54 protein-coding genes, 1 tRNA gene and 3 pseudogenes (1 of these 58 running past the window's edge) are annotated in these 57671 nt (G+C 55.3%); 38 read left to right on the forward strand and 20 right to left on the reverse strand.

The window, feature by feature from the left end:
* The coding region (locus BHW66_RS07215) for a hypothetical protein (protein ID WP_286688985.1) at positions 1–408 on the forward strand (408 nt) is incomplete at its 5' end.
* Between the two features lie 144 nt (positions 409–552).
* Here the strand turns inward: BHW66_RS07215 and BHW66_RS07220 are convergent.
* The 3 genes from BHW66_RS07220 to BHW66_RS07230 form a co-directional block, all read right to left on the reverse strand.
* On the reverse strand, positions 553–885 hold the full coding sequence (locus BHW66_RS07220) for a PEP-CTERM sorting domain-containing protein (RefSeq protein ID WP_286688986.1): 333 nt from the start codon (positions 883–885) through the stop codon (positions 553–555).
* A gap of 545 nt (positions 886–1430) precedes the next feature.
* A complete protein-coding gene (locus tag BHW66_RS07225; RefSeq protein ID WP_102732478.1) occupies positions 1431–1748 on the reverse strand; it encodes a hypothetical protein in 318 nt (105 codons plus the stop codon).
* Positions 1745–1948, reverse strand: coding sequence for a hypothetical protein (locus BHW66_RS07230; RefSeq protein WP_022197112.1), 204 nt, complete (start codon positions 1946–1948; stop codon positions 1745–1747). The genes BHW66_RS07225 and BHW66_RS07230 overlap by 4 nt, the downstream gene beginning before the upstream one ends.
* Before the next feature lie 247 nt (positions 1949–2195).
* Between BHW66_RS07230 and lepA the strand changes: the two genes are divergently transcribed.
* The 7 genes from lepA (at position 2196) to BHW66_RS07265 (ending at position 12089) form a co-directional block, all read left to right on the forward strand.
* Positions 2196–3995, forward strand: a complete 1800-nt coding sequence (lepA, locus tag BHW66_RS07235; RefSeq protein ID WP_012420077.1) for a translation elongation factor 4 — start codon at positions 2196–2198, stop codon at positions 3993–3995.
* Between the two features lie 369 nt (positions 3996–4364).
* Positions 4365–5648, forward strand: coding sequence for a thioredoxin fold domain-containing protein (locus BHW66_RS07240; RefSeq protein ID WP_046434503.1), 1284 nt, complete (start codon positions 4365–4367; stop codon positions 5646–5648).
* Positions 5649–5880: 232 nt separating this feature from the next.
* Complete coding sequence (locus tag BHW66_RS07245) at positions 5881–7626, forward strand: sulfatase (RefSeq protein ID WP_102738513.1); 1746 nt, start codon at positions 5881–5883, stop codon at positions 7624–7626.
* Between the two features lie 113 nt (positions 7627–7739).
* Positions 7740–9296: a beta-N-acetylhexosaminidase gene (locus tag BHW66_RS07250; protein WP_253822234.1), complete on the forward strand. Its 1557-nt coding sequence runs from the start codon at positions 7740–7742 to the stop codon at positions 9294–9296.
* A 121-nt stretch (positions 9297–9417) separates the two neighbouring features.
* A complete protein-coding gene (gene cysS / locus BHW66_RS07255) occupies positions 9418–10833 on the forward strand; it encodes a cysteine--tRNA ligase (RefSeq protein ID WP_046434499.1) in 1416 nt (471 codons plus the stop codon).
* 4 nt (positions 10834–10837) lie between these two features.
* A complete protein-coding gene (locus BHW66_RS07260) occupies positions 10838–11170 on the forward strand; it encodes a cupin domain-containing protein (protein WP_046434497.1) in 333 nt (110 codons plus the stop codon).
* Positions 11171–11174: 4 nt separating this feature from the next.
* Complete coding sequence (locus BHW66_RS07265) at positions 11175–12089, forward strand: DMT family transporter (protein ID WP_046434495.1); 915 nt, start codon at positions 11175–11177, stop codon at positions 12087–12089.
* A 192-nt stretch (positions 12090–12281) separates the two neighbouring features.
* Here the strand turns inward: BHW66_RS07265 and BHW66_RS07270 are convergent, their stop codons facing one another.
* Together BHW66_RS07270 and BHW66_RS07275 are read right to left on the reverse strand one after the other, a co-directional pair.
* Positions 12282–14276: an ABC-F family ATP-binding cassette domain-containing protein gene (locus BHW66_RS07270; protein ID WP_046434493.1), complete on the reverse strand. Its 1995-nt coding sequence runs from the start codon at positions 14274–14276 to the stop codon at positions 12282–12284.
* An 80-nt stretch (positions 14277–14356) separates the two neighbouring features.
* Positions 14357–14860: a peptidylprolyl isomerase gene (locus BHW66_RS07275; protein WP_022197469.1), complete on the reverse strand. Its 504-nt coding sequence runs from the start codon at positions 14858–14860 to the stop codon at positions 14357–14359.
* A gap of 202 nt (positions 14861–15062) precedes the next feature.
* Between BHW66_RS07275 and BHW66_RS07280 the strand changes: the two genes are divergently transcribed.
* The 10 genes from BHW66_RS07280 (at position 15063) to BHW66_RS07325 (ending at position 23328) form a co-directional block, all read left to right on the forward strand.
* Entirely contained in the window at positions 15063–15836 is a 774-nt protein-coding gene (locus BHW66_RS07280) for an Hsp33 family molecular chaperone HslO (RefSeq protein ID WP_022197470.1), read from the forward strand.
* A gap of 117 nt (positions 15837–15953) precedes the next feature.
* Positions 15954–16523, forward strand: coding sequence for a hypothetical protein (locus tag BHW66_RS07285; RefSeq protein ID WP_031930698.1), 570 nt, complete (start codon positions 15954–15956; stop codon positions 16521–16523).
* On the forward strand, positions 16520–17593 hold the full coding sequence (locus tag BHW66_RS07290; RefSeq protein WP_046434490.1) for a hypothetical protein: 1074 nt from the start codon (positions 16520–16522) through the stop codon (positions 17591–17593). Before BHW66_RS07285 ends, BHW66_RS07290 begins: the two co-directional genes overlap by 4 nt.
* The gene (locus BHW66_RS07295; RefSeq protein ID WP_102758841.1) at positions 17590–18555 is read left to right on the forward strand and encodes a GDSL-type esterase/lipase family protein; all 966 of its coding nucleotides are present in this window, start codon (positions 17590–17592) and stop codon (positions 18553–18555) included. The genes BHW66_RS07290 and BHW66_RS07295 overlap by 4 nt, the downstream gene beginning before the upstream one ends.
* Before the next feature lie 67 nt (positions 18556–18622).
* Positions 18623–19030, forward strand: a complete 408-nt coding sequence (locus tag BHW66_RS07300; protein ID WP_046434488.1) for a hypothetical protein — start codon at positions 18623–18625, stop codon at positions 19028–19030.
* A gap of 409 nt (positions 19031–19439) precedes the next feature.
* The gene (locus BHW66_RS07305) at positions 19440–19976 is read left to right on the forward strand and encodes a PA14 domain-containing protein (protein ID WP_286688987.1); all 537 of its coding nucleotides are present in this window, start codon (positions 19440–19442) and stop codon (positions 19974–19976) included.
* A 137-nt stretch (positions 19977–20113) separates the two neighbouring features.
* Positions 20114–21490 (forward strand): hypothetical protein, encoded by a 1377-nt coding sequence (locus BHW66_RS07310; RefSeq protein WP_286688988.1) that lies wholly within the window; start codon positions 20114–20116, stop codon positions 21488–21490.
* 194 nt (positions 21491–21684) lie between these two features.
* Positions 21685–22290, forward strand: a complete 606-nt coding sequence (locus BHW66_RS07315) for a MarC family protein (protein WP_012420059.1) — start codon at positions 21685–21687, stop codon at positions 22288–22290.
* 16 nt (positions 22291–22306) lie between these two features.
* The gene (locus BHW66_RS07320; RefSeq protein WP_046434480.1) at positions 22307–23011 is read left to right on the forward strand and encodes an alpha/beta fold hydrolase; all 705 of its coding nucleotides are present in this window, start codon (positions 22307–22309) and stop codon (positions 23009–23011) included.
* Positions 23008–23328, forward strand: coding sequence for a DUF3820 family protein (locus BHW66_RS07325; protein ID WP_012420057.1), 321 nt, complete (start codon positions 23008–23010; stop codon positions 23326–23328). Before BHW66_RS07320 ends, BHW66_RS07325 begins: the two co-directional genes overlap by 4 nt.
* Positions 23329–23345: 17 nt before the next feature.
* On the opposite strand, the gene BHW66_RS07330 is transcribed toward BHW66_RS07325, so the two are convergent.
* The 9 genes from BHW66_RS07330 to BHW66_RS07370 all read right to left on the reverse strand — a co-directional run bounded on the left by BHW66_RS07330 (position 23346) and on the right by BHW66_RS07370 (position 34078).
* Positions 23346–23699, reverse strand: a complete 354-nt coding sequence (locus tag BHW66_RS07330) for a hypothetical protein (protein ID WP_046434477.1) — start codon at positions 23697–23699, stop codon at positions 23346–23348.
* The gene (locus BHW66_RS07335; protein WP_012420055.1) at positions 23696–23926 is read right to left on the reverse strand and encodes a hypothetical protein; all 231 of its coding nucleotides are present in this window, start codon (positions 23924–23926) and stop codon (positions 23696–23698) included. The genes BHW66_RS07330 and BHW66_RS07335 overlap by 4 nt, the downstream gene beginning before the upstream one ends.
* A gap of 14 nt (positions 23927–23940) precedes the next feature.
* Positions 23941–24537, reverse strand: a complete 597-nt coding sequence (locus BHW66_RS07340) for a DUF2589 domain-containing protein (protein WP_012420054.1) — start codon at positions 24535–24537, stop codon at positions 23941–23943.
* Between the two features lie 6 nt (positions 24538–24543).
* Positions 24544–25350, reverse strand: coding sequence for a hypothetical protein (locus BHW66_RS07345; RefSeq protein WP_046434476.1), 807 nt, complete (start codon positions 25348–25350; stop codon positions 24544–24546).
* A 38-nt stretch (positions 25351–25388) separates the two neighbouring features.
* The gene (locus BHW66_RS07350; RefSeq protein ID WP_012420052.1) at positions 25389–26228 is read right to left on the reverse strand and encodes a DUF2589 domain-containing protein; all 840 of its coding nucleotides are present in this window, start codon (positions 26226–26228) and stop codon (positions 25389–25391) included.
* A 159-nt stretch (positions 26229–26387) separates the two neighbouring features.
* Positions 26388–26873: a LytTR family DNA-binding domain-containing protein gene (locus tag BHW66_RS07355; protein WP_065528652.1), complete on the reverse strand. Its 486-nt coding sequence runs from the start codon at positions 26871–26873 to the stop codon at positions 26388–26390.
* A gap of 262 nt (positions 26874–27135) precedes the next feature.
* Positions 27136–28377, reverse strand: a complete 1242-nt coding sequence (locus BHW66_RS07360; RefSeq protein WP_257227998.1) for a hypothetical protein — start codon at positions 28375–28377, stop codon at positions 27136–27138.
* A 352-nt stretch (positions 28378–28729) separates the two neighbouring features.
* Positions 28730–32665, reverse strand: a complete 3936-nt coding sequence (locus BHW66_RS07365) for a TIM-barrel domain-containing protein (RefSeq protein ID WP_046434471.1) — start codon at positions 32663–32665, stop codon at positions 28730–28732.
* A gap of 516 nt (positions 32666–33181) precedes the next feature.
* Complete coding sequence (locus BHW66_RS07370) at positions 33182–34078, reverse strand: helix-turn-helix transcriptional regulator (protein ID WP_046434469.1); 897 nt, start codon at positions 34076–34078, stop codon at positions 33182–33184.
* A 163-nt stretch (positions 34079–34241) separates the two neighbouring features.
* Between BHW66_RS07370 and BHW66_RS07375 the strand changes: the two genes are divergently transcribed.
* The 6 genes and pseudogenes from BHW66_RS07375 (at position 34242) to BHW66_RS07395 (ending at position 40089) form a co-directional block, all read left to right on the forward strand.
* Positions 34242–35258, forward strand: coding sequence for an aldo/keto reductase (locus tag BHW66_RS07375; protein ID WP_046434630.1), 1017 nt, complete (start codon positions 34242–34244; stop codon positions 35256–35258).
* Between the two features lie 122 nt (positions 35259–35380).
* A complete protein-coding gene (locus BHW66_RS07380) occupies positions 35381–36433 on the forward strand; it encodes an alpha/beta fold hydrolase (RefSeq protein WP_215833676.1) in 1053 nt (350 codons plus the stop codon).
* Positions 36434–36571: 138 nt separating this feature from the next.
* Positions 36572–37705, forward strand: coding sequence for an alpha/beta hydrolase (locus BHW66_RS07385; protein ID WP_046434465.1), 1134 nt, complete (start codon positions 36572–36574; stop codon positions 37703–37705).
* A gap of 51 nt (positions 37706–37756) precedes the next feature.
* Positions 37757–38356 (forward strand): annotated as a pseudogene (locus BHW66_RS12800) (carboxymuconolactone decarboxylase family protein); the annotation flags it as partial.
* A gap of 126 nt (positions 38357–38482) precedes the next feature.
* Positions 38483–39010 (forward strand): annotated as a pseudogene (locus BHW66_RS12805) (flavodoxin); the annotation flags it as partial.
* Positions 39011–39192: 182 nt separating this feature from the next.
* Entirely contained in the window at positions 39193–40089 is an 897-nt protein-coding gene (locus BHW66_RS07395; RefSeq protein ID WP_046434463.1) for an SDR family oxidoreductase, read from the forward strand.
* Between the two features lie 100 nt (positions 40090–40189).
* Here the strand turns inward: BHW66_RS07395 and BHW66_RS07400 are convergent, their stop codons facing one another.
* Entirely contained in the window at positions 40190–40639 is a 450-nt protein-coding gene (locus BHW66_RS07400; protein ID WP_046434461.1) for a CNNM domain-containing protein, read from the reverse strand.
* Positions 40640–40686: 47 nt separating this feature from the next.
* A tRNA-Met gene (locus BHW66_RS07405) sits at positions 40687–40763 on the reverse strand.
* 348 nt (positions 40764–41111) lie between these two features.
* Here BHW66_RS07405 and raiA point away from each other — a divergent pair.
* On the forward strand, positions 41112–41705 hold the full coding sequence (gene raiA / locus BHW66_RS07410; RefSeq protein ID WP_012420042.1) for a ribosome-associated translation inhibitor RaiA: 594 nt from the start codon (positions 41112–41114) through the stop codon (positions 41703–41705).
* Between the two features lie 213 nt (positions 41706–41918).
* Positions 41919–42047, forward strand: a complete 129-nt coding sequence (locus tag BHW66_RS07415; RefSeq protein WP_012420041.1) for a hypothetical protein — start codon at positions 41919–41921, stop codon at positions 42045–42047.
* Positions 42048–42256: 209 nt separating this feature from the next.
* On the opposite strand, the gene BHW66_RS07420 is transcribed toward BHW66_RS07415, so the two are convergent.
* Positions 42257–42964 (reverse strand): hypothetical protein, encoded by a 708-nt coding sequence (locus BHW66_RS07420; RefSeq protein WP_102742029.1) that lies wholly within the window; start codon positions 42962–42964, stop codon positions 42257–42259.
* 122 nt (positions 42965–43086) lie between these two features.
* On the opposite strand from BHW66_RS07420, the gene BHW66_RS07425 reads away from it, so the two are divergent.
* From BHW66_RS07425 to BHW66_RS12810, 5 genes and pseudogenes are all read left to right on the forward strand, one after another.
* On the forward strand, positions 43087–44697 hold the full coding sequence (locus BHW66_RS07425) for an ABC-F family ATP-binding cassette domain-containing protein (protein WP_022197439.1): 1611 nt from the start codon (positions 43087–43089) through the stop codon (positions 44695–44697).
* Positions 44698–44939: 242 nt separating this feature from the next.
* Positions 44940–45278 (forward strand): hypothetical protein, encoded by a 339-nt coding sequence (locus BHW66_RS07430; protein WP_046434456.1) that lies wholly within the window; start codon positions 44940–44942, stop codon positions 45276–45278.
* A 128-nt stretch (positions 45279–45406) separates the two neighbouring features.
* The gene (gene fabG, locus BHW66_RS07435; protein ID WP_022197437.1) at positions 45407–46153 is read left to right on the forward strand and encodes a 3-oxoacyl-[acyl-carrier-protein] reductase; all 747 of its coding nucleotides are present in this window, start codon (positions 45407–45409) and stop codon (positions 46151–46153) included.
* Between the two features lie 23 nt (positions 46154–46176).
* Positions 46177–47382: an SUMF1/EgtB/PvdO family nonheme iron enzyme gene (locus BHW66_RS07440; RefSeq protein ID WP_022197436.1), complete on the forward strand. Its 1206-nt coding sequence runs from the start codon at positions 46177–46179 to the stop codon at positions 47380–47382.
* Positions 47383–47395: 13 nt separating this feature from the next.
* A pseudogene (locus BHW66_RS12810) lies at positions 47396–48086 on the forward strand (N-acetyltransferase).
* 101 nt (positions 48087–48187) lie between these two features.
* Here the strand turns inward: BHW66_RS12810 and BHW66_RS07455 are convergent.
* Positions 48188–48928, reverse strand: a complete 741-nt coding sequence (locus BHW66_RS07455) for a PEP-CTERM sorting domain-containing protein (protein ID WP_022197433.1) — start codon at positions 48926–48928, stop codon at positions 48188–48190.
* A gap of 427 nt (positions 48929–49355) precedes the next feature.
* Here BHW66_RS07455 and mnmA point away from each other — a divergent pair, with 427 nt between their 5' ends.
* The 3 genes from mnmA (at position 49356) to BHW66_RS07470 (ending at position 52777) form a co-directional block, all read left to right on the forward strand.
* Entirely contained in the window at positions 49356–50429 is a 1074-nt protein-coding gene (gene mnmA / locus BHW66_RS07460) for a tRNA 2-thiouridine(34) synthase MnmA (RefSeq protein ID WP_084042872.1), read from the forward strand.
* The gene (gene mnmE, locus BHW66_RS07465) at positions 50426–51775 is read left to right on the forward strand and encodes a tRNA uridine-5-carboxymethylaminomethyl(34) synthesis GTPase MnmE (RefSeq protein ID WP_046437704.1); all 1350 of its coding nucleotides are present in this window, start codon (positions 50426–50428) and stop codon (positions 51773–51775) included. The genes mnmA and mnmE overlap by 4 nt, the downstream gene beginning before the upstream one ends.
* 144 nt (positions 51776–51919) lie before the next feature.
* On the forward strand, positions 51920–52777 hold the full coding sequence (locus tag BHW66_RS07470) for an IdeS/Mac family cysteine endopeptidase (protein ID WP_012419698.1): 858 nt from the start codon (positions 51920–51922) through the stop codon (positions 52775–52777).
* Between the two features lie 25 nt (positions 52778–52802).
* Here BHW66_RS07470 and BHW66_RS07475 read toward each other — a convergent pair whose 3' ends face one another.
* Positions 52803–53432: a trimeric intracellular cation channel family protein gene (locus tag BHW66_RS07475; RefSeq protein ID WP_162378776.1), complete on the reverse strand. Its 630-nt coding sequence runs from the start codon at positions 53430–53432 to the stop codon at positions 52803–52805.
* Between the two features lie 52 nt (positions 53433–53484).
* Positions 53485–54264: an MBL fold metallo-hydrolase gene (locus BHW66_RS07480; RefSeq protein WP_046437707.1), complete on the reverse strand. Its 780-nt coding sequence runs from the start codon at positions 54262–54264 to the stop codon at positions 53485–53487.
* A 157-nt stretch (positions 54265–54421) separates the two neighbouring features.
* Here BHW66_RS07480 and BHW66_RS07485 point away from each other — a divergent pair, with 157 nt between their 5' ends.
* The 4 genes in view from BHW66_RS07485 to BHW66_RS07500 are tightly spaced (at most 22 nt apart) and all read left to right on the forward strand, a layout consistent with a single transcriptional unit that may run on beyond the window.
* On the forward strand, positions 54422–54877 hold the full coding sequence (locus BHW66_RS07485; protein WP_046437709.1) for a hypothetical protein: 456 nt from the start codon (positions 54422–54424) through the stop codon (positions 54875–54877).
* Positions 54878–54886: 9 nt separating this feature from the next.
* A complete protein-coding gene (gene rsmH, locus BHW66_RS07490; RefSeq protein ID WP_237970158.1) occupies positions 54887–56449 on the forward strand; it encodes a 16S rRNA (cytosine(1402)-N(4))-methyltransferase RsmH in 1563 nt (520 codons plus the stop codon).
* A 22-nt stretch (positions 56450–56471) separates the two neighbouring features.
* Complete coding sequence (locus BHW66_RS07495) at positions 56472–56816, forward strand: hypothetical protein (RefSeq protein ID WP_046437711.1); 345 nt, start codon at positions 56472–56474, stop codon at positions 56814–56816.
* 16 nt (positions 56817–56832) lie between these two features.
* Positions 56833–57671, forward strand: the 5' end (the start) of a protein-coding gene (locus BHW66_RS07500) for a penicillin-binding protein 2 (protein WP_046437712.1). The gene runs 1261 nt beyond the window's last position; only the first 839 of its 2100 coding nucleotides appear in the window; its start codon is at positions 56833–56835; the stop codon falls past the right edge of the window.

Consider the following 57671-nt stretch of genomic DNA (forward strand, 5'->3'; position numbering starts at 1 on the left):
AAGCGTCGGCTACCGCTACGACTTCTAAAAGAAAGAAAACCCAAGGAGAAGGCACCCCACCCACCCCCGAAAAGCCTTCCTCCTGGCCCTCCAGAGCCGTTCCGGAATAATTCCGGAACGGCTCTGAGTTTTTGTTTATCGGAAGATTATTCCTTTGGCCTGTTTCCAAAAAGGATGATTAATTCAAATGACGTTTTACAAGAACAAACGGCCAAGATATCAACATTTCTGTTGCGGAAACCATTGTATCCGGCAGATGATCAATTAGGAAACAATTTCTCATTCATTTCCAGAGGAAACCTGCTCTGTAAAAAAATTTCCAGAAACAAAGATAACATCCGGATGAAGAACAAAAACATCCCGGCCTCTCTATTTGGAAGAATAAACCTGAAGCATGGCGAAAAATAATTTTCCGGGCAGTTTTTCTTTCCATAGCCGGGAATACTCGATTCCCGGTACATTGCATTCTGTTATCCCCCTCCAGTAAAAATAAAAAAGACGGCCTCCATGCGGAGACCGTCCTATGATTAATTTGTCTGCCGGCAGGATGCCTTAAGACCGGCGACGGCGCATCATCAGGGCGGCCAGTCCCAGCAGTCCCAGGGAAGCCGTGGCAGGTTCCGGCACTGAAGCCAATTCTCCCGTCATGGAAGCCGTGAATGTAGAATCATTACCCCTTCCCTGATTTGACTCAACGAATACATAAACGTTTTCAGAAGTCAGTTTGTTTCCGGAAAGATCTGCCGTCACAGTAATCGTGCCGGACGTCGCCTGCGACTCTACCGCCTGCCAGCCATTTTCCGTCTGGTAGGCCAGATAAACCCGATAAGTGCCGCCGGTGGAGGTAGCCAAATCCACTGTGAATGTCAGAGAAGAATAAAGCATCAGCAGAATACCCCGCAGCATCCAGGGAAACTTTGAGGCCTACGCCGGAACCGCCATATCCCCGTCTATTGGTATAGGTCACCGTTACAGAACCGTCTTCGCTCCCAACAGCGCTTTTAAAATAACTTGAGGTTTCAGAAGATGTATTGGCTTTAGATCCGCACCATCCGGAAGAATTCGCCAACCACTCATTCAAGTGATTCGCCATGGCGGAAGGATCGCCACGGTAGGCTTGGAAGGAAGAATTAACATCGCTTCCTGAATCATACCCTGACAGATCAATCTGGACGGTTGCGGCCGTTGCGGAAAGAGCGGCAGCCCCCAGCAATACAATTGTGGTTCCCAGTATTTTTTCCATCGTTTACTAATGTTAGTAACTATAAAACGGAGATAGCGGATTTTGAATCCGAATTTATCGATAAAATATTTATTGTTAAAAAATTACAATAAATAATATATCAAAAATTATAGATAGAATATCGGTAAGAACAAAATATTGATTTCTATAATTTTCTTACCACCAATTTTTTTTATTGATACCGGATTCAAAATCCTATTTGTTGAAGAATCAACGTCTCCCATCCGATCCGATTTTTCAAGACAGACGGGGTCATTAACAAATTCAAAACAGTTGTGCTGACGTTTCCCCTGTAAACAAATCGAAGTCCGTTAAAAAAGAATCCGCGGATTCCACTGGCACCAACAAACCCGTTAACATTGCAAATACCGGTATCAAGAAGAATGACGCCGCTATGAACGGCGCATTCCTTCCGCAACCTCAGGGAATGAATGCCGCTGCCGGTGCGCAGGATGCTCTGCTCTTTCGGCCATCCTGGCCGTGAAGCCGAAACGGCAGGCATCATTCATTGTCCATGAAATAGGCCTGCAAAATACAAATGATATGCAGGACAATAGGAACGAGTGCAAAGATGAACCAATACAGGAGGCCGTAAGCCGCACCTACCACCAGGAACCAGAGAATGGCCTGGACAAAGTGGCCCTTGTACAACTGGCCGAGGCCGGGAATAAATAGGCTTAAAATGGCTGCTAAAAAAGATTTCATATGCTGGCTTGGTAAGAAATGGCCGCACGGGAAAAGGTTCGCGTGCCTGTACCAGTTGAGAGCCTTCCTTCTTCCCTCACGTTCAATCTCCCGGCGCAGCCCCTGTCATGAATGACGGTTTTCCCGGAGCGAATGAAGCCGACGCGGCAGGGAACGGGAGGCAGTCATGTTCAAGTCTTGACCGCCGCATGGGCTATGTTACCCTCCCCGCGCACAGGGCACTCATGTTAGAAGGGTAGAGACCACCATGTCCATTGAACTGACTCGCAATTTCTCCATTATCGCTCACATCGACCACGGAAAGACCACCCTTTCCGACCGGCTGCTGGAAAAGACGAATACCATTTCCGAACGGGAGAAGCAGGATCAGCTTCTGGACGCCATGGATCTGGAGCGGGAAAAGGGCATCACCATCAAGTCCCACCCCGTTACCATTTTCTACAAGGCCGGGGACGGAAAGACTTACAAGCTCAATCTTCTGGATACGCCGGGCCATGTGGATTTCTCCTATGAAGTGTCCCGTTCCCTGGCGGCATGCGAGGGAGCCCTTCTTATTGTGGACGCGGCCCAGGGAGTGGAAGCCCAGACACTTGCCAACATGCACCTGGCCATGGATCTGAACCTGGCCATTATCCCCGTCATCAATAAGATTGACCTTCCCAGTGCCAACCTGCCCAAAGTATACCGCCAGCTGGAGGACATCGTCTGCATCCCCCATGAGGAAGCCATCCATGCCTCCGCCAAGATGGGCATCGGCATTGATGATATTCTGGAAGCCGTTGTTCAGCGCATCCCTCCGCCTGAAACGGAACAGGACGGCCTTCTGCGCGCCCTGGTGTTCGATTCCGTTTACGACGCCTACCGCGGCGTAGTCTCCTATGTGCGCGTCATTTCCGGCAGCGTGCACCGCGGCATGAAAGTCAAACTTTTCGCAACGGACGAAGTGTATGAAGTGAAGGAAGTGGGTATCTTCACCCCCAAAATGACCCGAACGGATTCCCTGGAAGCCGGCGACGTAGGCTACATCATCGCCAACATGAAATCCGCGGCTGATGTCAAGATCGGGGACACGTATACGGATTACATGCGCCCCTGCCCATCCCCCCTGCCCGGTTTCAAGGAAATCCGCCCCATGGTCTTTTCCGGCATTTATCCGGTGGATTCCTCCGATTTTGAAGCCCTGAAAGCGGCCATGGCGAAGCTTCAGATTAATGACGCCGCTTTCTCCTTCCAGGCGGAATCTTCCGTAGCTCTGGGCTTCGGGTTCCGTTGCGGCTTCCTTGGCCTGCTCCATATGGAAATCATCCAGGAGCGTCTGCGCCGGGAATTCAACATGGATATCATCTCCACCTACCCCTCCGTGATTTATGAGGTCACCAAGACCAATGGAGAGGAAATCAATGTGGACAATCCCAGCCTGCTCCCGGAACCGCAGGAAATTCAGGAAATCCGGGAACCTATCGTCAAGGTGTTCATTATGCTTCCTGGGGAATACATCGGGGATATCATGCAACTTGTCCTGGAAAAACGCGGCAGCGTGGACAATACGGAGACCATTGACGATATGCGCGTAATGCTCACCTGCACCGTCCCTCTGGCGGAAATTCTGGTGGATTTCAACGACAAGCTCAAATCCATGACGCGAGGCTACGGCTCCATGGATTATGAATACGCCGGCTATCAGGCCGCCAAGCTCATTAAAATGGACATGCTCATCGCCGGGGAACCGGTGGATGCCTTCTCCATGATTGTTCACCAGGACAAGGCAGCCTCCCGCGGCAGGGAACTGGCGGAACGCCTGAAAAACGTCATTCCCCGCCAGCTCTTCACCGTCGCCATTCAGGCCTGCATTGGCGGAAAGATTATTGCCCGGGAAAGCATCTCCCCCATGCGCAAGGACGTGACGGCCAAATGCTACGGCGGGGACGTCACCCGCAAGCGCAAACTTCTGGAAAAGCAGAAGGAAGGCAAAAAGCGCATGAAGGCCATCGGAAAAATCAACATTCCGCAGGAAGCGTTCATCAAGGTGCTGAAAACGGGGGATTAACCCATTTTCTTCCCGGCTTTATATCGTTTTTCCGTTTGAATATGGGAAAACAGTTTATTTGCAGGGAGAATATATTGGCTATTTTGGAAAACAGGGTATTACTCGCGTTTTAATCGGCAGATTTCCTTCCCATTACTCTGATGATAGAGAGTATAACAAGGAACTGTTTCTGTTTTCCCGGGTTCTCGCGGCCTGCGTTTTGGTGAGCATTCATGCCCCGGCTAAATGAGCCACTTCACGTGGTCCTTCTTCCGTAGCAAACATTCGTTCAAAAGCGCCAGAAACAGCCTTTCCATCAGGATTCAATGGATGAAAATGGACCATGAGACACTTCCTGCACTACTTCCCCAACCATTCCCGGGAGGAGGAATGCTACATCAGGCTGCCGGCTACCGGGAAAAGGAGGAAATCGACGAGCTGATCTACCGGACCGTGGGCCGCGTTCCGGAGTCCGAATTCCTGTTCAGGAGAAACCGGGGCAAACGGTACGAAAAGAAGCTGCGCACCGGCAGGGCGAGCCACATCAACGACCGCTACATGCACCCCCCTGGATATCGCCATACGGGACCGGAAGCAGAAGGAACAGGAAGCCAAGAAATACTGAAACCGCTGCGACCGTTGAACAATTCCCGGTTGCGTATTTTTCCCTGTTATGCTATCAGGTCAGTCATGAGTCTGCCCCGGCTGTCCATGTTCCTGTTTGCGTCCGCGGCTCTCTGTTCCTGCGTGGGAACCTCTCCGGAACAGGAAGAACCGAAGGTAAAAAAAAGCCTTTCGGAATACATGCAGGATAACAAGACCAATTCCATCGCCAATGTGCCGACGGGGCTGTTGAGCACTACCCCGAATCAGCAACAGGCCACCCATCTTACCGCCACCACACAGGAGGAAATGACCAGGGCAGACAGCGGGGCCGTCTATTACACGGACGCTCATGACCCGGACGCCCCCATCCCCGGGCTGGAAGAAGCTTTCGCCCAGCGTAAGGAAAACGAACGCTGGATCCAAAGCTATCCCACCGCCCTCCGGGAAGCCCAGAGTACCGGAAAACCCATTCTCATCTGGTTCCACCATTCCGTGGGCAGCCCTCCCAGCAAAAAGCTGGGGGCAGAACTCCTCCATACGAAGGAATTTGAAGACTGGGCGAAAAGGAATGTCGTCCGCGTCTGTTACGACCAGGCGGAAAAATTTGAAAGCGAACCTGTTTACAGGAAGCGCCAGAAGATGCTGGAGTATGTGAAAAAGGCTCCCTCCCTGTTTGGCGTGAGAGGAACGCCCGTGCTTCTGGTCATGTCTCCGGACGGCTCCAAAGTGGATACGTTGCGCGGTTATTATACCGGACAAAACGCCCTTTATTTTGACCAGATCAAGAACAGCGTCAAACTGGCGAAGCAGCAATATGAAGAGTTTAAAAAAACGCTGATTCCCAAAGGCTACCGGGTCTGGACAGGAGTCAACGGAAATACCGTCTTCGCCAAACTTTCCCGTTATTCGGAAAAGACCCAGACCCTCTGGCTTCAGGAGCTGGACGGACACCAGAGCAGAACATCCCTGAAAAAGCTCAGCCTTGAAGATAGAACATGGCTCCTGGAACAGAAAGAATCCCATGAAAACAACGGCCGGAACAAGCGCTCCGGCCCACGTGGCACCTGAACGGCTTTTCCCCTGCCGTCCGGCTGCGGAACGGTTTATTCATGGGCTTCCGCTCCATCCCCATTTTTGTATTGAAATATGAAACTGATGTTTTATTTTTCCTAAAACTCTCTTCCAGCATTTTTTCTTTCGGGGATGTGGTCTTTTCCGTACCGGCAGGAATGCCCTTGCGGACAAATTCCGCCGCTTCCCCCCTCTCCAACCATTGCCTGTTTAATTCATGATTTTAACAATGAACCGTCATGCCGCCACCGCCCTGATGCTTGCGGCCTGTCCCCTGTCCGCTTCCGCGGACCAGCCTCAAAAGCAGACGCCGGACCAGCGCCCCAACATCGTGGTCATTGTCACCGACGACCATTCCTACCAGACCCTGGGCACCTGTGAAAAGGATTCTCCCATGCCTTATCCAAACTTCCGCAAACTGGCGGACGAAGGCATGGTCTTTGACCGGAGCTACTGCGCCAACTCCCTGTGCGGACCTTCGCGGGCTTGTATCTACACTGGCCGCCACTCCCATATGAACGGGTACCTCTTCAACGAACATGCGGCTCCCTTTGACGGTTCCCAGCCCACTTTCCCGAAAATGCTCCAAAAGGCCGGTTACCAGACGGCCATTGTCGGCAAGTGGCACCTGGAAGCCATCCCGCCGGGCGCCAAGGGAGATACGTCCAAATATGAATCCGACCCCACCGGATTCGATTACTGGGAAATTTTCCCCGGCCAGGGCAACTATTTCAATCCGGATTTCATCACTCCCGGCAAGGACGGCAAACGCGTGGTGAAAACGGAACCCGGCTATGCCACGGAACTGGTCACGCAAAAAAGCCTCAAATGGCTGGACCAGAGGGACAAGGACAAACCCTTCATGCTCGTCGTGGGTCACAAGGCACCCCACCGTTGCTGGTGCCCCTCCATTCAGAATCTGGGCCGCGCCAAACAGTATGCGGACGCCATTGACCCGCCCGCCAATCTGGAAGACGATTTTGCAGACCGCCCGGAATTCCTGAAAATGACGGAACAAACCCTGCTCAACCATTTCAACGTATGGTCTGACGAGCACCTGATCAAGGAGGTGGTCCCGGAAGACATCCAGAAAATGCTTTCCTGCCCGGAATCCAAGACCCTGCATACTCAGTATGACTGGGAAATGCCGGAATGGGTGCGCATGGACCCGCAGCAGAAGGAAGCCTGGTACAACTACCACAAGGCCCGTACTGTACAGCTTGTCAAAGATATTAAAAACGGGAAAATCAAAACGCAGCGCGACATTTTGCTGCGCCGCTGGCGCCATTATATGGAAGACTATCTGGGCACCGTTCTTTCCGTGGACGAAAGCATCGGCCAGATCATGGACTATCTGAAACAGAACGGCCTGGACAGGAATACGCTGGTGCTCTACTGCGGAGACCAGGGATTCTACATGGGCGAACACGGCCTGTACGACAAGCGCTGGATTTTTGAAGAATCCTTCCGCATGCCCCTCATCATGAGATGGCCTGGCCACATCAGGCCGGGCGTGCGCTCCTCCGCCATGGTGCAGGAACTGGATTATGCTCCCACTTTCTGCGACGTGGCCGGGGTAAATACCAAGGAAAATATGAATACCTTCCAGGGCCGCAGCCTCACTCCCCTGTTCAAGACCGGAGAACATCAGGATTTCAAAAACCGTTCTCTTTACTACGCTTTTTACGAAAATCCGGGTGAACACAACGCTCCGCGCCATGACGGCCTGCGCACGGACCGCTACACGCTGTCCTATATCTGGACCAGCGACGAATGGATGCTCTTTGACAACCAGAAGGACCCGGCCCAAATGCACAACGTCATCAACAAACCGGAATATGCGGAAACCGTGAAAGAACTCAAAACCCTGTACGGCAAGCTCCGCAAAGACTACCAGGTACCGGAAGGCTTCCCCGGGGCCACCGGCAAACTGGCCGTCAAGCCGCAGTGGGACTGCGCTCCCTCCAGAGATTGACGCCGCCATTCACCGTTCCTCCCGAAACACGGTTGTCCGGAACACGCCATTGACGACGGAGGGACAGGGTTTAAATCCTCACACAAACAACAACCATTACTATACGGCGCCGCATGAAATCAATTTTGCTAGCCGCAGCGTTCCTGGGTTCCCTCTGCTGGGCCGGAACCAATCCCTACAACATTATTCCGGAGCCCGTCAACGTGACGACAACTTCCGGAACTACCAAAAACCTCAAAATCATCCATGAGCAAAAAGTCGCCGGACTGGGCAATGAAGGGTATGCCATGAAACTGACGCCCGGCGGCGTGGAACTCCGTTATACCACGCCCAACGGGAAGGCCATGGCCATGGCGACCCTGTTCCAGCTCCAGGACCAGCTTTCGGATACTCCTGAGGGCCTTCCCTGCGGCAGCATCCAGGATTCCCCCGACTTCGGCTGGCGCGGCATGATGGTAGACGTAGGCCGCTACCACTATCCCATGAAGGAGATCTACAATTTTGTGGACGCCATGCATTATTACAAATACAACGTCCTGCATCTCCATCTGACGGAAGACCAGGGCTGGCGTCTCCCCGTGCCGGGCTACGACAAGCTCCGCACCATCGGCGCCGTCCGCCCTTCCGCTCCGGAAAACCAGAACAATTCCCTGCTGGCCAATGAAGGCATGTATACCAAAAAGGAACTCCAGGACCTGGTAGCCTACTGCAAAGCGCGCGGTATCCAGGTGCTGCCGGAAGTGGAAATGCCGGGCCACAATATGGCCCTGGCCGCGTCCTATCCCGAATTCTGCTGCAACACCAAACGGGCCCAGGTATGGACGCACGGCGGCGTTTCCTCCAAGCTGATTTGCCCGCAGAAACCGGCCACCAAAAAGTTTCTTAAGGATACCTTCAATACCGTCCAGCAGATATTCCCTTTCCCGTACATCCACATCGGCGGTGACGAATGCCCCATGGGAGACTGGAAGAAATGCCCGGACTGCCAGGCCGCCCGAGCCAAAAAGGGCCAGGGGGATAATGTGGAAGTCCAGATGAGCGATTTCACGAAAAGCCTGACGGCCATACTCTCCAAGCACCGGAAAAAGCCCATCCTTTGGTATGACATCAACAAGAGCTATTACCACAAGGGGGAAACCGTCATGTCCTGGCTGCCGGGAGAATTCCCGCGTTGCATTGATAAGACGAAGGAACAGGGCATCGACCTCATCGTCACCCCCCAGTTCAAGTACTACCTGGCGCGTACCCAGATGAAATTCCCGGCGGACGACGTGCGCGCCCGGCCCGGCGGAGCTCCCATCCTGCTGAAAGACTGCTACAACTTCGATCCCCGCAACGGACGGGACAAGAATGACGTCAAGCACATCAAGGGAATCAACCTCTGCATGTGGGCGGAATGGATTCCCTCCGGCGAATTGCTGATGTACATGACCTACCCCCGCGCCATGGCTGTTTCCGAAACCGCGTGGGGCAGCCACAAGAACCGTCCAAGCCTGGAAGAGTTTGAAAAGAAAATGGAAACCCACAAGAAACATTTCCAGAAGCGTTTCGGCTATACTCTGGAACGCACTGTGGAAAACAAACCCTACCGGGAAAAATTCATCACCCAGGAGGAAATCGAACGTATTAACGAGAATTATAAAAAGGGCCAGCAAAACGCGGACAAATAGCGTTTCCTTTTCTCTCGCCATCCTCTGATTTCTTCAAAGCCGGGGACGCGGACAACCGCGGATCCCCGGCTTTCTTTTCCCGCTTGACCGGAAAGCCCTCTTCCCTTCTAATCGTTCCGCCATGTTACACCTTTACGATACCCGCACCAGAACGGCCCAGGCCATTTCCCCCATGGATGGAAAAACACTGCGCTTTTACTGTTGCGGCCCCACGGTGTACGGCCCGGCCCACATCGGCAATTTCCGCACTTTCGTGATGCAGGACGTCTTCCGCCGCGTCCTGGAGCTGGGGGGGGTTCCCACCACGCACATTCGCAATCTGACGGATGTGGATGACAAAACCATCCGGGATTCTCAAAAAGCCGGCGTTTCCCTGGCGGAATTCACCGCAGGCTGGGCGGACCTGTTCCACCGGGACTGCGCCGCCCTTAATTGCCTGCCTCCCCATGCGGAACCCTCCGCCGTGGGCCATATTCCCGAACAGATACGGATGGTCCAAACATTGGTGGAAAAGGGCCATGCCTATGTCTCGGAAGACGGTTCCGTGTATTTCAGAATTTCCTCCTTCCCGGAATACGGAAGGCTTTCCCACCTGGACGAACGTGAACTGGATTTAGGAAAAACCGCCAATACCCGGTCCAACGCAGACGAATATGAAAAGGATTCCGTGGCAGACTTCGTGCTGTGGAAGAGCCGCAGGCCGGAAGACGGCGACAACTTCTGGACCTCTCCCTGGGGAGAAGGACGCCCCGGATGGCATCTGGAATGCTCCGCCATGATCCATAAATACTTCGGCAATGACTTTGATCTCCATTCCGGCGGCGTGGATCTGGTATTCCCCCACCATGAAAACGAAGTGGCCCAGTCCCGCTGCGCCTGCGGAGGCGGCTTCGCGCGCCTGTGGTTCCACATCACGCACCTTCTGGTGGACGGCGGCAAGATGTCCAAATCCCTGGGCAACATGTATACGCTGGCGGATTTGGACAAACTGGGCCACAAGCCGTCCGCGGTCCGGTACGTACTGGCGGGGGGCTATTACCGCCGTCCGTTGAACTTTACCCTTTCCTCGCTGGAAGACGCTAAAGCCGCGCTGAACCGCCTGGCCAAATTCGACACGCAGCTCAGGAACGCCTCCGGAACGGATTCCGTTCCCTCCTATGAGGAATTCTGCGCGGCATTCCCGAAATTGGGAATTTTCCAGCCGGCATGGGACAGCCTGAACGATGACCTGAACACTCCGGAAGCCCTGGGCCATGTTTTCAGCGCCATCAAAAAGGCGGATATCCCCTCCCTTTCACCGGAGGAGGCGCTCCGCCTGCGGAATGCCTTCCATTTTATCCTGGCCGCCTTCGGCATTATTCTTCCAGAGGAGGAACGGGAGGAAGCCCCGGAAAAAGTTCGCATCCTGGCGGATCAGCGCTGGCAGGCCAAACAGAACCGGGACTGGACGGAAGCCGACCGTCTGAGGGCGGAAGTGGCAGCGCTGGGCTGGGTCATCAAAGACCGCAAAGACGGATACGACCTGGCACGCAAATAAACGAATGGACGCCTTTTCTCCCATTCCCGATCATACGGGCTTCAAGGCCAGGAACCTGTTTGCGGACGGGCAGCAAATCCTGAAAGGCGGAGCTTTCGCCAAAATAGCCCCCGGCGGCGGCGGCCCCCTTTCCCCGCACCGCCATGCCCACGCTCATTTATTCATTGTCACCCGTGGAACGGTCTCTGTCATGCTTGACGGAAAAGAAAGAACGGTTCACGAGTACGAATCCCAGCTCGTTCCCGGCGGCGTTCTGCACGCCGTCTGGAACAAAAATCAGGAACCGGCGGAAATTCTGGGCCTGACGCTGGAAACGCCCCCTTCACCCGCACCATGATGCAATGAGTTCCCGCCAGCGTACCCTGGGCCATGCAGCCGCCCTCATGACCATTCTCATCTGGGGAACGACTTTCGTCTCCACCAAGGTGCTTTTGCGGGATTTCACACCCGTCACGGTACTCTTCACCCGCTTTGTAATAGGATATGCTTTTCTCTGGTGCCTGAAACCGCGGTTTCTTCCATTCTCCGGTTGGAAAAAGGAATTCCTGTTCGCCGGAGCGGGATTGACCGGGGTTACCCTGTACTTCCTGCTGGAAAACATCGCCCTGACCTATACCTTTGCCTCCAATGTGGGGATTATCGTGGCAGTGGTTCCTTTCTTCACAGCCCTTCTGGCTCATTTCCTGCTGAAGGGGGAAGGCTTTTCCCGCCGTTTCTTCCTGGGTTTTGCCGCCGCCTTTACGGGTATCTTCCTCATCATGGCAAACGGAGCCTTCGTGCTGGAACTGAATCCGGCGGGAGACATCCTGGCTCTGGGAGCGGCCTTTGTCTGGGCGGCGTATTCCATTCTGATGAAAAAAATCGGCGTCAACACGTCCAACATGATCATCTGCACGCGCCGCATTTTTTTCTATGGCATCGCGCTGATGATCCCCGCCCTGTGGGTCCTTCCGGCAAATATGGACTGGCGTCTGATGGCAAAACCCGTCAATGCCGTTAACCTGCTGTATCTGGGCCTGTTCGCTTCCGCACTGTGCTTCCTGACCTGGAACCGCGTGGTGGAAATTCTGGGAGCCGTCAAGTCCAGCGTTTACATTTACATGGTACCGGTCGTAGCCGTGGTGGCCTCAGCCATCATTCTGGGGGAACGCCTGACCTGGATATCCCTGGCGGGGATCCTGCTTACCCTGTTCGGCGTCACGATTTCAGAGTACAGGAAAAAAACACGGAAAAGCGGGAAGAAAAGGCCATCCTGAAAGAAATCTGATTTTTCCCGTTCCGGTTCTCAATATCTTCCCCCCTTGCAGGGAAATGGACGGAAGCCGCTTTCAGGACATGCCAGGCTTATGATTTCCCGCAACGGACAAACATTCATTTATCACGTTGCGGAAAAGCTTGTCTCCGGATTAGATATCCGGCAACAACAAAGTTTCCTAAAGAAAATCCCCTCAGCTCCCGGAAACGCTTCTTTCCGCCTCTTCTTGAATGCGCGCTTCCGTCTCTTCAATCTTTTCCGAAAGATCTGCCCATTGCGTAAAACAGGTTTCCAGCTGCCGGTCCGTCTGCTGAAAACGGGAGGTAAGCTCCATGACGGCTTCCGTATCAGCCGCCACTTCCGGACGCTCCAATTGAGAAGTAATTTCCGTCTTTTCCGTTTCCAGCCGCGCTATTTCTTCTTCCAGCAGCTCCAGTTTCTCCTGAAGCGGACGTAGCAGGCGCGTCTTCTTCTGACGGATTTCCGCCTCCATGCGCCTGCGTGCCTTGCGATCCAATCCGGCGCCCGGTTCCGCCGCTCCGGAGGGGGGTGAGGCGGCTGCGGCAGCCAGGGCCTGCTCCCTCTCCACCTTTTCCAAATAATCAGAAACATTGCCCAGGTAAACGCGCGGTTTCTCTCCCGGTACAAATTCCAGCACTTTCGTCACGATGGGATCCAAAAAACTGCGGTTGTGGGAAACGATGCAGTAGGAACCCGGATATTCGGACAGAGCCTTTTGAAGCACCTGCTGGGACTGGATGTCCAGATGATTGGTCGGTTCATCCAGAATCAGGAAATTGGCCGGATGCAAAAGCATGCACACCAGCGCCACGCGGGAGCGCTCGCCTCCGGAAAGCACGCCAACGCGCTTGTGTACGTCATCCCCCCGGAACAGGAAACAGCCAAGCAGATTCCGGACCATGGGCGCAGATTCCCGCGTGGCGGCAGCTTCCACGCATTCCAGAATCGTTTTATCCGGATCCAGATCATCAGCATGCGTCTGGGAGAAAAAAGCTACCTGCGTATGGCGTCCCATGGTCACGCTGCCGGAACTGGGGGCCTCTCCGCCGGAAATAAGGCGGGAAAATGTGGATTTCCCCGCCCCGTTTACTCCTACAATGGCAATGCGGTCCCCCTTGACGATTTCAAAATCCACATTCTCAAAAACGGAAACGGAACCATAATGTTTGGAAACCTTTTCCAGCCTGACCACAGAATGGGCGCCAGCGGGAGGAGCAGGAAAGTGAAAGTTCATGACGGCATCATCCTCTTCCACCTCAATCAGTTCCACTTTTTCCAACTGCTTGATGCGGGACTGAACCAGAGAAGCCTTGGTGGCTTTATAACGGAAACGGTCGATAAATTCCTTCGTTTTGGCAATCTCCCGGTCCTGAGCCTTTTTCTGGCGCAGCAGAATTTCCTTCCGCAGCACGCTTTCTTTCAGAAAATAGGAAAAATTGCCCGCGTACTCCTCCGCCCGGCCGTGGTAAAAAGCAATCGTACGGGAAACCAGAGCATCCAGAAGCGCCACATCATGGGAAATAAGGATGATAGCGCCCCGGTAGGAGCGCAGATATTGTTCCATCCACCGTTGGGACTGGATGTCCAAATGGTTGGTAGGTTCGTCCAGAAGCAGCACTTCAGGCTCCCGGAGCAGCAGTTTGGCTAATGCGATGCGCATTTGCCAGCCGCCGGAAAATTCTCCGCAATCCCGGTCAAAATCCCTGTCTTTGAATCCCAGTCCGCGCAGGATGGATTCCGTCCGGGGACGCAGCCGGGCGGAATTATGGGCATGCAGCACCAGTTCCAGTTCCCCGATTTCATTGAGAACTTCAGAGTAGGCGGCGGAACGGGGATCCAGCCCCGCCATTTCCCGCGTCAGGACATCAATGCGCTCCTGAAGATCCATCAGGTCCGCAAAGGCGGACATGGCTTCATCAATCAGCCTGCGCCCTCGGATATGAATTCCTTCCTGGGGCAGATAACCCACCTGGGAATGCCTGGATTTGATAATGGAGCCGGAATCCGGTTCATTCAAACCGGCGATGCACTTCATCAGCGTGGATTTCCCCGCGCCGTTATGGCCCGCGAGGGCAATTCTTTCCCCATCCTCCACTGTAAAGGAAAGGTCATTGAACAGGACGCGCGCGCCATACTGCACACGCAGGTTTTGAACAGACAGAACCATGTACTGAAAAAGCAGAGAGAGGAAAACAGCGGAACGGGCGCCCCCGCGCCGCGCTCCGCCGAGTGAATGCCGGAATGAGGTTATTTACCAAGCGCCTTGTTCCACGCGGCAATGCGGTCGGCCTGTTCCGCAAACAGATCATCCGCATTATCTTCAATCGTAATGCCGGAGATGGTGTCTCCCTGCTTAATGGAATCCACCACGCTCTGGCCTTCCGTCACCTTGCCGAAGACGGTGTGCTTACCATTCAGCCAGTCGGTGGGCACATGGGTGATGAAGAATTGGGAACCGTTGGTGCCGGGGCCCGCGTTCGCCATGGAAAGAACGCCGGGGCCGTCATGCCTGAGGTCCGGGCGGCACTCGTCCTCAAACCTGTAGCCAGGGCCCCCCATGCCTGTACCGGTGGGGTCGCCGCCCTGAATCATGAAATCCGGAATCACGCGGTGAAACTTGAGCCCGTCATAAAACCCCCTAGACGCCAGATTCAGAAAGGAAGCCGCCGTCACGGGCGTCTTGGAAGCAAACACCGTCAGCCTGATGTCGCCCTTGGAAGTATGGATGGTGATATTCTTGTCAGTTGCCATGGGTGCATGTTAAACGCGCAAAAAGGCATGGTAAAGGCTTATTGCGTACAGTCTCCGGGCCCCTCCGTTATTTCCCGCCCGTTTCTCCGCCGCACCTTTCCCTGCCGGGAAAAAGAATACTGCCGCACCTGCCTGTCATGATGGTTCCTAATGACAGGAGGAACGGTTGATTTTCCACAAAGGAAGACCGAATTTGAATGACATGAGCGAAGAACTGGTAGAAGAATTCATTACGGTTGAATCCATCTTTGTCCGCGGACGCAATTGCCTGGCGCTCAGGTCAAAATTTTCTCCCCTGTTTACGGACTACTACCTTCACCTCATGCAGTACGGCCTGCGCAACGAAGAACTCTGCGACAGCCTGCTGAAAGAACTCATGGCCTATTTCACCCTCTATATGGTCGCACGGCCCTGGGCGGAGCAGCATGCCTGGACAGTCAATCTCCGGACGCCTGCCGTCGCCAATCTGTTTGTCACCGGTTCTTCCCTGACGGAATCCGTAGTGGGGCGCGTCTTCACACAGGACATTAAGGAACCTGAAGAAAACACGCTGTATTCCACCCTGCTCCGCAAGGGGTTTGAACCGCAATACTCCGTCGTACCCATTCCGGGAACGTCTCCGGCCCGGTGGGTGGAGGAATTCTACAGGCAAAGCGAACAGAGAAACGCCCGCTGCATTGAGCTCCCGGATGAATGCTACACCATGGTGACGGCCCAGCCTGACGCGGATGAAGAATGGCTTGCTTCCCTCACCCGGGAGAAAATGGCCCATCTGGAAGAAGATGAAAATACCCGAGTGCTGGAAACGCGCCGGTTCCGCTTTTACTGCGGCTGCACGCTGGACCGCATCCTGCCCACGCTCAAGACCCTTCAGGACAACAAGGAAGACCTGTTCCAGGGAGAAGAGGAGCTGGAAGTCACGTGCCCCAGATGCGCCGCCATTTACCGTGTCACGAAAGAAAATCTGGAAGATTGAGACATACATGATTTCTTTCTGACAATTAGTCTTTTCGGCAACGAACTTCGTGCTTAAACTTTCCTTGTGCCGACTTGTCCGAAGTGTTTACATAATTTCCACCGCGGGGCGGAATCATTGTGCCCTCACTGCGGTTTTTCCCTGGAAAACCTGGACAAAAAATACGGCAAAGACGCCATACCCTACCGCCGCGTATGCGACAACGCCGGCGCTCTCCGGCAGCAGGACCGCATGAGGCTGAATGCCCTGCTGGAGAAACTGGAACGCCGCATCCCCCCCGTTCTCCTGTCCGTCTATTTCCCCAACATCCTGGAGCCCTTTTCCCTTATTCCGCACAGTTTCTGGACGATGAACCACCTGACGGTGGATGAGGCCGGCTTCCCTAACCATCAGGGACCGCTGGATCCCCAGTGGCTCCTGGTTCTGGTGCTGGACGTGCGCACGGACACGGCCTGCTTCATGTGGGGCTATGAACTGGACCCTTATGTAGAGCCGGACCTGATCAACAAATCCATCATGAAAGCCCGCATTCCCCTGCGGGAAAGCATGCTGCTCCAGGCTGCGGGGGCCATCATGAAAAACGCCGTCCAGCTCGTAGCCAGGAAAGCGCGCTCCAAAGTCAGGCATCCCATGCGCTACGGATTAACGCCTCCCACCCCCGAGGACCGGAAAGGAGGAGGCGCATGACCCCCCTTTTGTTCCCATGCCTGCTGGCGGCGGCCATCTTTCCGGCTCCCGCCCAGGAATTACCCGCCCAGGAATTACCCGCCCTGAAATGGACCAACCACGACCAGCAATCCCTGATGAGAGGCGCGTGGTGGAATGCCAACCCTCCCTTGCTGCCCCCTGTGGATGCGGCAGCGGCTCCCTCCGACCCCATGCCGGAACCCGCCGCCAATGCAGACTCCCCCGCCGTGGATCCCATTCCGGAGGACTTTACGGACGTCAATGAATATTTCCTGCCGGACTACATCCGCACCTCCACAGGCCTGATTGACCCCCAGAAGCTTCTCGCGGAAGTGGAAAGCAATGACGTCATCGAACTTATCAAGCTCATCAAATCCCGCTACAATGTCAACCTGTTCGTCAGCATCTTCGCGGCCGGACAGAAAGTCCCCCCTTCCGTCAATGCTCCCACCATCGCCCGCCAGATATTCAGGAACAAGGAGCGCAACCTGCTGCTCCATTTCCACATGGGGGATATTAAAAGCGCCCAGATCGCACTGGATCCGGAGCTGAGCTCCCAGCTTAGGGATGCGGGACGGAGGGATCTCCTGTACCAGGTGAAGCAGGACGCCTCCCGATTCACCAATCCGCAGGACGAGCTCATTGAGGCCATGATTTCCCTGGCAAGAAGAACAGAGGCGGACATGGCATCCGCCCCCAGGCCCACCCTTCCCGCACTGGAGCCTGACAACCCTGCCAGCATCCCGGAAGCCAACATCACCATCCAGGAACCGGAGGAAACGCAAGAATCCTCCCTCCATGCCATGATGAAAGCCTGGATGACTTTCGCCCTGGCCAATGTAGCCGGCATCATCCTGCACATCTCCGCACTGGCGGCCATAGTGGTGCTCTGGCTGGTCTGGAAAAACAAGAGAGTGGTGCATCTGCTGCCGTCAGAGCCGGACAAGCGCCTGGGCGCTCCCCACGGCGCCTCCCAGAGCCGCCCCGTGAACTACTGCATGCAGGACAGCCGCGGGCCGAACTCCATCGGACGCAGGCAAATGCGCCAGCACATGCGCGACGTCTCATGATAGAATCATCCCCACCCCCCGGAATCCGCGCCTCCCTGAATGAGGCGGGAGAACTGGTACTTACCGCGGTGAACGCTCCGCCGGAAGCCGTCATCCGAATGGACGTGAATGCGGGCTCTCCCCGCATGCTCTGCACGCAGGGCCGCTATCTGGCTCCGGTGCAGGCCCCGCCCGGCGCACGCATCCGCTTCCGCCTGTTCCGGGGAAAGCGCGGCATTACAGCCCCGGAAACCTTCATCATGCCCGGACCTCCTCCCGCCCGGGCCGTACCCTCCACGCTGATTCCCTGCACCCAGGACCGGGACTTCATGATTTACGACTGGGCATCCCGGCATGAAGCCGCGTGCCGCATCGTGCGCGAAACACACCCGGACCTCCTCTTCATCGGAGACTCCATCACGCATTTCTGGGGAGGTGCGCCCGTGGATGAACCGCACCGGGACATTTTGCAAAAATCCCCGGAAACATGGAACCTGTGCACGGCGGGAATGCGGGCGGTCAATCTGGGGTTCGGCTACGACCGGGTGGAAAACGCCTTGTGGCGGCTCCGCCACGGAGAACTGGACGGTGCGGAAGACAATGCCGTTTGCGTGGTGCTCCTGGGCACGAACAACCTTGCGGAAAACACGGACGGGGAAATCCTGGAAGGCATTCGTGCCGTCTGCCGGGAAATCACCGGCAAACTGGCAAAAGCCGTCATCATCCTCCAGGGATTTTACCCGCGCAACAGCGCCCGGGAAGGTACGGCGGAACGCATTGCCGGCATCAATCTCCTCCTGAACCGCCTGGCCGCGGAAGAAAATTTCATTTATACGGAACCGGGACGCGTCATGGCTAATAGCGACGGATACGTCCCGGAAGAGCTTTCCAGCGACGGACTGCACCCTTCTGCGGCCGGTTACGCACGCATCGCCGCCGTGCTGGCCCCCGTCATCAGACAGGCGTCAGAACGGAAAAAATGACGCCGGCAAGAAACCGGACCCATCTTCCGGTGTTTTTCTTCATAGAACCCTCAGCGGAACCATAACCATGAACGAACAGGACGATACAAAACTCTGGCAGATTCTGGGACATGCCTCCCAACCTGCGCCGGGGGACGATTTTGCCCGCAAGGTCATGATGCGTATTGAAAGGGAAGAATGCACTCCCGCCGTTCCGGTGGAATCCATTCATCACTTCAAGCGGCATTCCTTCCGCATTTGGGGAGCTGCTGCGGCGGCCCTGGTGGCTGCCGTCATCGGCATTGCAGCCCTGATGGAACCCTCTGCCCCGGAAACGGTGCCCCTTTCCATCGCTACCCTGAATATTGACGATGTGCTGGTGGAAGAAGCCGGGCTGGCTCTGGGGCAGGAAAACCTGGTAGACGCCCTCTGCGTACTGTCCTCCACGGAAACAGGCGTCATCTCCTCGGACAACATCCAGGACCTTCTTCTGTAACTCCGGGAACGGAAATACCATCCAATGCCCGTCCGGCGTCACAAGCCTCCGTGCCGGGCGTTTCCGTATTATTTTTCCCGACTGCCTTGAATCCGTATTTCAGAAACCCCGCTTTTTCCGAAAACGGAAATGTAAAGAGTCTGTATCCCGGAGGGGCAACTCATCCGGCAGGAGGAACGGGGCTACCAGCCCCTGTAGGGTCTAGCTTAATTCATACACAAGCGTAGCGATACGTTCCAAACTATTAACATATATATGGCTGGTGCTGAATGGCATCCGCCATTTTTATTGGAGATAATCGGGGATTTTTCTTTCATCACGTCCGGGACGTGTTGTTGTTCTTTTTGGAATTCCTTATGTTCATTTGAGAGCTAAATGGTTAGTTCTCAAACAGGAAACGATCAGGAACATGAATAATTATATACCACTGAACAAGGCGGTCGGTCCGAAGCTTATCTGCGACGGGGAGCAGGCTCTCATCCCTCAGAAACTCGGAGTTGACGCGATGGAGTTCAACTTTGACGGTTCGGCGTGCGAGCACGCCACTTGCGCCGGAGCGCCGGAAATGTTCATCAAGGTCGAGGAAGACGGCCTGTACTATTTCGGCGTGGAAGCCGACGACACAGGCAGCCTGACGATTGCCGGTGAGCAAGCTATAAAAAAGGATGGGACACCACCCAACGGCAAGCTGAATATTGAAACCGATTCCAGGTACCTGAAAGCGGGCTATTACAAGGTGGCTCTGTCGTGGACCAACAACGCCTACACCCCCGTCAGCAACAACGCTGCCGCGTTCAACGTCACGATGGACAGGGAACCCATTCAGGCAGGGAAGTATGAAGGCAACTCGACGATGAAGCATTTGAATTTGAGAAACCGGAACCTGTTACCACGGAAGAAGAAGGTAATAGTCAGACAAAAAACACGCCTGTTAACATCGTTGTAACGGTTTGTAAGGATGAAACTGAGAATGTATGGAGGTGTCGCGTTGTTTCTGCTTCTGGTGGCGCTACGGTAGTTGTTCGTACCGGGTCGTTCATTGATGCCCTTCTTACACCTCCCACCAATGAAGAGGACTGCATTATGGCGGTTAACGATTTGAACGGATACCAGAGCGGTGAAGGTCTTGGGATATGGCACACGGCGGAAGCTTCTCTCGCCCACGAAGAACACCACCGCCGTCAATGGGAAGATGCCTACAAATTCTACTGGAAACATTTGAAATTGCAGGAAAAATTGGAAGAGAAAACTCTTTCCTGCGATAAAGTTAAGGATATGGAAACCGCCATAGCTGCGATGGATCTGACAGCCGTAAATGCTAGCATTAACTTTATGACAGAGGTTATCGCTTACATAAAAAAATTGCCGGATAACCCAGGTGACAGACCTTACTGTGCCGGACAAAAGGTCCTGAATAACACTACCCGCAAGCTTATCAGGGTAGCCGAAATCAAGGGATGGAGCAAAGTACCCACAAATGTAACAGAACCCGGTATTATTGAGCCGCCCTGTTTCTTGCCTCCGGTTAACGAAGGTAAAACCCGCAGTATGGCAATTGCAGAGGTATCGACACCTCTTCAGCTCTCCATTGTGGACACTGCCAATTTCATGAAGGGCGAAATTACAGTCTCCTTCCGCAACGAAGGAAACGAGCCTGTCCGGATTCCGGACGAAATCAACGACGAAACAGCCGATTACTTTTTCGTGACTGTATTGAGGACGGAACGGGGAGATGTCCGCATCCTGAACAGGGAAATTGGCACCATGACCTTCCAGCGACCCTTGAACTACCGGGAACTGGCCCCCGGCCGGGAATACAGCGTCACGATTCCGGTATGCCTGGATGAAGTCGATCTGGAAGGCTGGAAACAATGTTCTTGTGAACTCGAAACGCGCTACTATAATCAGCAGGGTAAGGATTGTTTCCTGGGGATGGCTGCGGCATGGGGGGACATGGCCGACAACGGAGTGGAATGTTCCGTGGTGATGGAAAAGACCCGGTTTGACACAAGAGAGACGTTCCCTGACTTCAAGCTGGTGTTCACGAACAAGGGCGAAAAGACCGTGCGCCTGTTCGACGACTTTTATCCCCTGAAGGATCATAGCCCTAATATCCACATCGAAATATGGCGAAAGGAAGGCGAGAAAAGAATTGGGTGTATAGGGAGCGTAATAAGCGATGGAAAGAAGCCTTTAGCTTGGTATAGTCCCCTGTATACAGTTGAACGTCTACCGTTTTCCATACGTTTCATTACGTTGCAGCCGGGAGAAAAGCATGAAGTTCCCATCCAGGAAGCTTATTTGTTGCTGACGTATTTAGAGCACCTTCGCAATAACAAGAGGTACGAGCTTGAAGTCAGATTCAAGGATGGATTTGCGAACCCCGGTGTTCGAAGGGAGTATGTAGGGAAAGCAGATTTTGAAACATCGAGCCGGTCTCCCGAAGGAGCCTTGCCTTAATAGCTTTTCTGTTTTATTAAAAAGCTATGGTCTCCTACGCAAAGTTTCCCCAGAATTCCTCAAATCGCTTTCCAGGCATAAAGGCCCGGCTCCTGCGCTGGTGAAGAAAATAGCAATCCGGGCAGAGAAAATTTCCACTGCTGGCGGTTCCCTTTGACGTACACGCCCGTATCGTTTACAACGGGGCATATCCCATGCAGGACTTCCTTTCCACTGTTATTCTTCTGTTCATCGTCATCGACCCGGTGGGTCTGGCGCCCATGATCCAGGGAATGCTGAAAAAATACTCGCCCGCCCAGCAGAAGGCTATTCTGACACGGGAGCTTGTATTTGCGTTGAGCCTGCTGCTCCTTTTCTTCTTTTCCGGAAAATTCCTGCTGAACCTGCTGGGGCTGGAACCTTCCACCCTGAGCATTTCCGGAGGCATCCTGCTGTTTCTCGTAGCGCTGGGCATGGTCTTCCCCGCCAAGGATATGCTTTCTTCTTCCGGACGAGCGGACGGAAAAGACGAACCCTTCATTGTTCCCATCGCCATGCCCCTGATGGCCGGCCCCTCTTCCCTGTCCATCATTATGCTGCACGCCTCCCAGACTCCGGACAGCATTTCCCAGATGACCTATGCCGGGGCCATCGTGACCGCCTGGTTCCTCTCCGGAATGGTGCTTTTCATCGCCCAGAAGTTCCTGCGTCTGCTGGGAGAAAAAGGGACAATCGCCTTGGAACGGATGATGGGCATGGTGCTCATCATGATTTCCGTCCAGATGTTTATGAACGGCCTCGCCGGCTACGGCGTCAAATAGAAAGACGGTTCCGACCATGCTTTGGCTTCTGCACGGCAATCTGGGTTCTCCGGCGGATTGGAAACCCGTCATGGATTTTCTTCGTGCCGGAGGAGTGGAGGCTCGCGCCCTGAACCTCTGGAGGTATCTGGAATGCTGCCCCAAAAGCCTGAAGGATATGGGGCGCGTGCTTTGTTCCGAAATAGCCTCCCAGGATCGTCATCCCCTCATCTGCGGCTATTCCCTGGGGGGCAGGTTGGCCATGCAGGCCGTTTTGGCCCATCCCCCTCTCTGGAAAGGAGCCATATTCGTCAGCGCCAATCCCGGCCTGGAACATGAAGAGGAACGGGCGGCGCGGCGGGCGAAGGATGCGGAATGGGCCGTCCAATGCCTTTCCGCATCTTGGGAAAATTTTTTGAAGGAATGGGATGCCCAGGGCGTATTTGAAGGCAGTCCGCCGCCTCCGGACCGTTCTTCCCTGAAACCGTGGCGCAAATCCATCTCCCGCGCCTTTATTGACTGGTCCGTGGGCGCACAGGAAAACCTGGCCCCGCTTTTGAAGCAATCCCCTGTTCCCCAGCTGTGGATTGCCGGACAGCGCGATGCCAGATTCAGCGCCCTGGCGCGGCGCATGGCAGGAGGGCAAGCCGTCATCATCCCTCATGCCGGCCACCGGCTTCCCCTGGAAACGCCGGAAAGGCTGGCGGAATGCCTGCAACCATTTATTCTGCAAAACCTATGAACGATCCTGAAATACCAGATGCGGAAGATTTGAGAAAACTGGTGGAGGAAATCGCGCAGACCCATATCCCTTTCGGCATGTACGGTCCTGCCAAATACCCGCCCAAGGGATGTCCGCTGATGGACGTCCCCCAGGAATATCTGGCCTGGTTCCAGGCCAAAGGGTTCCCGAAAGGGAAACTGGGCCGTCTGATGGAACAGTGCCTGCTGCTGAAAGGGAACGGGCTGGACTCTCTTTTTGACCCCTTCCGGAAAGCCAACGGCGGGCGGACGAAGAAAAACGCCCGCCGCCGCGTGTGGGATTTTGAAAATGAATGACCTTCCTCTCCGGCAAATCAGGAAGGAGGAACCATCTTCACTTCCAGGCTTGCGCCCCCTTCTTCCTTAACAGCTAGCACGTAAAAAACCCCGTCCTCTTTCTTCCCACGCGTGACCACAATGGTCAGACTGCCGCGGGACAGCCTGACGCCGTCCGCCGGAACGGAAGAGATCCCCAGTTCCGCCAGGAGTTCAAGCGCTTGAATGCCGTCCCTCACACGGATGGTTTTCCCGTCGTCTGCTATCTGCTTCTTTACTTCCTGCCAGGCGGCGGCAAGCTGGCGGGGTTCCCGCTGCCGCATCTCCGCCGGAGACAAGGACGGCAGAACCATGCACAGCACGGCGGACAGGATAATCAACGGTTTCTTCATGACAGGGAGGCGGAGGGAAGCTGCTTGTCTAATGCGTTCTGGAAATTTTCCAGGGCCTGCATGGCATGGCCTGATTCTTTCCGGTCAATGTAAAGCGTCAGGCCGCAATAAGGGCACCTGATGGAGCCGGACAGCAAGTCCGGAATGGTCGTGGGGAAATACACCCCGCATTTGGGGCAGTCAAGGCCCGGAGTACGCTGGTAGGAATAAGTTGTTTTCTGGTCCATATCGTTTCTTTCAATTAATCATTCTTTTCCCGGGAAGGGACATCCTCATAATGCGGCCTGGAAGCCAGCTGGAGAAATTGGGACAGGCCGGAAGGCATGTCAGCCTGCTGCATGGAGACATGGATTTTCATGTTCGCCTGCAGGGAGGAAGAAGCCCCTCTCCCGGACTGCGGAGCCAGGGAAGCCCGAAAATTCAGCCCTTCATCCCGCTCTTTTCCGCCGGGGGACTCCACCTCTCCCCTGTTCAGGGAAAAATGTTCATTCGGCGCGGCGGCTACGGCGTCAATGATATTGATGTCAAAATCAAAATCCGCCTGTTTGATTTGCAGCAGCGGCAGCGTCACCAGGCTGACGAGCGGCACGCTGACCTTCTTTTCCGCGCCGCCGGAAGCGTCGCTGTCCGTAAAATTGAAGCTGATCAACCTCAACGCCCCGGTGGAACCGTCCACAGGATTGTAGGACTCAAAGGCCAGGGACATGAAATGCTTCATGTAGCGTTCCGTGGACATCGCATCCGCGTCAATCGTTGCGACCAGCGGCGCTGAAATCAGCTGCTGCAGGCTCATAATGTGCCCGTTCACCTTGTTATTATTTGTAGAATCACTCATCATCTATCACTATTGCGCGGACAACCCGGAAACATCATTCTGCTCCGCCAGAACGGAGGGAATGGAAGCAGGGGATATATTCAGGCGCAGGGTCTGCACGGCTTCCTCCGGCATCTTTTTCAGCTTGTCCGCCTCTACTTCCACATCCACCACCACACTGCTTTCCTGCCTGGTGAGGACGTACTTTTCCGCCAGAGCGGCCAAGAAAGAGGAAAGGCCTTCCCGGAGATTGGCGCGGCATTCCTGCCTGAGGGGGTCTCCCCGGGTTCCCAGGAACAGGTCCTCCAGCTCCGGATTATCCATGAATTCCCTTTCCGCGACGCCTGCCAGAAGCTCCAGCAGCAATCCCCTGTCCAGCCCGGGTTCCGCCTTCAGGAGCGCGCCCTCATGAGCGGAAACGGCTGCGGAAATTTTCTTCCCCAGGTAGGAGCAGAAATTCTTTTTCCACTGTTCCTCCCTGGCCAGCAGGCTTGAGAAGTCGCTTCTCGCTTCGTCGTCCGGAAGGCTGGAATGCACCACGGCCATCACAATAGAACGGATGGCAAACGCCGGCACGCGCTCTTCCAGTTCCTGCCGGAACAGGCTCCACTGCTCCGTGTCCGCAACCTGTTTCTCCTCCACCCCGGAAGTTCCCGTCACCGCATATTTCAAATCGAATTCCAGGGAGCCTATCTGGGCGCTGGGAAGCGGGAAACCGCACGCACGGCCTCTCTTCCCATACTGGCGCGCCAGTGATGCCGCGTGGCAGTTTGCCGCATGCTGCGCTTCAATAATGTCCTTCAGCAGGGATTCCACGATGAGATTAAGACGGGACATGGCTCTGGAATGGAGGAGAAATCGCTATGGTTCGGTTATCAGGCGCCTACAGCCACCTTCCTCTTGAGTTCTCCAGCGCTCACCGTGCAGTTTCTGGCGTCTTCCCTGGAAAGTGTGTATTCCTTGCCGGAATCCGTTTTCACAATCCTGGCTTCATTCCCCGCACCGTTTTCAAATATTTCCGTCGCTTCGCCTATCCGCAGGGTGATGGCTTCCGGGTCAAACAGCCCCTCCCTGTTTTTGTAGGAGGTTATCAATTTCACGGTTCCGTCGTCCTGGATGGCATGCTGCACGTCCAGGAACCCTTCCGGAGAAACGACGGAAATGCTATTGTTCAGCATCTCCAGCACCTTGGCCATCCCGGCAGGCATACTGTCCTGTCCGGCATGGACGGCTACGTCCATGGTGTATTCCACGCTGTATTTGGAATCCCTGGTCGCAGAGGAGTCCTTTTTGCTGGAATAGCTGGCATTCATGCTGCCGCGCGCCCAAAAGCACCTTGCAGAGGCGGAAACGCTGGTGTCTACGGAACTGGAGGAATTTTCCGTCTCCGTACTGGCGGCGGACGCGCTGATATTCGCCTTGAAATTGATGTCGATGGAGTTAATGGCGATATAGGGAATGGGGACGATGGTCAGAAGGGGAACCGTAATCTGAGCCATGCGGCCGTCCTTGATGAACTGGAAGGAAACGTTCACCGTCTTCTTCTCTTCCCCATCCGCGTACAGGCCCACGTTCTGGATGAATTCCCAGGAAGTCCGGGCCGCCTGGGCCTGTGCTTCCACACAGGCGACCAGGGGACCGCCGATGATGTTGCCGAAAGGCAGCGACTGCAGGGAGGAAGTCGCCGCTTCTGCTGCTGATCTGTCAATTGCCATATATTTAATTTCTATTTCTGGTTTAGATTCATTGATATGCCGCCTTCCGGCGACGTCGTGAATGATGCGGCCATTCCGTTTCTGCTTCCATCCCGCCTTTCCGGCCGTTCCATTTCGCTTTCCCGGAACGCCGCAGGAGCCCGTGCGGCAGGCCGGAACTTATTTGGAAAACGACAGCATGTTCAAACTGCCCAGCACTTTTTTCTTCATGAATTTGCTGATGGGAATGGCAACGACGCCCACCTGGAGGAAGTTGCCCGCAATGGATTCTATATGCAGCTTGTTAACCAGGTAGGAACGGTGCACGCGGATAAAATATTCCCCATCCAGATGCTCGGATACCCGCGCCAGCGGAGCGGATACCAGGATAGCCGGCATGCCGTGCACGTGCAGCGTGCAATAACTTCCGCCCGCCTCCACATACAGGATATGCTTCATCAGGATGCGCTGGAATCCGTCATTCATTTTCACGAATACCATGGGATTCCTGGATAGGGAAATCCTTGCGTTTTTCCCTGCCGGCGGGAAAAGGGCTTCATCCTTCATTTCCATGATTTCCAGCTTATCCCCCTCTTCCACCGGCTCCGGCACCGGAGCATAGCAGACCCTATCTTTTTTAGTGACTTTAATAAATTGAACGGTCATTCAAAAATCATAACAAAAACTTTAAATCATCAATAAATCTCTCAATGAATAACAAAAATGGCCTTTTGAAACCAAAATCCACTCTTTCGGATGGGAAGAGGGAACCATGCCGTTCCATGAATTCAGGGCCGTCCCCCTCCTGCACCGCTGCCTGAATCCCTCTGACGGCAACCCTGAAAAAGCCTCCTAATGGACAGATTCCATCCATCCTCCGCAAAACGGATACTCCAGGGAGCAGGAATCTTTCATGGCAACATAAAAATCAGATTCGAGCCGTGGCCAGGAAGACCACATGCATGACGGAAACCAGCGTTACAAAATACATATCCGCCTGCGCGGACGGCACAGAGGAAAAGGGGCCGGCCATGCCGAGGCTCAAAGCGCCATGCGGACACCGGGAAATACAGTCGCGGCACAAGGTGCAGCGCCGGGAAATGCGGCAGGCCCCGCCCCCGCGCGAGATGGAGAGATCACGGCAGGTGGAGGCGCACCGCATGCACCCGGTGCATGTCTCCCTGACGCGCATGCGCCACGGGGACAGCCTGCCCAGCAAACTGGCGGCCAGCCCCATGGGGCAAAACCTGCTGCAATATTCCCGCACACCGTTTTCGGAACTTTTCTTCCAGGCAAATGGAGCCGTGAGAGCTACGGCGAACGCCGCCGCCAGGGCATACCCCAGCGGAACGCCCCACACGGACAAAAGGAGGGGAATCCCCACTGCCGCAGCAAGGGAAAACCACCTCCAGTCACAGGCTTTTTTTCCACCCGGCACCGGATGCCCCTTCCTGCGGGAAGAAGCGGCGGCCAGGCAGTCCCACACCCCGAAGTAGCACAAATGGCTGCACCAGGAACTCCCGGCCATAAGGACGGATACGCTGAACAATGCCAGCATGAAAAAACCTTCTTCCCGGTAAACCGGGCCGGAAATCATCATAAACGGCACGGGAATATGGAGCTTCCCCGTCATCAGCAGGGAGGGAGCCACCGTCACTCCCAGCAGAAACTGGAGAAAAAAAGCGGAGGCAAACACGGTCCACATCACCTGCCGCCTGCGCGGAGACGTCTGCGGATTCAACAAACCTTCCGCGCAATAGCCGCCCCACCAGGCCAGGAGAAGAATCGCCAGCCCATTAGCCCCCTGCCACGGCAAGATGCGCTCCCCCATCAGCAAACGTAAAGGAACCAGCGCATCCAGCAAAAACAGAAGCAATACGGAAACGGAAAATACGCGGCTGCGGGCCAGCTCCGGGACGGGCAAATTCTTTTCTCCGCGCCTCCGCCATAGAATGGCCACCGCATGAAGCAACAGCGCGGCAGCCGGAATGGAAGTCCAGAGCAGGAAAGGCCCCCCTTCCATCATCCACAGCCTAGCCAGACGCCAGGCTTCCGCCCCCCAGAAAAGCAGGGAAACCTGCAGCAGAAACGTGACGCTCCTGCGAAGCCAGCCGCGACGGGAAAATGAAAAAAACGCCAGGCCCATGCACAAAACAATGCCCGCACACATCCCGCCGCGCAAAAAATAGGCGGCCGTTATCAAAAAACAGAACAAGGAGATGAGTCCGGGGCCGGTCATGACATCGTGGGGCCTGTCTGGTGCCCCCAACATAAGGGAAAAGACCGGTCGCGCCAGAAAAAAACGGTTCATCCGCCTGTTAAGATAGCCCCATTGCATCACGCTCCGCCGGAAACGCGAGGCAGGAAAATATTTCCGCGTCGCCGCTCCGTCCGGATTTTCCGAAACACGCGGAAGAACACCGCTCCACAGCGATGAATACTGCGGAAATACTCCGCCGGAACGGCAAGCTCCATGCGCGGCCGCCGTTTGGCCGGGCATGGAGCCGTATCAGGATGTTAAATTACAATTTTTTGGTGTTCAGCTTTTTATCCACCACTATGCCGTCCGTGAGCTTCGGCTGGAACTTCATGTCGCGACGAGCCTTGAATTTCAGCACAAACAGTTCGGAGGTTCCTTCCACAGGCTCTTTGTCTCCGATGTTGACGAAGGTGGGATACAGGGCCTTGGTCCCGTTCGTATGAAGCCTGTCGTTCGTCAGGTTCTCCATGTTCTTCATGTTCTTCACCTCCACGCCCACGAATTCCAAATCCTTGGGGTCATACGGAAGAGCGAAGCTCAGGGCATTCACCAGCCGGAGGTTCCGGCCCTTTACGGACACCTTGACGGCGTCTCCCCTGGAATACCTTTTCTTATCCGCACTAAGCAAAAGCGTTCCGTCCACGCGGACTTTCTTCTTTGCCTCCTCGGCGGCTTTTTTCTTCTCGTCGTCCCCTACCGCCTTATCCTCTTCCTCATCTTTCTTGTCGGCTTCTTCCTGCGGCTGGTCGGCTTCGTCTTCCAGCTGGGTGGCTACCACGGAAATATCGTAAGCGTCAATAAGGCCATTCTTGTTGATGTCCCCGTTACTGATGTAGCCTTCAAAGTCGGAATCGCCTTTCCGCAGGCCCGTATAGTTGATGTAGGAAGTCAGGTCATTCCGGTCAATCTTGCCGTCGTTGTTGATATCGCCCGGCAAATAGCTTTCCGTACCCGGAACCTTGAAAACGTAGATTTCCCTGCCGGAGCCGTAATCACCCGCGCTTTCCGTGACATGAAGCTTGATATAGCGCGCCGTGGGAGCATCCTTGAAGCCGAATATCTTCACGTCTCCATTTTTATCCCACTGGAATGTTCCTGCCTTCGTCCAGTTCTCCCGGTCCATGCTGTAATAAACAGCGCCTTTCAGCAGCGTTCCGTTGCCGCCGTCCTCGCGGGGAACGTAATGAAACTTCTCAAGCCTGTTAATCGTTTTCAGGTCCATGACCAGGTCAAACGGAACAGCCTTCGCATCATGCTTCGTGTGCCACACATCCTTTTCCTTGAAATCAAACAGCTTCGCCAGGGAGCTGCCCTGGTTTTCCACGCTCGTTTCACCTTCGATTCCCGGAATGGCGAACTCAAGCGGATTGGCTTTCGTCTTCGCGCTGACGGCCGTCCACGCGGAATGGCCGTCCCGGTTGGCGGCCCGCACCTTGAAGGAATAAGGAGTCTCGGCCTCCAAATCCTCAAACAGGAATTCCGTTCCCTTGATGGTGGTGTACAGCATTCCTCCAAACTCGATTTCATAAAAATCGGCGTTCGGGACGGCGTCCCACGTAGGCTTCAGGGTATAGGCCGCCGCGTTTTCCTCCGTCACCGCGGCATTGGCGGGAGCGGTCAGGGCTCCGGAAGAAAGGCGATACTTTTCAGCCGGTTCAAACCGGAACCCTTCCACGGAAAGCACCGTAGGGGCCGCCGTGATATCTGCTGCGGCCAGCTTCACCAGCAATTGCGGATTCCCGGCGATCACCTTTTTTTCAAAATCGCTGCCTTTCGTTGCGAACCTGTTCAGGTTGGGAGCCCGGTCATAAAAATAAACATTCTCCCTGGATTTGAAATCCTCCAGGGAATTCGCTTCCGCCAGGTTGATGCTGTTTTCCCCAATTTTGGCGGAAACCCCGGACGGCTTCTGCGTCACATTGATGCGGAATTCCGTGGCCTTCTTTTTCTGGAAACCGTCGAAATCCCCCACCGCCGGATGAACAGTGACGGTCACGTTGTTTTTGCCGTCCACCCTGGACTCCACCAGAGTGCGGACGCCCCTGCCGGTTCTGTATTCCTCCGTCACGCCATCGTCGTCATACGTGGTAAAGGAGGTGCTGCCGTGCGGATAAAGTTCGTAAATGCGCAGATTGGGATTGATTTCCGAGACATTGTTGCTCGGGTTCGCCATAGGGATGATCGCGCCGTTTTTAACGAACACGGGCAACTTCCACAAAGGAGCATCAACATCATTGTAAATCTTGCCGCCCTCATACAAATCCCCGGTGAAATAATCAATCCACTGCCCTTCCGGCAGGTAAATGCCATGGCGGACGTCATTCCCCTCCTTATCCGCCCTGGTTTCCTGGTAAACGGGCGCCACCAGGAAGTAAGGGCCGTAGAGGAACTGGTACTGCGTCGCTTTGCCCAGCGTGTAGGGATTGGGATATTCCAGGAACATGGCCCGGATCATGGGCAGGCCGGAAACTGATTCCTCCGCAATGCTGTAAGCGTACGGAAGCAGTTCCGACTTGAGCTTGAGGTACCATCGGTTGATGGAGGTGTAAGGTTCCCCGAAAGCATGGGGATACTTCTCATTGGCTCCCCAGCCGTCCATGTTCAGCTCCATGGGGGTGAACGTTTTCCACTGGAAATCGCGGACGTTCACCAACGGGTTCTTTCCGCCGAAAATGCCGTCCATGTCCGAACAGATATTGGGCTGCCCGGAAAGGCCGGAGCCGATGTAGGTGGGAATATGGAAACGGATATACTCCCAGACGCCGCCCGTCTGGTCGCCCGACCAAATGCCGGCATACCGCTGGGTTCCGGCCCAGCCGTCCAGGGAAATAATGAACGGGCGGCTGTTATTCCCGTAGTAAGTCATGATCTGGGCTACGTCCGTAATACCGTTCAGACCGAAGGAATAGCCCGCGCCTACCCAGGCGACGTCCGTCTTCAGCACGCGCACTCCGGCGTCCCGCACTTCCTTCACGATATCGCGCTGGAGCAAAGCGCTGATTTCCGGCTTGGGATGCAGGTCGGACTGGGTCCACAAACCGATTTCCACGCCGTTTTTCCTGGCGTAGTCCGCCAGGCTCTTCAAATTCGCAATATTGCCGTCCAGGGTATCCGTCTGGCCGTACCCGGCTCCGTAGCCGTCGTTCGGCAGAAGCCATCCCAGCGGCATGTCATGGGCCTTGTAACGGTCCACGACGGCGCGGCCGGAAAACTGGTAATTATTCAATTCCCCGTTCAGGGATTCCTTAATGCCTCCGTTATCCTTCTGGCTTTCCTTGTACCGTTTCCCGTCCTCAAACAGGATGCCTTTTTCATCTTCCTTCCAGTAATCCCGGTTATAGGCGTTCAGGTGGCCCTGGTAAAAGGCGAACTTGGGCAGCAGAACGGGAGCGCCGGTAAGCTGGTAGAAATCCCTCAAAAGGCTGACCGGCCCGTCGCTGACCATGAAAAAGACATCCAGATAATTTTCATCATGCGAGAGGTTCACCAGATTCTCTTCCCTGGAACCGAAATCATACTGCCCTTTCTTGAAGGTATGCCACATGACGCCGTACCCGCCGGTGGACCAGTAAAAGGGAGTGGGGGAAGCCACGCCGCCATCCGTCCAGCTGTTCTGGTTTTCTATGGAAATGACCTTTCCCTTGTGGGAAAAACGGCCGTTCTGTACGCCGCCGCCGTAAAAATATTCGTCCGGCTTCGCCTTCAGGGAAAAGCTGGTTTTGCCCTTTCCAAAAAGCACGGGGGACGCCTGCTCCACCACCACGGAATGATCCTTCAGATTGATCACCTTGAAAAGAGAGGTCTTTTTATTTATCTCAATCCTGACCTTCCCCGTAGTGATGACAACCGCATCGCCCTGCTGGTCCACATCCAGCCGGGAAACCGGCCTCCGGGGACTGTCCGCCAGAATGCGGGCTTCCGGTTCCGCCTTGGGATCTCGGATAATACCGCCTCTGTCATCCCGGAAAATCCGAAAAACATTGTCTCCGTAAAAATCGAGCGTCATCCGGCGGTTGTTGTCAAGCAACACTTCCACGGCGGCAGGATTGATTTTTCTGGCGCCTTCAACGGCCTGGGCCTGTTGCTCCGAAACCGGTTCTTCCGATGCGGCAAGCGCGAAGCCCGAGAAGGAAATGGACAATCCGAAAGCCAGCAGGACGGACTTCCGGAACATGCCATGGTCTATTGAGTTTCCCATTATTGTAGTGTTTTATATTATTCAGCGGAACGGCGTTGCGGGAAGAATGCAAACGGTCGTCTCCTGAAGGGCAGCAGACCGCTTTCATTCATCATGCCGTCTAATGGCGCAGGTTATCTTGCCGCACCATACCCTTTGTCCGCAACCGTAACAAGGCCAAAGACGGCAGTAACGGCGCACGATCGCTCCACACGTTCATAAAATACCTGTTCATAAAAGGTTGCCTTTCCAAGATGACGTTATTTCTTCTCCACGGCATAAAACCGTAATATGAATCCGGCAGGCTGAAGCCATTATTGTACCCCCGGCAATACATTCCCTAGGCACCGGAAACTGCCTGCATGTGCCAATAGGAATACCGCGGACAACAGAACAGCTGAAAAAAGATGCATTCCTGTTTATTGCCGTTCGGAACAGAAGATTATTTTCTGTATTCCTGGCCCGGCTATCAATCCGGAACGAACCGTTCCGCTCCAGACAGAATGCCGCAGGCTGTCCGGCGACAGGGAGCGGGCGTCACGCCGACAACCTGAACTCGCTCGGGGAATATCCCGTATTCTTCTTGAACATGCGGCTCAGGTGATGGGGATACTTGAACCCCAGTTCATAGGCGATTTCACTAACGGATTTATTGGTGGCGCAAAGGAGCTCCTTGGCTTTGTCCACCAGCTTGATATGGATATGCTCCTGGGGAGTTTTTCCCGTCTCTTTCTTGACGAGATCACCGAAATAGTTGGCGGAGAGATGCAGTTCATCCGCGAAATACTGCACATAGGGCAGACCCCATTCCTGAGGCTTGTCTCCCTCGAAGTAGGAATCCAGCAGACGTTCGAACTCCGTCAGCACATCCCTGTTCACATTCTCGCGGGTAATGAACTGGCGGTCGTAAAAACGCATGCAGTGGTTCAGGAGAACTTCGATGTTGGCTGTCACGATGGACTTGGTATGCCGGTCAACGCCCCGTTCCAGTTCCTCCCGGATCTCCGTCAGGCCGTTCAGGAATAAATTCCTTTCCCTCTCCGACATATGGAGGGACTCGGAAGCGTCATAGGAAAAAAAGGTATAGTCCTTCATCCTGCGTCCCAGGGAGGTGCCGCGGAGCAAATCGGGATGGAACAGGAGGGCATGGCCCTCTACCCGGAAATATTCCCCGTTGTCATCATTGCCCAGCACCTGGCCGGGAGATACGAAGACAAGAGTTCCCTCCTGGTAATCATAATAATGTCTTCCGTACCGCAGGTCTCCGCATTTCAGGTCTTTCAGGAAAACGGCATAGAACCCGTAAGCCTTGCGGGCATGCCGCAGCGGCGGGACCCTGGAAAAATCAACGACGCTGACCAGCGGGTGCAGCGTTTCCTGCCCCAAAAAGGAGTTGTAGTCCCCTACGGAATCCATGTTCAGAATAATGCCCATGCCCTTTCTCTGCTTTTGACCGGAGCATAGCAGGAAGGGAGCCGGCTATCCAGCTCATTCCGGGAACCTGTAATCATGGTAGCAAAACCTGTAATCCGTCTATCGGAAAAAATAGAAATCCTATGGTAGTCTTGCAAGCATGAAAACAATTAACGGGCAAAACATGCCATGCAGGGAGCTGGGCAAAAGCGGCCTGAAGGTTTCAGCCATAGGCCTGGGCTGCATGGGAATGAGCCATGCCTACGGAGCGCCCGCAGACAAAAAGGAAATGGCGGAACTCCTGTCCCGGGCCGTGGATATGGGATATACATTCTTTGATACGGCGGAAGTGTACGGAACGCCCGGACACCCCCACGACAACGAAGAACTGCTGGGGAAAGCGCTGGCGCCCTACCGGGACAGGATCGTTATTGCGACCAAATTCGGAATCCGTTTCAGCGGCACGGCAGGCCCCGGACCATACCCGCTGATCACCGATTCCCGCCCCGGCACAATCCGCCAATCCGTGGAAAGTTCCCTTAAAAGGCTGGGAGTAGAACGCATCGGCCTGTATTACCAGCACCGCATGGATGATTCCGTACCGCCGGAGGAAGTGGCGGGCGTCATGCAGGAGTTGATCCGTGAAGGCAAAATCGCGCATTGGGGTATTTCCGAAGCAACGGAGGAAGCCATACGGCGCGCGCACGTAACATGTCCGGTCACCGCCATCCAGAACCGTTATTCCATGATGGCGCGCTATCATGAATCCCTTTTTCCCGTACTGGAAGAACTGGGCATCGGCTTTGTAGCGTTCTCCCCCCTGGCCAACGGCCTGCTCTCCGGCCGCTACAACCTAAATTCCACGTTTGAGCCGGGGACGGACTACCGCAGCTCCATGCCTCAGTTCAGACCGGAAAGCTTTGACGCCAACAAGGATCTCTTCCTCCTGCTCCATAATCTGGCGGAAGAAAAACAGGCCACTCCGGCACAAATTTCCCTGGCGTGGATGCTCTGCAAAAAGTCCTGGATCGTTCCCATTCCGGGAACACGAAAGTTCTCCAGACTGAAAGAAAACGCAGAGGCAGCCCATGTAATACTATCCGCGGATGAAGTCCGGCAGATCGACGCAGCTCTCTCCTTTATGAACATGTCCGACGTATTTGGAGGAAGTCCCATCACAGAAAAATCATCAACCCATTAATCAACAAATCACGCTTTTCCTCCCTTGCAAAAGCATGACAACTCAGTCTCCTTCATGAAATGATGAAAAAAAACCGGTTAATCCTCCCTGCCTTTTTCTTATCGATATTCACGCCTCCGGCCATGATTCAGGCGGGAGGCCCCCCCCCTGTTCCAGCTGCGGAACAAGCCCCCCTGCTTATTGCAAGGCAGGGCAGTTTTGCCGTGGGCGGGAACATTCTGCAACGCCCGGGAACATATGACAACAGCCGTTTTCCCGGCTGGGGGCAAGCAGTTGAAGCCGGCCAGAGTTACCACGCCGACCACGCCGCCGTGGACTTCCAGATACCGGCCGATGCCCGCATGCTTCCTCTAATCTTCATTCATGGCTATGGACAGTCCGCCCGGTGCTGGCAGACAACACCGGACGGACGGGAGGGCTTTAATGACATGTTCCTGCGCAAAAGATACGCCACCTACCTGGTTGACCTCCCAGGACGGGGACGGGCGGGCAGAACGACGGCGGAAACCGCCATCAGGCCGCTTGCCGACGAGCAGTTCTGGTTCGACATCTTCCGGATCGGCGAATGGCCCGCATTCAACCCGGGAGTACAGTTCCCTACGGACAAGGATTCCCTGGATCAGTTTTTCCGACAAATGACACCCGATATCGGCACGCACGATATGACAAAAGAACTCGATGCCCTGAGCGCCCTCTTCAAGCGCGTGGGCAAGGGCATCCTGGTCACTCACTCCGCAGGGGGATTCCCCGGCTGGCTGACGGCCATCCGCAACCCGGAAGTGCGCGGCATCATTTCCCTGGAACCGGGCACCTACGTCTTCCCGGAAGGGGAGGTTCCCGAAGACATGCCCAGCCTCACCGGCACGATGAAGGGGATCGCCGTTCCGCCGGAGGAATTCAACAAGCTCACCCAAATCCCCATCATCCTCTACTTCGGAGATTATATTCCTGAAAACGTCACCGATAAGCTTGGAGGGGAAAACTGGCGCGTACGTCTGCAAATGGGACGCAAATTTGTGGAGGCCGTCAACAGGCATGGCGGCCATGCTGCTCTGGTGGAACTGCCCAAAATCGGCATCCGGGGAAATACGCATTTTCTGATGTCCGATAAAAACAATAACATCATTGCCGACCATATGGCCGCCTGGCTCCGGCAGAACAAACTTGACAGGTGACAGGCACACTCCCCCGCACATTTACTTTCTGCGTCCGCCATCTGTAATCATGGTAGCAAAACCTGTAATCCGTCTATCGACGGGAAGAGAGCCTTTCATGATAGAATGGAAACTGCTTGAGAAAGCAAAGTACATGCCATGAAAACAAACGCCATTATTTCAATAGCCCTTTCCCTGATTTCCTTCAACCACCAGTTAAATGCGCAGCAAATGAACACAAATGATTCTCCGGTCGTTTCAACAGCCCCAGCCCGCCAATCCCCATTTACGGAAGCAAAAAGCATTAAAAGCCACAACGCCAATCCCTGGGGGCTGGTTTACCGGGGAGCCGTCACGGAAAACATGGAAGGCCGCGTCAACATCCATCCAATCACCTATATGCTGAACGGACTGCAAATTGCCGCCCATGTTTATACGCCCGCCGGATATGATGCCTCGAAAAAATACCCCGCCCTTGTCGTGGCGCATCCCAACGGCGGCGTGAAGGAGCAGGTGGCCGGACTTTACAGCCAGCGCATGGCGGAACAGGGCTACATCTGCCTGGCATTTGACGCGGCCTACCAGGGGGCCAGCGGAGGGACTCCCCGCAATACGGACAAACCCGCCAACCGCATGGAAGACATCCGCCGCGCCGCAGACATCCTGCTGCAATATCCCGGAGCGGACGCCTCCCGTCTGGGCATCCTGGGCATTTGCGGCGGAGGAGGCTACACCCTGAAAACCGCACAGACGGACAAGCGTTTCAAGGCAGTCGCCACGCTCAGCATGTTCAACACCGGCTTGATCCGGCGCAACGGGTTTCTCGACTCGCAGATCAACAGCGTGCAGGAACGCCTTGCCGACGCCTGCGCCGCCCGCCAGCGCGAAGCGGAAGGCGGTCAGCCGGAATACGTGGGAGACATGAAAGGAGTAACGCCGGAACAGGCGGCCCAACTGCCCTTTGACCTCTACCGGGACGGCTACGACTATTATCTGCAAAGCCACGCCCACCCCAATTCCACCTTCCGCTATACCAAAAGCAGCCTGATGGACCTCTTTGCCTTTGACGCGAGCGAAGGTATGCACCTGATTAACCAGCCCCTGCTGATGATGGCGGGCAGCAGAGCCGACACCTTCTACATGACGGAACAATGCTACAGCCGCGCCACGGGAACCCTCAACAAGGAATTGTTCCTCATTCCGGGCGCCACGCATATCAAGACCTACTACGTGCCGGAATACGTGGATCAGGCTGTCGGAAAGCTGGCGGAATTCTTCGGGAAAAACCTGTAAAACTGCTCTCCCAGGTTCATGAAACTTTTATCGTCTGTCCTGTTCTGCCTGATGTCGTGCGTGCTGGCTCTGGCGGCAAATTCCGCCCTTTCCAGCCAGGAATTGACCTCCAGGCAGAAACACATCATCACCATTGCCGCCTATACCGGCAGAGGGGATTTGCATCAGCTGCAGCCGGCCCTGAATGCCGCCTTGGACAGTGGATTGACGATAAATGAAATCCGGGAAGTTTTAGTGCATTCCTACGCCTATTGCGGGTTTCCGCGAAGCCTGAGGGGGTTGCAGACATTCATCTCCGTGCTGGATAAAAGAAAGTCCCGAGGCATAGCCGATGCCCCGGGACAAGATGCCTGCCCCACAAAGGACAAGCGCAGCCGCTACGATCGCGGGTGCGCCATTCTTGCGGAAATCTCCGGCATTCCCGTCAATGCACCGAAAGCTGCCTATGCCGAATTTGCCCCGGTCATGGAACGTTTCCTGAAAGAACACCTTTTTGCAGATATTTTTGAACGGGACGTTCTGACCTATGATGAACGCGAATTGGCTACCGTATCCATCCTCGCGGCCATAGGCGGTGTGGAACCAATGGCCCGCTCTCACATGGGCATCTGCCTGAATCTGGGCATAACACCCGCACAGCTGCACCAGCTGCTTGATATCGTGTCCAGGAACATCGGCCCCGGGGAAGCAGATGCAGTCCGGAAAGAGCTGAACACGCTGTTGCAGGCAAAAGGGCTGCCTGTTGTCCGCAGAACCGGACAAGATGCGGGAAAACCGCTGGTTGTTTATTTCTCCGCAACGGGCAATACCAAAGCGGTGGCGGAACAAATTGCGAAACTGACCGGAGCGGATCTCTACCGGATTGAAGCCGCCGAGGCCTACAATGCCGACCCTTACCGCGACAGCGACCGTGTCAAAAAAGAAGCTTATGAAAACCTGCGCCCAAAGGTCGCTAACTTGCCTGAAGCCTCCCTGATGGCGAAATATGATACTATCTTCGTCGGCTCTCCAATCTGGTGGCATCAGCCTGCCATGGTGATTTGCACCTTTTTAGAGGCATTTGACCTGAAAGGGAAAACGCTCATTCCCTTCTTTACTTATGACGCGACTACTTATTTAAACGAATCCATGCAACAAATTTACAGGCTTACGCCCCATTCCCGGCACATTCCGTCAACTCTTCCAGAAGACCTTGACCCAGGAGATATTACAACTCCCGGACGTGCCGATGATGAGGGGATTGACATGCCGGGCAATGCCGCAGGCGTCAAAACATGGCTGAAAAGAATCGGCATGCTGCCATGACTTTTGCCTGGGTTCTTTCATCCCCCCCTCAGTTTTTCAATCCATATGACCCATTTTGCAATACCATCACCTATGGCCGTTTTTGCATTGCCCTTTTTGCGGGAGGGCCATACCGTCCGGCTAGAGGAACATAACATATGGCTAGGAATAAAAACCGGTCATTTCAACTGATTTCATAGCCCATGGAACAACGTCTATCCAAAAAAGTCATGATATTGACGGGAGCCGGGCAAATCGGCATGGCCATTGCCCGCAGAATAGGAAGCGGTATGAAAATCGTCATTGGCGACAAAAATATCGGGAACGCGCATGCCATTGCCCGGACGATGAATCAGGCCGGATTTGACACCATCCCCTTAGAGATGGATCTCTCTTCCCGGGACTCCATCCTGCATTTGATTGCAGAAGCACAGAGGTACGGCAATATTTCCATGCTCGTCAATGCAGCGGGGGTTTCCCCCAGCCAGGCATCCGTTGAAACCATTCTTAAAGTGGATCTCTACGGAACCGCCGTATTGCTGGAAGAGGTGGGGAAAGTTATTTGCCCCGGCGGCTCGGGAGTAACTATCTCCAGCCAATCCGGTCACCGCATGCCCGCTCTGACTGCCGAACAGGACGAACAACTGGCCATGACTCCAACAGAGGAATTGCTGAACCTCGAACTCCTCCAACCCGGGAATATCAAGGACACTCTGCATGCCTACCAGATGGCGAAACGCTGCAACGTCAAGCGTGTCATGGCGGAAGCCGTCAAATGGGGTGCCAAAGGCGCACGCATCAACTCCATTTCCCCGGGCATTGTAGTCACCCCTCTGGCAATCGATGAATTCAACGGTCCCAGAGGTGATTTTTACAAAAACATGTTTGCGAAGTGCCCTGCAGGAAGACCCGGTACGGCGGATGAAATAGCCCATGTAGCGGAATTGCTGATGGGCGGCAAGGGGGCTTTCATCACCGGCGCGGACTTCCTGATTGACGGGGGAGCCTCCGCCTCCTATTTCTACGGTCCGTTGAAACCGCACGATTCAAAAGAGAAAACCTCTCAGACAATCGAAAACGGCAGGCAAAGCATAAAATGAAGCTTACTGAAATCAACGCAGCATCAAAAGGAAAACACCGTAGATCATAAGCACAAAACAACATGAAAAAAACGACCAGCCACATTGCTGGCGACGTTTCTCATGTTACCCATTTATAATAAGGACCAAAACGGATAACGGGCCTCTGCCCCTGACCGCACGGCTGTTCCGTCATCTTGGCATCCAGCCATGCAATATCCCCCCGCGAAGTTATGATGGACTCCAAATTCCGGTCACCGAAATTAAATATACGTTCCACATCCTGCACATCCCCATCCCGGGCATTTTCCTGAATCATCAGGCGGATTTCCTCTTCCGTCACCCTGTCAGTCGTATTACTGACGCCCAGCAAATTGCATGCGAAAACTATGCTTTTGGAAAGCACCCATACGAAGGGGGCTGCAGCACAAGAAAAGGCTTTCACCGGCACAGCCGCCAGTTTGGAAATTACTTCCGGAGCACACATTCCAACTCTCTTGGGCATCAGTTCCCCGAATACAAAAGCTCCCGGAAACAACAGACTCCCAATACCCTCCGGATGCTTTTCCATTCGTAACGAAAAAACCCTGCAAGCAATGAACTTGCAGGGTTTTCAAATGGTTACGGGAGCAGGATTTGAACCTGCGACCTTCAGGTTATGAGCCTGACGAGCTACCTGGCTGCTCCATCCCGCGATTTAGAGAGCATCTGTAGAGGAGTGCGCAACTGTTATAAGGCATTTCCGCAGCATGTCAAGTACTTTCAAATAATTTTTTTATACCCGCAATTGTATGACAAAGACGTTCAAACGTATTCCGAAGACGACGGAAAGCGATAAACGGAAACGGCCGCTCCCCGATTGATTGGCTCACAACAGGTAGGAGAGCCGCCCAGGTCCGGCATATGGAAACGGAAACAGAAAAGTGCCTTTCCCCGCACGCGAAAAAAAGAAAGGATTCCTCGACAAACATTGTCAAATCTGTATATCTTGAAAGGTGCGGACGGGGTCCGCGCATTAACATCAACTAGAAAGAGGTACGACAATGCAAAAGGTAAACGTAAACACACCCATTACGATCACGGGGCGCCACGTGGAAGTCACAGACGCGATTCGGGAATTCGTAACGAAAAAAATTGAGGGGATCCGCCTGGATTTCCCGCGCATTATGGAGGTTAAAGTACTGCTTGATGTGCAACGCGACCGCAAGATTTCTCAGGTAATCCTGTTCTGCTCGGATCATATCACCATTGACGCGTCCACGGAAGGGACGGACATGTACGCCTGCATTGATGAGACGATCACCAAAATCATGCGCCGCATGCGCAAGCACAAAACGCGCCTGATGAAGAATTTCCGTCCCCATCACCAGGAAACTATCCGCAAGCTGGATGAAACGGTATATGACGATTCCGTGCTGGATTACCCAGGAGATTCCCCGGAAGACCCGGAACCCCTGCTCATTCACAGAGAAAGCTACAATCTCAAAAAGCTTTACAAGGAAGAAGCCATCATGGAACTGGAACTTTCCGATAAGCCATTCGTACTCTACAGGAATGCGCGGCGAGACGTGCTCCAGATCGTATACCGGAGGCCGGACGGGGACTACTCTATCATTGAGCTTGGGAGCAGCCTGTAAGCGCAAAAAACGGTTTTGAAACAATCCGTTTTCCATAACGCATCAAAAAGAGCAGGACTTCAGAAACCGGGGGTCCTGCTCTTTTCTGTAATGCCGTGACATGGAACAAGAAAATCTCTTGATTTCTACTTGCCACCATTTACATTGGTGCCAGCAAACCTCCGTGGATGCGGAGGTTCCAGTAGTTAACAAACACTGTATTTAATTCGAATTATGAAGAACATCGCTATCCTCGCCATCGCCGGCGCCGCTTGCCTGGTCGCTTCCTGCTCCCAGCAGCAGCAGCAACAGCAAACCACCGCTCCTGCTCCCGCTCCGGTTGTGCAGGCCAAGGGCAAGTAAGTTTGCAGCGGGGTTTTGCCCTGCAACACTAGCAAATTATCCAATTAATCCGCACTCGGTGTACGCACTGAGTGCGTTTTTATTTGCCCTGAGTCCGGATTCCCTCCGCCATTTGCCGATTCGCCGGGATTTTCCTTAAAAACGGCGGATACCGCAAACCGCCGCGGCGCAGCACCGTGTGCCGGTTCCTGCCGGATCAGGCTTCCCCTTTATTCAGCGGCCGCCTTCGCCTCATTCTGCTGATCGGACTGGAATATCCGCTGAACCAGAATGGGGCGTTTCCTGGCCCACCCGGGCCAGACCAGGTGATGTTCCATGCCGTAGGAATGGCCCTCCGGAAAGGCCTTGGAAACAAATGGTTCCCGCCAGTCCTCCTCCCATTTGCCGCCTTCCCGGTCCTTCTGGGTCAGCGTCACCAGATGCCCGCAGTTCTTCCAGGCATCCAGAACAATGGAGCCCTGCAATCCCTTCCCCGCGGCATTGACATACACGCAACTGTGCTCCCTGCCCGTTCCACGGTCTCGAATCGTCAGCCCTATGCGGAAATACTTCACGGGGCGGCGGCGCAGGTCCCGGTACAAATCCTGCTGGACCTGCCAGCACAGCCCCCTGTCGCGCAGGTTGGAATTGACCAGAATATTGTTCAGCCAGCCAAACAGCACAGTCCTGTTGTCCCGGGCAATCGCTGCGGACTGGACCACGGCCGTGTCCGCCAGCCACCTGGCCTCCGCTCCGGCAGCGGGAAGAGAGGCCTGATCCGGCGGCAGCAGCGCCAGGAAGGCATTAGCCAGCCCGGACATTTGCTGCTGCACGTAAGTTTGTTGTATATAATCCTCCGCCGGAGGAGTACAGCAGGAACTCCATCCGCACAAAAGGGCGGCAGCAAGCAAAAGCCTGAATGTCTGCGTGGTCGGCATGGCGCGCCAAGGCTAGCAGACTACGCGTAAAAATCCAGTAAAGCTTTCAAAAATGCCAGCCTCCGCCCTGACGGCTCTTGCCTTCCCCTTTCCATCCCGGTAGAATACATCCTCTCTTCACCATGCTGACGATCAAAAATCTCACAAAATCCCACGCCGGACGGACCTTGTTCAGGGAAACGGAAATGACCATTAACTGGGGGGAACGGGTGGCTCTGGTTGGCCCCAACGGAGCAGGCAAATCCACCCTGTTCCGCATGATTCTGGGAGAAGACACGCCGGACGAAGGCTCCATCAGCATGGATGAATACGCCATCGTGGGCTATCTTCCCCAGGAAGCCAGCGAACCGAAGGATGAAACCGTTCTGGAAATCGCCCTGGGCATCACGCCGGAAATGGAACAGGCCATCCACACCATCCGGACGGCGGAAAACGCCAACAAAACGGATACGCCGGAATACGCGGAAGCCATTGACACTTTCAACGCCGCCAACGGTTACCAGCTGGAGCCCAAAGCCAAGAAAATTCTCAAAGGGCTGGCCTTTCGGGAAAGCGACTTCCATCGCCCCGCCCGGGAAATGTCCGGCGGCTGGATCATGCGCGCGTACCTGGCCAAGCTCCTTGTCCTGGAGCCGGACCTCCTGATGCTGGACGAACCTACCAACCACCTGGACCTCCTGTCCCTGCTGTGGCTCCAGCGATACCTGAAAAACTACCCCGGAGCCATCCTGATGATTTCCCACGACCGGGATTTCATGGATGAGCTGGTGGAAAGCGTGTACGACATCGACAACGAAGAACTGGTGGAATACCGAGGCAATTACTCGGACTTCCTCCAACAAAAGGACGTGCGCTTCGAGCAGCTTCAGGCGGCCTACCGCAACCAGCAGAAGGAAATAGCGCACATTCAGGAATTTATTGACCGTTTCCGCTCCATCAATTCCAAAGCCGGGCAAGTCCAGAGCCGCATCAAGCAGCTGGAAAAGATGAAAATCATTCAAAAACCGGTAGCCCGCAGGAAGGTATTTAAATTCAACTTCCCCCAGCCTCCGCGCAGCACCCAGAAAGTCATTGAGCTGGAAAAAGTCTGCCAATCCTATGGCGACCGCAGGGTTTATGAAAACCTGGACCTGCTGGTGGAACGCGGGGAGCGCACTGTTCTTGTAGGTCCGAACGGCGCGGGCAAATCCACTCTTCTCAAAATCCTGGCGGGCATCATCCCCATTGACTCCGGACAACGCACTCCCGGTACCACGACGCGCATCGGCTACTTCTCCCAGGCGCGAACGGAAAACCTGAATCCGGAAAATACCGTGCTGGAGGAAATCATGAAATGCAGCGCTGAAATCCGGGAGGAAGAAGCGCGTTCCATCCTGGGTTCCTTCCTGTTCCGGAGGCTGGATGTGGAAAAACGCGTCAGCGTTCTTTCCGGCGGGGAAAAATCGCGGCTCAGCCTGGTCAAATTCCTAGTGGATCCGCCCAACCTCCTGCTGATGGACGAGCCGACCACCCACCTGGACCTTTTGTCCGTAGAAGCCCTGGTGCAGGCTCTGAAGCATTATGAAGGAACACTGGTCTTCATCTCCCACGATGTGCACTTCATCCGTTCCCTGGCACAAAAAACCCTGCATGTGAACCGGGGGACCATCACCGCCTACGCAGGCGGATATGACTACTATCTGGAAAAGTCAGGCATTCTGGACGATGAAAAAGGCGGCATCACGGCGGAATAAGGCTCTTTTTTCAGTTTCCCCTTTTTCCTTGCCGTGGATTTCATCCTGCCTCAAAAGAACAGGATGAAGGCTTTTCTTGTTCCTCTCTTATATTCTGCGCTTCTGTCCGGAGCCTCTCTTGCATTTGGTGAAACGGCCGCCGGAACGGCTTCCCCACAGCAGCGGCTCCGGCGGAAAAAATTCCTTCCGCGGAATCCCTGATCAACCAGGCCTTTTCCTTTGCCATCAATATCCAGCAGACGTTGGCAGGCGTTCAGGACAAGGAAAGCGCGGACAACGCCGTCAAAACGCCGCAGGACATTCAGAAGGACATCCGGCATTTCCTCCAGCTTCAGGATAAATTGAACGATGCGGAAAAGGAGAAAGAAGACGCCTTGATAGAAAAAATGAAAAAACGAATGGAAATGCTGGACAACCGCTGCAGGCAGGAAGGCAAACGCCCGTTTGAGGCCCGTTATTACGGTTCCGCCGCCTTAAAGGACATTTTGGAAAATTCGGATGAATTCAGCGGCCTGGTAGAACCGGATGAAGACGGGGCGCCCCCCAATGCAATCCGGGAAAATGAAGAGGCCGGACAGTAGCCTCCCCCTCACCCCGTTTCTCCCCCTTTTTTCATTCCCGGCCCGCCCTTTCCCCATATGGGGTCCTGCGCGGCCAGGTCCATTTCAAGCTTGCCGGAACCGTGAAAAACGGGTTTACTGTGGGCAGCATGCAAAAGTTAGCAGGTAAAACAGCCATCGTTACCGGCGCGGGCCGCGGAATCGGCAATGCCGTCGCGCGCCGCTTCGCTTCGGAAGGAGCCAGGGTCATCCTGATCAGCCGCAGTCCATCCAGCTGCGGGGGAGCCGCAGAAGAAATCAACAAGGAATTTCCGGATTCCTGCAAGGCCTACCCCTGCGACGTAGCGGATTACGCGGCCGTTCAGGAAACCATGGCCGCCATTTTGAAAGACTTCCTGCAGATTGACATCCTGGTGAACAACGCCGGCATCACGCGGGACTCCCTGATGCTCCGCATGAAGGAGGAAGACTGGGATGCCGTTCTGGACACCAACCTGAAAAGCGCGTTCAATACGGTCAAGGCCCTCCAGCGTGTTCTCATGAAATCCCCGGCCGGGCGCATCATCAACATGAGCTCCGTCATCGGTCTCGTCGGCAACATCGGCCAGGCCAATTACGCCGCTTCCAAGGCGGGCCTCATCGGCTTCACCAAATCACTGGCCCTGGAATTCGCTCCGCGCAAAGTCACGTGCAACGCCATTGCTCCCGGCTTCATCTCCACGGAAATGTCCAATGCCATTCCCGACAATCTCAAGGAAGAAATCGTCAAGAAAATACCTTTGAAAGAACAAGGTTCCGTGGAAGATATCGCCGCCCTGACGGCCTTCCTTGCCTCTGACGATGCCCGTTACATCACCGGGCAGGTCATTGCCTGCGACGGAGGCATGACGATGTAGGGCATTCCGGTTTTCACCATTCCATGCGCGGCATTTTCCTTGTTTCCTGCTTTCTGGGAGGAAGCGCCCTGCTGGCCGGGTGCCGGGAAGAAAATAATTCCCCCCGCCCGGCCACGGAAGATGCCGCGCGCATTACCAGCGCACGCCAGTGGGGAGAAAGCCGATCCGCGCTGCAAAAACGGGAACTGGACCGCGCTGCCGGTCCTGCCCTTCCCATTCCGGATGACCTGCCGTCCCGGGAGCTGGTCGGCACGACGCGCCAAATCCATCAGCTCATTGAAGCTTCCGGAAATCCGGCACGTTTTGAATCCTACACGGAAACGGTTCCCGCGGCGGGAGCTTCCCTGCGCATGGTCGCCATACCGGGAGGAACGTTCCTCATGGGGAGTCCCGCGGAAGAGCCGCACCGGAAACCGGACGAAGGTCCGCAGCATAAAGTGAGCATCTCCCCCTTCTGGATCTCGGAAACGGAAATCCCCTGGGAACTTTATACGGCCTTCATGGAAAACGGGCGTCCGCGCGCCAAGGACGGCCAGCTTCTGGAGGAACAGCCGGATGACGAACTGTGGGACTCCGTCACGCAGCCTACCGCCCCCTACGCCGCCATGAACCTGGGCATGGGCCACGGCTATGAACACGGCCTGCCCGCCATCTCCATGTCCCACCACGCCGCCAGCAAATTCTGCGAATGGCTGAGCGCCCAGACCGGGCATTACTACCGCCTGCCCACGGAGGCGGAATGGGAATACGCCTGCCGGGCCGGTTCCGCCGGCGCCTATTCTTACGGAAACGGGGAAGCCTCTCTGGACCAGTACGCCTGGTACTGGAACAATTCCAATGACCGCTACCAGAAAACAGGCTCTAAAAAACCAAATAAGTGGGGACTCCGGGACATGCACGGAAATGTGGCGGAATGGGTTTTGGACTCTTACGTTCCGGATGCCTACGGCAAACGGAGCGGCTTGCCCACGAAAGACCCCCTGGTCATCATCCCCGGCGCCCCTCACATCGTTCGCGGCGGTTCGTGGGAAGACGACCCGGACAGCCTGAGAAGCGCTGCGCGCCGCGCCAGCACCCCCGCCTGGAACCGTCAGGATCCTCAAAACCCTAAAAGCATCTGGTACCTGACGGACGGAGGCATGATCGGGTTCCGCGTGGTGCGCCCCATGAACATTCCGGACATTATGACGATGCACCGCCTCTGGAATTTCTCCAAGGGGGAGCCGTAAAGAACAATCTTTCATGACCATTGCATTAAGAACGGAACAATCCTCAGACCATGCCGAAACGGAACATGTCACGAGAGAAGCGTTCTGAAACTATTTCGTCCCCGGCTGCAATGAACATTACCTGCTCCATATCATGCGCGTCAGTCCTTCCTTCATCCCGGAGCAGGATGCAGTCGCCATCCACGGCAGCCGCATCGTCGGGAAACATCGTTGATGCAACGTCCGTCATCAGGGCAGACGATGGAAAAGAATATGAAGTGCTGGGCATGGGGCCCATTGCCGTTCTTCCGGAATACCAGCGCCGGGGAATAGGACGGCGGATGATCGGCTACACCAGGAACCGGGCGCGTGAAATGGGCTTCCGTGCCATTTTCCTGTACGGCGACCCGGACTACTCTTCACACTGTGGATTCGTTCCCGCGGAAACGCTGGGCATCAGAACGGCGGATAATAGGTATGCGGCGGCCCTCCAGGTCTGTGCGCTGCAAAGGGGTTCCCTATCCGGCCTGAAAGGCCGCTATGTGGAAGCTGCCGTGTACCATATGGACGAAAAGCGCGCTGCCGAATTTGACCGGCATTTTCCGGTAAAGAAAAAGCTTTCCGGTATTGCGTCTCAAAAACGTTTCCAGCAAATTGCCGCCATGCGGAGAAAACCGGATACGGCCCCCTGCCCCCGGAAATCCCGTACCTTCCGGAGGGCATGAATCCCGCATGCGGATAAGCAATTCTTCCTCTCTGGATATAAAAAACAAGAGCTGTTCCGCAAGAACAGCTCTCATCCGCCGATTTTTCGCCATCAGGAAGCTCAAGCCCTGCGGCGGCGCATCATCAGCGCGGCCAGTCCCAGCAGGCCCAGGGAAACCGTGGCTGGTTCCGGCACCATTTCCCCTCGGATTTCCGTGAAAATCGGAGATAATAAGCTGAAAGTATTGGTTCCGTTGGCTCCCGTAATAACAACAGAATCACCAGGCGCTCCCTCGGCGTCATAATGGCCGCGGATGCCGGGAGCAGTCAATCCGCCGCTGATCGTTACGGTATCTCCTTCCGTGTTAGCAGTAGGGGCGGCTGTCCCCCCCGCAGCATATAAATACGTTTTAGACGTATCCTGCATCAAGCCCATCACGGACTGGCTCACGGCCAGGAAGCGGTATGTCAATGCCGCGTCAAGAAGCAGGGGAGAACCATCCAGGGAAGAAAAACTGAACGTCAGATTAATCCCTGCTGCAGTAGTTCCCGTATTGGTGCTCCAGCCGATGACCGAATTGTCGGAGCCATTCAGCACCAGGAAGCCGTAAGTGACATTAGCGCCCAAATTGTTGGCGGCTCCGCGCAGCGTAAAACTGTCCAGTCTGATCTCTCCGGACAGGGAGGAGGGAGAAGAGGAATCGGAAGGAGCCAGGGAAGAAGACCCCAGGCTAAGATAAAACCCATGGATGGTACTATTGTAATTATCCGTACCGGGAGTGTAATAATTAAAAACGGTCGCTGCCTCCGAGGAAACAGCAAAGCTTCCCATCGCGATTAAAAGTGTCAGTGTTTTCTTCATATTTATTATTCCTTTTGGATGGCAACTTGTAGCGAATTTGGAATTCCCCAATCGGATTTGGAATCCGTCAAGTAATGAAAAAGAGGCCAAATCAATCATGAAACCAATGAATAACAAAGACTGACCCGTCATCTTGACAAAAGGACCAGAGATATTAAAAAATCATTATTTTCAATGAATTATAAACACAATATACTAACTCTTAATATTTTTAATTGCTTGCGGATTCCAAATTCGATTTCAGGGAATGTGATTAAAAATCAAAAGCCTCCCGGATCGACCGAATCATATTCCGCATCAGGGACCGGATGCCCCATTTCCACGCTTTTTGTCTTGGCTTACGGAAACATCTTTGGTTTACAGGGGCAGGCGGCAAAGCCTTTCTCAAAGCGGTCCGCCTTATCACCCCCATATCTTTTCCAGCATCGTGGCACGCATACTTGTAGGCTTATCAGGCGGAGTGGACAGCTCCGTGGCAGCGGCCCTGCTCGTGGAGCAGGGCCATGACGTAGTGGGGGCCTACATGAAAAACTGGGTGAATGACGAAGGCATCCCCGGCGAATGCCCGTGGGAACAGGACATTCAGGACGCGCTGGCCGTCGCCAAAACAACAGGTATTGAATTCCGGGTCATTGACCTGGTGGACGAATACCGCGCCCGCATCGTGAATTATCTGATTGAAGGCTACCGCGCCGGATATACGCCCAACCCGGACGTATTGTGCAACCGGGAAATGAAATTCGGCGTCTTTCTGGATTATGCCCTGGAACAGGGGTTCGATTACGTCGCCACCGGCCATTACGCCCGCAGGATGGACACGCCGCAAGGGGCTTTCATCCTGCGCGGGCGGGACCCGAACAAGGATCAATCCTACTTCCTGTCCCTGATGCGCCCGGACCAGATAGCCCGCGCCGTCTTTCCCCTTGGGGATCTGCTGAAACCGGAAGTGCGCGTTCTTGCGGAAAAATACGGCCTCCCCACGGCACGCAAGAAAGACAGCCAGGGCATCTGTTTCATCGGCCAGGTAAAAATGAGCGATTTCCTGCGCCACTACCTGCCGGACAAGCCCGGCAAAATCGTGGACACGGAAGGCCGGACGCTCGGCACGCACAACGGCCTGCATCTGTTCACCATGGGCCAGAGGAAAGGGCACGGCGTCGCCTCCCCGCGGGAGGGAGTCGCCTATGTGGTGGTGGGAAAGGATGTCCAGCGCAACCGCCTGATTCTGGGATACGAAGACGCGTCCACGCGGGGATTGTACGCGTCCCGCGCCGTGGTCGGCGGCATTTCCAATACGCTCGCTCCCCTGCCGGCCCGCGTCATGGCCCAGCCCCGCTACCGGGCCAAGGCGGAATGGGCCTCCTGCGAATATCTGGAAGAAGGAAAGGTGCGCCTGGGCTTTGACACGCCCCTCCGGGCCCTGGCCGTGGGACAGGTCTGCGCCTTTTACGACGGAGGCAAGTTGCTCGGGGGCGGCTTTTTTGAATCCATAGAACCATGACTGACCCGGAACGCACCATAGCCGCACAGGCCACCGCCGCAGGACAGGGAGCCATCGCCGTCATCCGCATGAGCGGTCCCGGCTGCATGGACATCCTGAAACAATGCACCCCTGCGGCTTTCACGGAACGCCTCCGGCCGCGCAGGGCGACGCTGGTCTGCATCCGGGACGCGGAAGGAGCCGCCATTGACCAGGCGCTTGTCACCTGGTTCCCCGCCCCGGCCAGTTATACGGGGGAAGATACCGCGGAAATCTCCTGCCATGGCGGCATGCTGGTGACGGACCGCCTGCTGAAACGCCTCTACCAATGCGGGGCCTCCCCAGCGGAACCGGGAGAATTTACAAAAAGGGCCTTTCTGAACGGGCGCATGGACCTGACCCAGGCGGAAGCCGTGATGGATGTGATTTCCGCCGGGAGCGACCTGGCCCTGAAAGCCGCGCAGACCCAGCTGGACGGAGGCATCGGCGCCCAGGTGGACGAACTGAAAGACAACCTGGTTCATGTGCTGGCCCACATTGAGGCCTATATTGATTTTCCGGATGAAGACATTTCCCCGGACACCGCCTCCGATCTGCTGGCGCGCCTCCGGAGCATGGAGGAAAAACTGGCCGCCCTCCTCAAAACTGCCGAAGGCGGACGCCTGCTGCGGGAAGGCATCCGCACGGCGATCGCGGGACCTCCCAACGTGGGAAAATCCAGCCTGCTGAATACCCTGCTGGGATATGACCGGGCCATTGTCAGCAATATTGCCGGTACCACGCGGGACACGGTGGAGGAATCCATTCAGCTGGCCGGGCTGGCCCTGCGGCTGATTGATACGGCCGGTGTCCGCGAATCTTCCGACGTCATTGAACAGGCAGGCATTACCCGCACCAACAGGGCTCTTGAAACCGCGGATCTGGTTCTGGAAGTGGCGGATGCCTCCACGCCCCGGATCCAAGACTTCCCCGCCCCTGTTCTCACCGCGCCCCGGCTGCTCATTCTGAACAAGTGCGACCTGGGAGTCCATCCGGACTGGAAGGCCGTGCCCGGCATCCGGTTTTCCTGCGCCACCGGGGAAGGAAGAAAGGAATTGGAGGAAGCCATTATCCAGGCCTTTTCCTCCTCCCTGCCCGGTGAAACGGGCAGCTCCCTGGTAGCCATCAATGCCCGGCACCAGCATGAACTGGGCCTCTGCCGGGAGCATGTCCGGCTGGCTTCGGAATCCATCTCCCGCCAGGAAAGTCCGGAATTCACAGCCCTGGAACTGAGAGAGGCCCTGACGCACCTGGGAGAAATCACCGGAGCCGTGGATACGGAGGACGTGCTGGGCGCCATTTTTTCCTCCTTCTGCCTGGGGAAATAAGAAGAAGCTTTCATCAACAGGTTTTTCTGACTCCAGATTCTTCTTTCCTCTCCATTCTGTGGAAGGATGGCAATCATCCAAAAATTTATTTGCGGATATTTTCATTGATTCCGGCTTGTTAATTCGCTATCGATATCATGTTTTATGTTGCGCACCCTTTCTCTCTTTTTCCTTTTCGCTCTGGTTCCTGTTCAAGCCGCCATTTATTTTGCCCATAATGTTTCCGAAGATTCGGGGTTCATAAATACCAAAAAATACTGGAACGGAGATTCCGATTTATGCTGGGCGGCCACAGCCAGCAATATGCTGCAATGGTGGCAGAATAATTCCTCCGGCATTCCGGCTTTCGTTCCCAACGGCCAGAATGAAAGCGGAAGAACGGAAATTTACGATGTGTTTTGCAATAATTGGGCCAATACCGGGAAAGGCATAGAAATAGGCCTGCGGTGGTACCTGGGAGGGAAACCTCTCAATCCCAACAATTATTTATACGATTTTAAGGAAACCATCACTGAACCGCAGAATACTGGCCGATACTGGGAGGGATACATTACATCTCTGGGATTGTCCTCTTCCACCTGGGAAGGCGACTGCCCTTTCATCAGCAGCAAATACTTCACGCAAAGCGACTTTCCCCTCCAGTTCGGTACAGACCTCGTCTCATTTTTCCAGAATGGCGGCGTAGTGGGACTTTCCATTGCTCCTGCATCAGGTCCGGGTCATGCCATTACCTGCTGGGGAATTGAGGTTGACGACACTACCGGCATGGCCAAATCCCTGTACGTCACAGACTCCGACAACGGACAAGGTCTGGAAAAACGGGACGTTTATTATCATGAAACGGATGGAACCCTGCACTTGGGGAGCGAGAACGGCCCTCGAATCAACGCATACGACGCCCTGATGCTGCCCTTTTATAATGTTCCGGAACCTTCCACGGCAGTTCTCACCACCCTCGCGGCGGGAACTGCCTTTTGCCGCCGCAGGCGCCGACGCTCTTAAGGCTTCACGAAAACATTCCCTCCTGTCAAGTTTCCGGTTCTTCAGGAGGCGAATCGGTATCCGAGGTGAATAACGGAATGTAGGAAGGCAGGTTCCAGTTCCAGCGGATGGCCGCCAGGCGTACGGAAAGCGTGACCATGAAGCCCGTCACGAAGCAGGTGGAAGAATCAATTCCGGCATAGTAAAGCACCGCGTACGCCACGCCTCCCAGCAGGGCCGCGGTGGCGTATAGTTCTCCGGGACGGAACACGTAGGGAACGTTGCCGGTAAGCACGTCGCGCAGCAGGCCGCCCGCCACGCCGGTACAAATGCCCATCATCACGGAAACAGTGGGCGTATAGCCGTGGAGATAGGATTTTTCCGTGCCGATCATGCCGAAAAGGGCCAGAACGATAGCATCCGCCACGCGGATAGTGCCCATGGGTGGCGGATATTTCTGGGCCACATAAAAGGTTGCCAGGCTGGTGACGACGGAGGCCAGAACAAAAATTTCCCCTGAGGGGAGCGTCCAGTACACCGGTATGTCCAGCAGGATGTCACGCACGGTTCCGCCGCCCAGAGCAGCCAAGGTGCCGCAGACAATCACGCCGAACAAATCCATTTTCACCCGCGAGGAAGCGATGGAACCCGCCAGGGCTCCAATAATCGTGCTCATGATTTCACAGGTGGAGAGGAACATGGCGGGAGGAACAGGAAAAGAGGCGTATTCAGCAGACCCGTATCCACGGCAGGCAGGAGTCCTGGCTGGCGCAGAACAGGGAGGTGGAAGCCAGCCCCATGTCATGCAGGGTATCACGCATCAGGCTTTCTGCCAATGCCGGAGAATTGCTTTCTGCGCTCAGGTGAGCCAGCACCACGTTTTTCAGGGCGTCATGGGCAATCCGCCTCAGCAGGTCGCACGCCTGCTCATTGGACAGATGCCCGTGCGCGGAGGCGATGCGCTGTTTCAGCGGCCAGGGCCTCTTGGGAGTGGCCGCCAGCATGTCCGGATCATAGTTTGATTCCACCACCAGACTATCCACCATGGCAAGATATTCCGCGATGCAGCCGGGAGCCTGCCCCGTATCGGAAATAAAACCCAGACTGGACCGTTCCGTTTCAAATTTGAATCCCACCGGGTCCACGGCGTCATGGTAAGTGGGGAAGGGGGTAATGACGATATCTCCTATTTTGAACGATTGGCCCTTTTCAAAATAGGCCCAAGGGGCCTCCGGCGCTTTTTCCTGGACGCACATGGCCGTATGGCGGGTGGCGTAAACGCGCACGGCATGTTTTCTGGTGAACTGGTGTACGCCTTTCATGTGGTCCGCGTGTTCGTGGGTGAGCAGAATGGCGTCCAGCTCATCCGGCTCCACGCCGGCAGACCTCATCTTATCCCGCAGCCTGGAGGCGCTGAACCCGGCATCCACCAGCAGGACGGTTTCCCCCGCCCTGACAATGGTGGCATTTCCCCCGCTGCCGCTGCCCAACACGCAAAACTGCATCATGCGCGGAATATAATACCGCCCCCGGAAGGGAGCAAGACCGTATCCATGCTTTTTTTTATGACATGGGAACATGAAAAAATACTTTTTTCCAGTACGGGGTTGACATTTCAGGTGCATTAAAGTGTATTGAAGTCACTACGTAGTGTACTTGCATGCGATGAGCAGTGTATCAGACAACCTTTTTGGTGCATACACGCACAAGCTGGACCCCAAAAACCGGATTGCCATTCCGGCCGAATGGAGGCCCTCCGAAGGTTGCGCCCTGCTCCTGTTATCCGGCCGGCGCCTTGATTTGCCGACCGTCAAAGCCTATACGCGGGAAAAATTCCAGCAACTCATTGACAAGATAGAAGCAACGCCCGGCTATACGGAAGCGCAGATCGACCTGTTCATCGGTAAATTATACGCCAACTGTGTGGAGGCTGTCATCAACGCTCAAGGCAAGCTACTGATACCCAAGCAAATGTGCGAACACGCACAGCTCAGTTCCTCCGTCCGGCTCGCTGCGCGGAGAGGATATTTCGAATTGTGGGAACCCTCTCTCTATGAAGAAGTTTCCCGGCGCGAGAACGCCAGCATCTCCGACATCAACCAATCCTACGGCATTCTCTGACTTTCCTTCATGCCCCCAGATTCCTCCATTCCGCCCGATCCTCAGGCACGCCCCTGCGCAACGCTTGCATTGCGCCCGGGCTGGCTTGCTTCCGACCTGGGCATCGGAGCCAGAACCGGGCTGCATGCGGAACTCACGGCTTATTCCATCGTTTTTTGGGGGCACGATGCCCTTCCGGCGCAGGATATGGTTGCCTGGCAGCAGGAAAAGGCACGCCTCATGGCGGAGATGTCCCTGGCCGGGCAAAAGGGCGCCTATGGCAAGCTGGGCGCATTGTCTTCCGGCCTGAACCGGGCTTTTGACAACCATATTGAGCTTTCTTTACGCGCGGGCGCGGGTACGCACGTCCGCACGGAGGAGGCGCTGGCCCTGGCAAACGGGCTCGCGGAAGAAACGTCCTGCCGCGTGCTGGCGTGGAGCGTCTGCCGCAACCATGTGCATGTGATTGCGGAGCTGACGGAGGAAAAAGGAGTGGATGAGCTGGTCTGCTCCTGGAAGGCGCTGGCCCCCTCCATGAACTGGGAAGACGCGTACCACACGGAAGCCCTGAAAGCCAGGGAAGCCGCTGCCAGGGTGGACGCCCTGATCTCCGAACTGGGGGATGACGCCGTTGCCGCCGTTGATGCGGAAGCGGACGGGGCCGTTTCCGGAACCGGCTTCCGGCACATTACCGTTCTGTTGCATGAGACGGTGGACATGCTGAAGGCAGGCCCCGGTAAATTCATCGTGGACTGCACGCTTGGCGGCGGCGGCCATACGGAACTTCTGCTGGAACAGGGAGCCACCGTCTGGGGCATTGACCGCGATGCGGACGCCCGCCGCGCCGCCATGCTCAGACTGGCGCGCTTCGGTTCCCGTTTCAAGGCGCTCGCCGGCAACTTCCAGGATGTGGAAAGCATTCTTTCCCAGCAGGGGGTTTCCCGGGTGGACGGGCTGCTGGCGGATCTGGGCGTTTCCTCCCACCAGCTTGACACCGCCGCCCGCGGCTTTTCCTTTAGGGAAGACGGCCCTCTGGACATGCGGATGGATACCCGCGCCGCCTTCTCCGCCCGGAATCTGGTGAATGAAGCCCCGGAAGAAGAAATCGCAAACATTATCTGGCAATTCGGAGAGGAACGCGCTTCCCGCGCCATCGCCCGCGCCATTGGAAAAGCCCGCGCCCAAGCCCCCATCACCACGACCGCACAGCTTGCCCGCATCGTGGAATCCGTCCTGCCGCGCAAAGGAAGGCAACACCCCGGCACCCGCACGTTCCAGGCTCTGAGAATAGCCGTCAACGGCGAGCTGGATGCCCTGGACGCCCTGCTGGATTCCTCCGTGCGCCTGCTTGGGCAGGGGGGCCGCATGGCCGTCATCACCTTCCACAGCCTGGAAGACCGCAGGGTCAAGCAGTTCTTCGAGCTGCGGAGCCGTCCGGAAATAGACCGCCCGGAATGGCCGGCTCCCCGCCCCAACCCGGATTACTGTTTCCGCCCGCTTTCCCGCAAGCCCGTTACTGCGGGAGAAGAAGAACTTTCAATCAACCCCCGTTCCCGCAGCGCCAAGTTGCGCGGCGTGGAAAAAATCATCTGACCATCTCTCTTTCGCCACCGCCATGAAAAGATTCAAACAACGTTTCACCGGCCACCAGATCAGCGTGAGCATGATCATGTGGCTCATTGCTTTCGCCTCCCTTACCTGCGGGGCGGGCATCACTTACGCCGTGCTGAAAAACGACCAGATCCAGGTTGCGCGCGACATCAAGCAGATGAACGAAGAAATTGCCTCCTGCGAACTCACAAAGGAATATTACCGTTCCAAGACTTCCTCCCTGACCAGCCGCTGGGCCATCCGCGACAGACTGGCCCAGGACAAGTCCAATCTGCAGCCTATCGAGCCCTCAGCCGTAGAATACATTTCTTCCGAAAACGCTTCCCGCATCGCCGCGGCAGGCCATTAAACGCGTTGAGCCGTTCATGATCACGATCACGAAGTCCAGATTTGCCAGAAGAAGCCTCGTCCTGTGCGGCCTGGCGGGCGCGGCGGTCATCTGGCTGATGTTGTCGCTGGTCAATCTTCAGCTGGTTTCCCCCAGGAAAACGAGCGGCGTTTCCAGCGGCGGCATTATTGAACGGGAGGTTCTCCTGCCCCAGCGCGGCCGCATCATGGATGCCAATGAGGAAATCCTCACCAGCAATATGCAGAGCTCTGAGTTGATTGCGGACGGCTATCATCTGAACGACCCCAAGACTATCAGCTGGGCTCTGGCTTATTCCAAGGCCGTCCATTCCCCCTTCTGGGAGAAAGCCGCAACGGATAAGGAAAAGGAGAAGCTCGTTTCCGGCTTCCGCAGCAAGATTCTGGGGCAGGCCGCCAGCAAAAAGGACGGCAGCAAGGAACATAACCTGGCGAAAATCCTGCTGGAAGAGCCTGAAGACGGGCCGGAAGGGGTGGACATGGCCAGGAAAAAGCTGGAAGAGCTTTACGAGCCGGAGATGGTGAAAGAATACGTGCAGGCGCACCTGGAATACGCCGCCAAAGTGATTGCCCCCTTCCTGCCGGACATGAGCGTGCAGGATATCATCAATACGGTGGAAAAAGACGGGGCGATTCCCAAGAAGCGCATCGTCATTGCCAAAAACCTGTCCGAGGAAAAAGCGGAACTGCTGCGGCAGGCTATCCAGAACGCCCGCGTCCAGGGATTCCGTTTTGAAACTTCCTCCAAACGCGTTTATTCCGTGCCGGAATGCATGGTGCATATTCTTGGCTACATCGCCCAGACGAAGGACAGCGGCCCCCGGCCCGTAGCCCTTTC

Source organism: Akkermansia sp. 54_46 (assembly GCF_001917295.1).
GTDB classification, from domain to species: Bacteria; Verrucomicrobiota; Verrucomicrobiia; order Verrucomicrobiales; family Akkermansiaceae; genus Akkermansia; species Akkermansia muciniphila.

What these genes read in the sequence shown, in the direction of transcription:
- BHW66_RS07220 (WP_286688986.1), bottom strand. Translation starts at nt 885, where the DNA reads ATGCTTTATTCTTCTCTGACATTCACAGTGGATTTGGCTACCTCCACC.
- BHW66_RS07225 (WP_102732478.1), bottom strand. Translation starts at nt 1,748, where the DNA reads ATGATGCCTGCCGTTTCGGCTTCACGGCCAGGATGGCCGAAAGAGCAG.
- BHW66_RS07230 (WP_022197112.1), bottom strand. Translation starts at nt 1,948, where the DNA reads ATGAAATCTTTTTTAGCAGCCATTTTAAGCCTATTTATTCCCGGCCTC.
- lepA (WP_012420077.1), top strand. Translation starts at nt 2,196, where the DNA reads ATGTCCATTGAACTGACTCGCAATTTCTCCATTATCGCTCACATCGAC.
- BHW66_RS07240 (WP_046434503.1), top strand. Translation starts at nt 4,365, where the DNA reads ATGCTACATCAGGCTGCCGGCTACCGGGAAAAGGAGGAAATCGACGAG.
- BHW66_RS07245 (WP_102738513.1), top strand. Translation starts at nt 5,881, where the DNA reads ATGAACCGTCATGCCGCCACCGCCCTGATGCTTGCGGCCTGTCCCCTG.
- BHW66_RS07250 (WP_253822234.1), top strand. Translation starts at nt 7,740, where the DNA reads ATGAAATCAATTTTGCTAGCCGCAGCGTTCCTGGGTTCCCTCTGCTGG.
- cysS (WP_046434499.1), top strand. Translation starts at nt 9,418, where the DNA reads ATGTTACACCTTTACGATACCCGCACCAGAACGGCCCAGGCCATTTCC.
- BHW66_RS07260 (WP_046434497.1), top strand. Translation starts at nt 10,838, where the DNA reads ATGGACGCCTTTTCTCCCATTCCCGATCATACGGGCTTCAAGGCCAGG.
- BHW66_RS07265 (WP_046434495.1), top strand. Translation starts at nt 11,175, where the DNA reads ATGAGTTCCCGCCAGCGTACCCTGGGCCATGCAGCCGCCCTCATGACC.
- BHW66_RS07270 (WP_046434493.1), bottom strand. Translation starts at nt 14,276, where the DNA reads ATGGTTCTGTCTGTTCAAAACCTGCGTGTGCAGTATGGCGCGCGCGTC.
- BHW66_RS07275 (WP_022197469.1), bottom strand. Translation starts at nt 14,860, where the DNA reads ATGGCAACTGACAAGAATATCACCATCCATACTTCCAAGGGCGACATC.
- BHW66_RS07280 (WP_022197470.1), top strand. Translation starts at nt 15,063, where the DNA reads ATGAGCGAAGAACTGGTAGAAGAATTCATTACGGTTGAATCCATCTTT.
- BHW66_RS07290 (WP_046434490.1), top strand. Translation starts at nt 16,520, where the DNA reads ATGACCCCCCTTTTGTTCCCATGCCTGCTGGCGGCGGCCATCTTTCCG.
- BHW66_RS07295 (WP_102758841.1), top strand. Translation starts at nt 17,590, where the DNA reads ATGATAGAATCATCCCCACCCCCCGGAATCCGCGCCTCCCTGAATGAG.
- BHW66_RS07300 (WP_046434488.1), top strand. Translation starts at nt 18,623, where the DNA reads ATGAACGAACAGGACGATACAAAACTCTGGCAGATTCTGGGACATGCC.
- BHW66_RS07305 (WP_286688987.1), top strand. Translation starts at nt 19,440, where the DNA reads ATGAATAATTATATACCACTGAACAAGGCGGTCGGTCCGAAGCTTATC.
- BHW66_RS07310 (WP_286688988.1), top strand. Translation starts at nt 20,114, where the DNA reads ATGGCGGTTAACGATTTGAACGGATACCAGAGCGGTGAAGGTCTTGGG.
- BHW66_RS07315 (WP_012420059.1), top strand. Translation starts at nt 21,685, where the DNA reads ATGCAGGACTTCCTTTCCACTGTTATTCTTCTGTTCATCGTCATCGAC.
- BHW66_RS07320 (WP_046434480.1), top strand. Translation starts at nt 22,307, where the DNA reads ATGCTTTGGCTTCTGCACGGCAATCTGGGTTCTCCGGCGGATTGGAAA.
- BHW66_RS07325 (WP_012420057.1), top strand. Translation starts at nt 23,008, where the DNA reads ATGAACGATCCTGAAATACCAGATGCGGAAGATTTGAGAAAACTGGTG.
- BHW66_RS07330 (WP_046434477.1), bottom strand. Translation starts at nt 23,699, where the DNA reads ATGAAGAAACCGTTGATTATCCTGTCCGCCGTGCTGTGCATGGTTCTG.
- BHW66_RS07335 (WP_012420055.1), bottom strand. Translation starts at nt 23,926, where the DNA reads ATGGACCAGAAAACAACTTATTCCTACCAGCGTACTCCGGGCCTTGAC.
- BHW66_RS07340 (WP_012420054.1), bottom strand. Translation starts at nt 24,537, where the DNA reads ATGATGAGTGATTCTACAAATAATAACAAGGTGAACGGGCACATTATG.
- BHW66_RS07345 (WP_046434476.1), bottom strand. Translation starts at nt 25,350, where the DNA reads ATGTCCCGTCTTAATCTCATCGTGGAATCCCTGCTGAAGGACATTATT.
- BHW66_RS07350 (WP_012420052.1), bottom strand. Translation starts at nt 26,228, where the DNA reads ATGGCAATTGACAGATCAGCAGCAGAAGCGGCGACTTCCTCCCTGCAG.
- BHW66_RS07355 (WP_065528652.1), bottom strand. Translation starts at nt 26,873, where the DNA reads ATGACCGTTCAATTTATTAAAGTCACTAAAAAAGATAGGGTCTGCTAT.
- BHW66_RS07360 (WP_257227998.1), bottom strand. Translation starts at nt 28,377, where the DNA reads ATGTGTGCGGGCATTGTTTTGTGCATGGGCCTGGCGTTTTTTTCATTT.
- BHW66_RS07365 (WP_046434471.1), bottom strand. Translation starts at nt 32,665, where the DNA reads ATGGGAAACTCAATAGACCATGGCATGTTCCGGAAGTCCGTCCTGCTG.
- BHW66_RS07370 (WP_046434469.1), bottom strand. Translation starts at nt 34,078, where the DNA reads ATGGGCATTATTCTGAACATGGATTCCGTAGGGGACTACAACTCCTTT.
- BHW66_RS07375 (WP_046434630.1), top strand. Translation starts at nt 34,242, where the DNA reads ATGCCATGCAGGGAGCTGGGCAAAAGCGGCCTGAAGGTTTCAGCCATA.
- BHW66_RS07380 (WP_215833676.1), top strand. Translation starts at nt 35,381, where the DNA reads ATGATTCAGGCGGGAGGCCCCCCCCCTGTTCCAGCTGCGGAACAAGCC.
- BHW66_RS07385 (WP_046434465.1), top strand. Translation starts at nt 36,572, where the DNA reads ATGAAAACAAACGCCATTATTTCAATAGCCCTTTCCCTGATTTCCTTC.
- BHW66_RS07395 (WP_046434463.1), top strand. Translation starts at nt 39,193, where the DNA reads ATGGAACAACGTCTATCCAAAAAAGTCATGATATTGACGGGAGCCGGG.
- BHW66_RS07400 (WP_046434461.1), bottom strand. Translation starts at nt 40,639, where the DNA reads ATGGAAAAGCATCCGGAGGGTATTGGGAGTCTGTTGTTTCCGGGAGCT.
- raiA (WP_012420042.1), top strand. Translation starts at nt 41,112, where the DNA reads ATGCAAAAGGTAAACGTAAACACACCCATTACGATCACGGGGCGCCAC.
- BHW66_RS07415 (WP_012420041.1), top strand. Translation starts at nt 41,919, where the DNA reads ATGAAGAACATCGCTATCCTCGCCATCGCCGGCGCCGCTTGCCTGGTC.
- BHW66_RS07420 (WP_102742029.1), bottom strand. Translation starts at nt 42,964, where the DNA reads ATGCCGACCACGCAGACATTCAGGCTTTTGCTTGCTGCCGCCCTTTTG.
- BHW66_RS07425 (WP_022197439.1), top strand. Translation starts at nt 43,087, where the DNA reads ATGCTGACGATCAAAAATCTCACAAAATCCCACGCCGGACGGACCTTG.
- fabG (WP_022197437.1), top strand. Translation starts at nt 45,407, where the DNA reads ATGCAAAAGTTAGCAGGTAAAACAGCCATCGTTACCGGCGCGGGCCGC.
- BHW66_RS07440 (WP_022197436.1), top strand. Translation starts at nt 46,177, where the DNA reads ATGCGCGGCATTTTCCTTGTTTCCTGCTTTCTGGGAGGAAGCGCCCTG.
- BHW66_RS07455 (WP_022197433.1), bottom strand. Translation starts at nt 48,928, where the DNA reads ATGAAGAAAACACTGACACTTTTAATCGCGATGGGAAGCTTTGCTGTT.
- mnmE (WP_046437704.1), top strand. Translation starts at nt 50,426, where the DNA reads ATGACTGACCCGGAACGCACCATAGCCGCACAGGCCACCGCCGCAGGA.
- BHW66_RS07470 (WP_012419698.1), top strand. Translation starts at nt 51,920, where the DNA reads ATGTTGCGCACCCTTTCTCTCTTTTTCCTTTTCGCTCTGGTTCCTGTT.
- BHW66_RS07475 (WP_162378776.1), bottom strand. Translation starts at nt 53,432, where the DNA reads ATGAGCACGATTATTGGAGCCCTGGCGGGTTCCATCGCTTCCTCGCGG.
- BHW66_RS07480 (WP_046437707.1), bottom strand. Translation starts at nt 54,264, where the DNA reads ATGATGCAGTTTTGCGTGTTGGGCAGCGGCAGCGGGGGAAATGCCACC.
- BHW66_RS07485 (WP_046437709.1), top strand. Translation starts at nt 54,422, where the DNA reads ATGAGCAGTGTATCAGACAACCTTTTTGGTGCATACACGCACAAGCTG.
- rsmH (WP_237970158.1), top strand. Translation starts at nt 54,887, where the DNA reads ATGCCCCCAGATTCCTCCATTCCGCCCGATCCTCAGGCACGCCCCTGC.
- BHW66_RS07495 (WP_046437711.1), top strand. Translation starts at nt 56,472, where the DNA reads ATGAAAAGATTCAAACAACGTTTCACCGGCCACCAGATCAGCGTGAGC.